At 66.5% G+C, this 54456-nt stretch carries 57 protein-coding genes (1 of these 57 only partly in view); 25 read left to right on the top strand and 32 right to left on the bottom strand.

The window, feature by feature from the left end; genetic code table 11:
- The coding region (locus VGV37_RS02555) for a hypothetical protein (protein ID WP_326878039.1) at positions 1-324 on the top strand (324 nt) is incomplete at its 5' end.
- 460 nt (positions 325-784) lie between these two features.
- Here the strand turns inward: VGV37_RS02555 and VGV37_RS02560 are convergent.
- Positions 785-1987 (bottom strand): hypothetical protein, encoded by a 1203-nt coding sequence (locus VGV37_RS02560; RefSeq protein ID WP_326878040.1) that lies wholly within the window; start codon positions 1985-1987, stop codon positions 785-787.
- 153 nt (positions 1988-2140) lie between these two features.
- Here VGV37_RS02560 and VGV37_RS02565 point away from each other — a divergent pair, with 153 nt between their 5' ends.
- Together VGV37_RS02565 and VGV37_RS02570 are read left to right on the top strand one after the other, a co-directional pair.
- A complete protein-coding gene (locus VGV37_RS02565; protein ID WP_326878041.1) occupies positions 2141-2485 on the top strand; it encodes a DUF1491 family protein in 345 nt (114 codons plus the stop codon).
- A gap of 121 nt (positions 2486-2606) precedes the next feature.
- Positions 2607-3182 (top strand): hypothetical protein, encoded by a 576-nt coding sequence (locus tag VGV37_RS02570; RefSeq protein WP_326878042.1) that lies wholly within the window; start codon positions 2607-2609, stop codon positions 3180-3182.
- A 2-nt stretch (positions 3183-3184) separates the two neighbouring features.
- On the opposite strand, the gene VGV37_RS02575 is transcribed toward VGV37_RS02570, so the two are convergent.
- On the bottom strand, positions 3185-3664 hold the full coding sequence (locus VGV37_RS02575) for a DUF1499 domain-containing protein (protein ID WP_326878043.1): 480 nt from the start codon (positions 3662-3664) through the stop codon (positions 3185-3187).
- A 258-nt stretch (positions 3665-3922) separates the two neighbouring features.
- Between VGV37_RS02575 and VGV37_RS02580 the strand changes: the two genes are divergently transcribed.
- Positions 3923-4432, top strand: coding sequence for a hypothetical protein (locus tag VGV37_RS02580; RefSeq protein ID WP_326878044.1), 510 nt, complete (start codon positions 3923-3925; stop codon positions 4430-4432).
- Positions 4433-4435: 3 nt separating this feature from the next.
- On the opposite strand, the gene fliJ is transcribed toward VGV37_RS02580, so the two are convergent.
- The gene (fliJ, locus tag VGV37_RS02585; protein WP_326878045.1) at positions 4436-4852 is read right to left on the bottom strand and encodes a flagellar export protein FliJ; all 417 of its coding nucleotides are present in this window, start codon (positions 4850-4852) and stop codon (positions 4436-4438) included.
- A complete protein-coding gene (gene fliI, locus VGV37_RS02590) occupies positions 4849-6174 on the bottom strand; it encodes a flagellar protein export ATPase FliI (RefSeq protein WP_326878046.1) in 1326 nt (441 codons plus the stop codon). Before fliI ends, fliJ begins: the two co-directional genes overlap by 4 nt.
- A 208-nt stretch (positions 6175-6382) precedes the next feature.
- On the opposite strand from fliI, the gene ctrA reads away from it, so the two are divergent.
- Positions 6383-7102 (top strand): response regulator transcription factor CtrA, encoded by a 720-nt coding sequence (gene ctrA / locus VGV37_RS02595; protein ID WP_326878047.1) that lies wholly within the window; start codon positions 6383-6385, stop codon positions 7100-7102.
- A 124-nt stretch (positions 7103-7226) separates the two neighbouring features.
- Here ctrA and VGV37_RS02600 read toward each other — a convergent pair whose 3' ends face one another.
- The 3 genes from VGV37_RS02600 to gcvA all read right to left on the bottom strand — a co-directional run bounded on the left by VGV37_RS02600 (position 7227) and on the right by gcvA (position 11609).
- Positions 7227-8315, bottom strand: a complete 1089-nt coding sequence (locus VGV37_RS02600; protein ID WP_326878048.1) for a hypothetical protein — start codon at positions 8313-8315, stop codon at positions 7227-7229.
- Between the two features lie 521 nt (positions 8316-8836).
- Positions 8837-10540: a methyl-accepting chemotaxis protein gene (locus VGV37_RS02605; protein ID WP_326878049.1), complete on the bottom strand. Its 1704-nt coding sequence runs from the start codon at positions 10538-10540 to the stop codon at positions 8837-8839.
- Positions 10541-10691: 151 nt separating this feature from the next.
- The gene (gcvA, locus tag VGV37_RS02610) at positions 10692-11609 is read right to left on the bottom strand and encodes a transcriptional regulator GcvA (protein WP_326878050.1); all 918 of its coding nucleotides are present in this window, start codon (positions 11607-11609) and stop codon (positions 10692-10694) included.
- Positions 11610-11685: 76 nt separating this feature from the next.
- On the opposite strand from gcvA, the gene VGV37_RS02615 reads away from it, so the two are divergent.
- Entirely contained in the window at positions 11686-12255 is a 570-nt protein-coding gene (locus VGV37_RS02615) for a chromate transporter (protein ID WP_326878051.1), read from the top strand.
- A complete protein-coding gene (locus tag VGV37_RS02620; protein ID WP_326878052.1) occupies positions 12252-12779 on the top strand; it encodes a chromate transporter in 528 nt (175 codons plus the stop codon). The genes VGV37_RS02615 and VGV37_RS02620 overlap by 4 nt, the downstream gene beginning before the upstream one ends.
- Positions 12780-12842: 63 nt before the next feature.
- Here the strand turns inward: VGV37_RS02620 and VGV37_RS02625 are convergent, their stop codons facing one another.
- The 6 genes from VGV37_RS02625 to VGV37_RS02650 all read right to left on the bottom strand — a co-directional run bounded on the left by VGV37_RS02625 (position 12843) and on the right by VGV37_RS02650 (position 19307).
- The gene (locus tag VGV37_RS02625) at positions 12843-13685 is read right to left on the bottom strand and encodes a protein-glutamate O-methyltransferase (protein WP_326878053.1); all 843 of its coding nucleotides are present in this window, start codon (positions 13683-13685) and stop codon (positions 12843-12845) included.
- A complete protein-coding gene (locus VGV37_RS02630; RefSeq protein ID WP_326878103.1) occupies positions 13682-14893 on the bottom strand; it encodes a chemotaxis response regulator protein-glutamate methylesterase in 1212 nt (403 codons plus the stop codon). The genes VGV37_RS02625 and VGV37_RS02630 overlap by 4 nt, the downstream gene beginning before the upstream one ends.
- Positions 14894-14970: 77 nt before the next feature.
- Positions 14971-15336: a response regulator gene (locus VGV37_RS02635; RefSeq protein WP_326878054.1), complete on the bottom strand. Its 366-nt coding sequence runs from the start codon at positions 15334-15336 to the stop codon at positions 14971-14973.
- Positions 15337-15380: 44 nt separating this feature from the next.
- Positions 15381-15878 carry a chemotaxis protein CheW gene (locus VGV37_RS02640; protein WP_326878055.1) on the bottom strand — a complete coding sequence of 166 codons (498 nt, stop codon included), beginning with the start codon at positions 15876-15878 and terminating at the stop codon, positions 15381-15383.
- Complete coding sequence (locus VGV37_RS02645) at positions 15875-18532, bottom strand: chemotaxis protein CheW (RefSeq protein WP_326878056.1); 2658 nt, start codon at positions 18530-18532, stop codon at positions 15875-15877. The genes VGV37_RS02640 and VGV37_RS02645 overlap by 4 nt, the downstream gene beginning before the upstream one ends.
- Positions 18533-18698: 166 nt before the next feature.
- The gene (locus VGV37_RS02650) at positions 18699-19307 is read right to left on the bottom strand and encodes a histidine phosphotransferase family protein (protein WP_326878057.1); all 609 of its coding nucleotides are present in this window, start codon (positions 19305-19307) and stop codon (positions 18699-18701) included.
- Between the two features lie 88 nt (positions 19308-19395).
- Here VGV37_RS02650 and VGV37_RS02655 point away from each other — a divergent pair, with 88 nt between their 5' ends.
- On the top strand, positions 19396-19578 hold the full coding sequence (locus VGV37_RS02655; protein WP_326878058.1) for a DUF3553 domain-containing protein: 183 nt from the start codon (positions 19396-19398) through the stop codon (positions 19576-19578).
- On the opposite strand, the gene mobA is transcribed toward VGV37_RS02655, so the two are convergent.
- A complete protein-coding gene (mobA, locus tag VGV37_RS02660) occupies positions 19575-20204 on the bottom strand; it encodes a molybdenum cofactor guanylyltransferase MobA (RefSeq protein ID WP_326878059.1) in 630 nt (209 codons plus the stop codon). The two genes, VGV37_RS02655 and mobA, sit on opposite strands and share 4 nt — an antisense overlap.
- Positions 20205-20276: 72 nt before the next feature.
- Here mobA and moaA point away from each other — a divergent pair, with 72 nt between their 5' ends.
- The 4 genes from moaA to VGV37_RS02680 all read left to right on the top strand — a co-directional run bounded on the left by moaA (position 20277) and on the right by VGV37_RS02680 (position 24327).
- Positions 20277-21269, top strand: coding sequence for a GTP 3',8-cyclase MoaA (gene moaA / locus VGV37_RS02665; protein WP_326878060.1), 993 nt, complete (start codon positions 20277-20279; stop codon positions 21267-21269).
- A gap of 49 nt (positions 21270-21318) precedes the next feature.
- Entirely contained in the window at positions 21319-22107 is a 789-nt protein-coding gene (locus VGV37_RS02670) for an NAD kinase (RefSeq protein WP_326878061.1), read from the top strand.
- Between the two features lie 61 nt (positions 22108-22168).
- Positions 22169-23329, top strand: coding sequence for an acetylornithine deacetylase (gene argE, locus VGV37_RS02675; protein WP_326878062.1), 1161 nt, complete (start codon positions 22169-22171; stop codon positions 23327-23329).
- A 17-nt stretch (positions 23330-23346) separates the two neighbouring features.
- On the top strand, positions 23347-24327 hold the full coding sequence (locus tag VGV37_RS02680) for a hypothetical protein (protein WP_326878063.1): 981 nt from the start codon (positions 23347-23349) through the stop codon (positions 24325-24327).
- Between the two features lie 18 nt (positions 24328-24345).
- Here VGV37_RS02680 and VGV37_RS02685 read toward each other — a convergent pair whose 3' ends face one another.
- Together VGV37_RS02685 and VGV37_RS02690 are read right to left on the bottom strand one after the other, a co-directional pair.
- A complete protein-coding gene (locus VGV37_RS02685) occupies positions 24346-24873 on the bottom strand; it encodes a hypothetical protein (RefSeq protein WP_326878064.1) in 528 nt (175 codons plus the stop codon).
- Positions 24874-25328: 455 nt separating this feature from the next.
- Entirely contained in the window at positions 25329-26333 is a 1005-nt protein-coding gene (locus tag VGV37_RS02690; protein ID WP_326878065.1) for an aspartate-semialdehyde dehydrogenase, read from the bottom strand.
- A gap of 275 nt (positions 26334-26608) precedes the next feature.
- On the opposite strand from VGV37_RS02690, the gene VGV37_RS02695 reads away from it, so the two are divergent.
- On the top strand, positions 26609-27481 hold the full coding sequence (locus tag VGV37_RS02695) for a succinylglutamate desuccinylase/aspartoacylase domain-containing protein (protein ID WP_326878066.1): 873 nt from the start codon (positions 26609-26611) through the stop codon (positions 27479-27481).
- A 7-nt stretch (positions 27482-27488) separates the two neighbouring features.
- On the opposite strand, the gene VGV37_RS02700 is transcribed toward VGV37_RS02695, so the two are convergent.
- Entirely contained in the window at positions 27489-28127 is a 639-nt protein-coding gene (locus VGV37_RS02700; protein ID WP_326878067.1) for a LysE family translocator, read from the bottom strand.
- Between the two features lie 149 nt (positions 28128-28276).
- On the opposite strand from VGV37_RS02700, the gene VGV37_RS02705 reads away from it, so the two are divergent.
- The 3 genes from VGV37_RS02705 (at position 28277) to VGV37_RS02715 (ending at position 30605) form a co-directional block, all read left to right on the top strand.
- Positions 28277-28834 carry a helix-turn-helix domain-containing protein gene (locus VGV37_RS02705; RefSeq protein ID WP_326878068.1) on the top strand — a complete coding sequence of 186 codons (558 nt, stop codon included), beginning with the start codon at positions 28277-28279 and terminating at the stop codon, positions 28832-28834.
- A 92-nt stretch (positions 28835-28926) separates the two neighbouring features.
- Complete coding sequence (locus VGV37_RS02710; RefSeq protein WP_326878069.1) at positions 28927-29568, top strand: glutathione S-transferase; 642 nt, start codon at positions 28927-28929, stop codon at positions 29566-29568.
- A 50-nt stretch (positions 29569-29618) separates the two neighbouring features.
- Positions 29619-30605: a pyridoxamine 5'-phosphate oxidase family protein gene (locus tag VGV37_RS02715; protein WP_326878070.1), complete on the top strand. Its 987-nt coding sequence runs from the start codon at positions 29619-29621 to the stop codon at positions 30603-30605.
- A 16-nt stretch (positions 30606-30621) separates the two neighbouring features.
- Here the strand turns inward: VGV37_RS02715 and VGV37_RS02720 are convergent, their stop codons facing one another.
- Positions 30622-31539 (bottom strand): LysR substrate-binding domain-containing protein, encoded by a 918-nt coding sequence (locus VGV37_RS02720; protein ID WP_326878071.1) that lies wholly within the window; start codon positions 31537-31539, stop codon positions 30622-30624.
- Positions 31540-31657: 118 nt separating this feature from the next.
- Between VGV37_RS02720 and VGV37_RS02725 the strand changes: the two genes are divergently transcribed.
- On the top strand, positions 31658-32059 hold the full coding sequence (locus tag VGV37_RS02725) for a tautomerase family protein (protein WP_326878072.1): 402 nt from the start codon (positions 31658-31660) through the stop codon (positions 32057-32059).
- A gap of 28 nt (positions 32060-32087) precedes the next feature.
- Positions 32088-32516, top strand: coding sequence for a hypothetical protein (locus tag VGV37_RS02730; RefSeq protein WP_326878073.1), 429 nt, complete (start codon positions 32088-32090; stop codon positions 32514-32516).
- A 12-nt stretch (positions 32517-32528) separates the two neighbouring features.
- Here VGV37_RS02730 and VGV37_RS02735 read toward each other — a convergent pair whose 3' ends face one another.
- From VGV37_RS02735 to VGV37_RS02750, 4 genes are all read right to left on the bottom strand, one after another.
- Positions 32529-33119, bottom strand: a complete 591-nt coding sequence (locus VGV37_RS02735; protein WP_326878074.1) for a DUF3501 family protein — start codon at positions 33117-33119, stop codon at positions 32529-32531.
- A 14-nt stretch (positions 33120-33133) separates the two neighbouring features.
- A complete protein-coding gene (locus tag VGV37_RS02740; protein WP_326878075.1) occupies positions 33134-34474 on the bottom strand; it encodes a heterodisulfide reductase-related iron-sulfur binding cluster in 1341 nt (446 codons plus the stop codon).
- Positions 34475-34558: 84 nt separating this feature from the next.
- The gene (locus VGV37_RS02745; RefSeq protein WP_326878076.1) at positions 34559-34981 is read right to left on the bottom strand and encodes a rubrerythrin family protein; all 423 of its coding nucleotides are present in this window, start codon (positions 34979-34981) and stop codon (positions 34559-34561) included.
- Between the two features lie 147 nt (positions 34982-35128).
- On the bottom strand, positions 35129-35488 hold the full coding sequence (locus VGV37_RS02750) for a hypothetical protein (protein ID WP_326878077.1): 360 nt from the start codon (positions 35486-35488) through the stop codon (positions 35129-35131).
- Between the two features lie 163 nt (positions 35489-35651).
- Here VGV37_RS02750 and VGV37_RS02755 point away from each other — a divergent pair, with 163 nt between their 5' ends.
- The 3 genes from VGV37_RS02755 to VGV37_RS02765 all read left to right on the top strand — a co-directional run bounded on the left by VGV37_RS02755 (position 35652) and on the right by VGV37_RS02765 (position 40001).
- Positions 35652-35975 carry an RNHCP domain-containing protein gene (locus VGV37_RS02755; RefSeq protein ID WP_326878078.1) on the top strand — a complete coding sequence of 108 codons (324 nt, stop codon included), beginning with the start codon at positions 35652-35654 and terminating at the stop codon, positions 35973-35975.
- 162 nt (positions 35976-36137) lie between these two features.
- Positions 36138-39596 carry an ATP-binding protein gene (locus VGV37_RS02760; protein ID WP_326878079.1) on the top strand — a complete coding sequence of 1153 codons (3459 nt, stop codon included), beginning with the start codon at positions 36138-36140 and terminating at the stop codon, positions 39594-39596.
- A gap of 9 nt (positions 39597-39605) precedes the next feature.
- Positions 39606-40001 carry a response regulator gene (locus tag VGV37_RS02765; protein ID WP_326878080.1) on the top strand — a complete coding sequence of 132 codons (396 nt, stop codon included), beginning with the start codon at positions 39606-39608 and terminating at the stop codon, positions 39999-40001.
- 4 nt (positions 40002-40005) lie between these two features.
- On the opposite strand, the gene VGV37_RS02770 is transcribed toward VGV37_RS02765, so the two are convergent.
- Entirely contained in the window at positions 40006-40365 is a 360-nt protein-coding gene (locus tag VGV37_RS02770; protein WP_326878081.1) for an Hpt domain-containing protein, read from the bottom strand.
- Between the two features lie 35 nt (positions 40366-40400).
- On the bottom strand, positions 40401-43136 hold the full coding sequence (locus VGV37_RS02775) for an ATP-binding protein (protein WP_326878082.1): 2736 nt from the start codon (positions 43134-43136) through the stop codon (positions 40401-40403).
- 153 nt (positions 43137-43289) lie between these two features.
- Between VGV37_RS02775 and VGV37_RS02780 the strand changes: the two genes are divergently transcribed.
- Positions 43290-44186 carry a LysR substrate-binding domain-containing protein gene (locus VGV37_RS02780; protein WP_326878083.1) on the top strand — a complete coding sequence of 299 codons (897 nt, stop codon included), beginning with the start codon at positions 43290-43292 and terminating at the stop codon, positions 44184-44186.
- Between the two features lie 17 nt (positions 44187-44203).
- On the opposite strand, the gene VGV37_RS02785 is transcribed toward VGV37_RS02780, so the two are convergent.
- The 5 genes from VGV37_RS02785 to VGV37_RS02805 all read right to left on the bottom strand — a co-directional run bounded on the left by VGV37_RS02785 (position 44204) and on the right by VGV37_RS02805 (position 48744).
- Positions 44204-44530, bottom strand: coding sequence for an antibiotic biosynthesis monooxygenase family protein (locus VGV37_RS02785; protein ID WP_326878084.1), 327 nt, complete (start codon positions 44528-44530; stop codon positions 44204-44206).
- 96 nt (positions 44531-44626) lie between these two features.
- Entirely contained in the window at positions 44627-45388 is a 762-nt protein-coding gene (locus VGV37_RS02790; protein WP_326878085.1) for an HpcH/HpaI aldolase/citrate lyase family protein, read from the bottom strand.
- 20 nt (positions 45389-45408) lie between these two features.
- A complete protein-coding gene (locus VGV37_RS02795) occupies positions 45409-46797 on the bottom strand; it encodes a methyl-accepting chemotaxis protein (RefSeq protein WP_326878086.1) in 1389 nt (462 codons plus the stop codon).
- A gap of 134 nt (positions 46798-46931) precedes the next feature.
- Positions 46932-47759, bottom strand: coding sequence for an aldo/keto reductase (locus tag VGV37_RS02800; RefSeq protein WP_326878087.1), 828 nt, complete (start codon positions 47757-47759; stop codon positions 46932-46934).
- A gap of 100 nt (positions 47760-47859) precedes the next feature.
- Positions 47860-48744 (bottom strand): GNAT family N-acetyltransferase, encoded by an 885-nt coding sequence (locus VGV37_RS02805; protein WP_326878088.1) that lies wholly within the window; start codon positions 48742-48744, stop codon positions 47860-47862.
- A 561-nt stretch (positions 48745-49305) separates the two neighbouring features.
- Between VGV37_RS02805 and fusA the strand changes: the two genes are divergently transcribed.
- The 3 genes from fusA (at position 49306) to VGV37_RS02820 (ending at position 52426) form a co-directional block, all read left to right on the top strand.
- Entirely contained in the window at positions 49306-51429 is a 2124-nt protein-coding gene (gene fusA, locus VGV37_RS02810) for an elongation factor G (RefSeq protein WP_326878089.1), read from the top strand.
- Positions 51430-51555: 126 nt separating this feature from the next.
- Complete coding sequence (locus tag VGV37_RS02815; RefSeq protein ID WP_326878090.1) at positions 51556-52056, top strand: GNAT family N-acetyltransferase; 501 nt, start codon at positions 51556-51558, stop codon at positions 52054-52056.
- Positions 52046-52426 carry a DUF4345 domain-containing protein gene (locus VGV37_RS02820; protein ID WP_326878091.1) on the top strand — a complete coding sequence of 127 codons (381 nt, stop codon included), beginning with the start codon at positions 52046-52048 and terminating at the stop codon, positions 52424-52426. The genes VGV37_RS02815 and VGV37_RS02820 overlap by 11 nt, the downstream gene beginning before the upstream one ends.
- Positions 52427-52500: 74 nt before the next feature.
- Here the strand turns inward: VGV37_RS02820 and VGV37_RS02825 are convergent, their stop codons facing one another.
- The 3 genes from VGV37_RS02825 to metZ form a co-directional block, all read right to left on the bottom strand.
- Positions 52501-52917: an OsmC family protein gene (locus tag VGV37_RS02825; protein WP_326878092.1), complete on the bottom strand. Its 417-nt coding sequence runs from the start codon at positions 52915-52917 to the stop codon at positions 52501-52503.
- A gap of 19 nt (positions 52918-52936) precedes the next feature.
- On the bottom strand, positions 52937-53359 hold the full coding sequence (locus VGV37_RS02830) for a rhodanese-like domain-containing protein (RefSeq protein WP_326878093.1): 423 nt from the start codon (positions 53357-53359) through the stop codon (positions 52937-52939).
- Positions 53360-53533: 174 nt separating this feature from the next.
- Positions 53534-54456, bottom strand: the 3' portion of a protein-coding gene (gene metZ, locus VGV37_RS02835; protein WP_326878094.1) for an O-succinylhomoserine sulfhydrylase. The gene runs 262 nt beyond the window's last position; only the last 923 of its 1185 coding nucleotides appear in the window; its start codon lies beyond the right edge, outside the window; the stop codon is at positions 53534-53536.

The following is a 54456-nucleotide window of genomic DNA, read 5'->3' on the forward strand; positions in this document are numbered from 1 at the left end:
GTCCTAAAGCCCGGTGGAAGCGCGCTAATTCACCTGCCGATGCATATCTTCCCCGATGTAAACCACCGGTTTTGCGCAATTGCTCGATCCGCCTATCAGGCCTTCACATGGATGTCGACTATCAAGGCGGCCATACGACGCTCTCTGCAGCACCTGGGCGGTAAGCCCTACATGCACGGCATATCCTACGAAATGCAAAAACTCGTCTCCGATCTCAGAGATGTCGGGTTTGGCCAAATACACCTGGCTTGCGTCACGGTCGGTGGCGCCCCCGCTCCTCATACCTGCGTGCTGATTCAGAAGCCCGATCCGTCGGGCATATAGAGCACGCGACAAGCCGTTCGTTCCAGACTCGCCGCCGCAATCGAAATCGACGCGTCGGATATTGCCCTCCGAAAATGCATCCTTTCTGGTGTTGAAGACCTTTATGGCAACGGCATTTTCCATGGAGGCAACAATGGCGACCTATTGAGTCGAGATTCTGGGACAGCACGGACGGGTCGTCATGCATGCGAACCTGTCGGCACGGGACGATGATGAGGCCCGGCAGCTCTCCGGGGTGAAATACGCGTCTCGGCTCTTGGAGCTTTTCGAAGGCGATCGCCTGGTCGGCCGTCTCGGCAACCCTCCATCCGGGGATATTTCGGTCCCTGGCGAAGGCACGTCCAAAGCCGCGACGTCGATGTATCGCTGACCGCGCCCGATGCCCAGCTTGGTATTGCAACAAACATCCTAGACCTGGGCGATCCGTCGCCTACTGAATCTCGTTCCCGCGCCCCTGCCGTCACATCTGATCGATGAGTTCCTCGCGCAGCGCGGTCTGCCGCTTCAGCACCGCCGCATCGAGCTGACCGATCCAGACGCCGGGAACGGTCTCGCGCAGGACGCGATGGAGCGCCGTCAAACCCTTCCACTCCTCGTCCAACTCGCCGCGCGTCAGGCGCTGACGCCCCTGGACGCTGCGCAGGATCCGGATCCAGATCGCTTCCTCGGTGTGAGGCAACCGGCCAGCCGCCAATTCCGCCGCCAGCCGCACCGGCAGCGCGTCGGGCTTAAGGTCGCCCGGCGCCCGGCCGGCGCCGATCTGGGCCAGCAATGCGAGTGCGGAATTGAGGTCGCTGAGGTCGCCCAGGAAATCCTTGAGCAGGCTCGGCGCATCGATCAGCCCGGCCACGAACTCGTCGAGCAGGGCGAAGCTGGTGGCCGACGGTCCGCCGCGCATCAAATCGAGCGACAGTTCGAGCTTGCCGAACAGGCTGCTGCCCTTCAGATGGACCGCCAGGCTACGAAGCGCCCAGAACCGGAAATCGTCCGGAGAAACCCGGCTCTTCAACTCGTCCAGCAGCGCGTCGTAGCCCTCGGCGCCGAGCTTCGGCATGCGCCGTGCCGACTGCGCCATCTTGACCCTGAGGCGCGCCCTGTCGACGACACCGCTCAGGAAATTGCTGCGCTGCCGGTCGGTATCGCCCTCCTGCGCACGCGCCACGCGGCTGATCGCGGTGTTGATCGCTCCATCCTGCTGGACGACGACCTGGGATGTCGCCTCCAGAGTCAGAAGCTCGATCGGCGTGGCGCCCAGCTTGTCGAGCAAAGGCCGCAACATGGTGCCGATGATCTTGCAGGCTGGCCGCGCGAACAGGTCGTCGGGACTGCGGCACAGCGGCATCGGGCCCGCGACGTCGAGGACGGCGACTTTCTTGTCGCCCGGCGCCGGCGGCGCCTCGCGAAACAGATGCTCGGCGCGGGTGACGAAACCGTCCGCCCGCTCCCGCTCGCGGATCACGCGCACCGCGGCCACGCCCGGACGTCCGAGGACCGCCGCGGCTGCGGCATCGACGGAGCGTTCCAGCTTTTCGAAATCGCTCCGGTCGAACGCACGCCGCAATTCGTCCCGATTGTCGTCGATCACCTGGATGATCTGCCAGCGCTGGTCGACGAGCGCCAGGATCTCGTAGCGCAATCGCCGTCCTTCGAAAAACTCAGCCATCGCTCGCTCGTCCGTCCGGAATTCAGAAGATGCAGGTGCGATCCGGAACCCGCAGAATGCGGAGTTTGAACCACCGCCCGAGGGCGCGCTATCCTGCCCGAGCGGGTGGTCGGCGGGCAAGCCGACGATCGCTCGCAAAGTTTGTGGAGAATGATGATCGAAGCGCGCCTCAAGACGGAAATCTGGGTTCAGGCCGCAGTGCGGCGCGCCAACATCGACGGCGGCATCGTGACCGTGGTCGCCAAGGGCGATCCGACCAGCGGCAGCGTGCTGGTCAAGATCAATCGCTTCGCCGACGGCTGCCAGGTCCTGGCCGAGACGCGGGACGCGAACGGCGCGCGGGCCTGGTATCGCGGCACCGGTGCCGCAGCGGTCGACGAGCCCACTGCGGATGCCTATATCGAGCGCGCGCGCCGGCGCGATCCCGACCTGTGGGTCGTCGAGGTCGAAGACCGCACCGGCCGGCTGCCGTTCGACGGCAAGATCCTGGACGCTTGAGCCACGCGCCGCCGGCCATGGTGCGGCATTGCGCCGGCCGAAGCGCGATGGCTTAATCGCCGCCGCAACGGAACGGCGCGGCGCCGACGCCCGCGGACGCTGGACCAGGGATCGATATCGGATGAAGCTTCAAGACCCGGCCCGCGCAACCGCATTGGCGTTCGTCCTGTGTGCACTGGCGCCCCTGCCCGCCGCCCACGCCCAGGACAACCGAAGCAAGAACCAGCAGCTGATCCAGAGCTTCTCGCCCTACGAGCGGGCGATGTACTACAAGCAGCAGGGCAACTACGCCAAGGCGATCGAGCTTCTGGAGCCGATGGCCGTCCAGGGCCATGGCTTCGAGCAGGCGCAATTGTCGCTCGGCCAATGCTACATCGCGACTGCCGCGACCGCGACATCGCCCGACGCTGCCCATGACGCCCGGGTCAAGGGCACGAAATGGGTCCTGGCGGCGAGCGACGCCGGGTTGCCGGCAGCCCAGGTGCAGTTGATCCACATGATGCTCGAGGGCGGCGCCTTCAAAATCGAACCGGTCGCGGCCGGCATGTGGTACCTGGTCTGGAAACGCAATCCGGCCCGGCTGCAGACCGGCGTCTCCGAACTGGATCCGCCGCTGCTGCACAAGCTGCAGTCGACCCTGACCCCGGCTGACTGGCAGAAGGCCGAGGCCCAGGCCGGCGCCTGGCGGCCGCAGTAGGGCTACCGCTTCGCCACGCTCTGCAGCAGGCCGACCCAGTTGCGCACACGGGCGGCGTTGGCGCCGAAATCGAGGCGGCCGTAGCGGGACCGGCTCTCGATCGCGAAGCTCGATTTTCCGTCCGGCAGATCGACGAATTCGATGGTGACGATCGCAGGCAGGCGCAGCAGAACGGAGTGCTGGACGTAGGTGATCTTGCGCCGGTCGCCGTCGCCGGCGACGAGCTTGACCCGGTGCTGGCGCGCGACCGTCTCGCTCCACAGGTCGCGCAACCGCTCCCATTCCATATCGAATACCGGCGATTCGGCGTCTGGTGTCCGGCTGCAATAGTCCTTGGGGCACATCAGGAAGCGGCTGTGCTTGGGCTTCGCCGACAGATGGCCGAATTCCGCCACCTCGCCTTCGGCCACCCGGTCCTCGGCGTCCCGTCCCATGACGATGCGGATGGCGACCAGGCCGACGAGGACCAGGCCTAGAACCACGAGCAATCCACCAAATGCTTTTCTTTTCACGCTGAGGACGTCCGCTGACCGCTGTTGCGCCGTCCGCCGCGATCGCCCCGGAATGACGAGGGATCACGCGATACCGACCCGGCCTTTTAGCGCAATTGGCCGTCGCCGTCAGGTTTCTCGGACCGCGCGCAGGATTACGGCTGCGGGATGCATCGTGTTTTACCGATCGTTAAGCCTAAGATCGCCATCCTGGGCTCACCCTCCTCCCCTCGCTTCCGGGAATTCTCCATGAACGCGGCGTCCGACCAGTTGACCAACCCGGCCGCTTTCGCCTTCTTGATCGAGCAGACCGCGCCGCTCGAAGCCGGCTCGGTGTCGATCGACCGTCACGGCACCATGACCCGACGCGATCGGCGGGAGCCGATCCGATTCGGATTCCAGTTCGCCGGACGGACCTTCGAAGCGACGGCCCGACCGGACGAGGGCAAGCTGCTGGTCGAATTCACCACCATGATCGGCACCCTGCCCTATTCGGTGGAGAACAGGATCTTGCGCGCCCGCCTGCTGCGGGTGCTGGCCGGCCTGCGCAGCACAGGCCTGGTCTGGGAGTTGGGGCCGCACCAGGAACTGCGCGTCGGCGGCCGGACCCACATGGAGACACCGGCAATCGCGACCCGCATCGTGGCTACGGTCGTCACGACCTTGTTGCCCGTGCGTGCCTATTTCGATCTTTTGGACGAAGTGCTGAACCCGCCGGCCGAGCCGGCGCCCGGCACCGCGCTGGCTGTCCCGAAGTAGCGGCTATTTGCCCTGGCGGCGGAAGATGCCGATCGCCACTTCGTCGAGCGCCGTCTGCTCGCGCGCATCGCGCTTCTTGCGTGCCCGTTCCTCTGCCGCTGCGGCGGCCAGTTCGAACTTCTTGAGTTCGGCGAAGGCGTCCTTCAACGCCTCGCGGGCCTGCTCGATCTGCCCCTCGACCTCGGCGATAGAGCGATTGAGCTTCTCGCGCCGCTCGATCACCCGTACCGCATAGGCGCCATAAGTCATGCCCGCTTCGAGCGACTGGGCCGCGGCCGCCTGTTCGCGTACCGCTTCGGCTGCGAGATCCTCCAGGTCCTGGCGCAGCCGGTCGGCCAGCCGCATCAACTCGCCCAGGCGGCGCTGCGCCTCGTCGACGGTCCATTTATGCAAGCGGATCTGGCTTTGAAACGGCTTCACGCGTTGGCTCCGATCAAAATCTCGGCAAGGGCGGCGTAGCCTTCCCCGAGCGTCGCGCGTTCGCGCTTGCCCTGGGACAGGAATTTCTCGATGGCCGGGTAATAGTCGATCGCCTGGTCGATCTTGGCATCGCTGCCCCGGCGATAGGCGCCGAGGCGGATCAGCTCCGCCATGTTCTCGTAGGTCGCGGCCAGCGTGCGGGCGCGCTGCACCAGCTGGTTCTCCTCGTCGGAGTTGCAGCCGGGCATGGTGCGCGAGATCGAGCGCAGGATGTCGATCGCCGGATAGCGGCCGCGCTCGGTGATGCGGCGATCAAGCACGATATGGCCGTCCAGGATGCCGCGGACCGCATCCGCGATCGGCTCGTTGTGATCGTCGCCCTCGACCAGCACGGTGAACAGCCCGGTGATGCTGCCGGCGCCGGTGCCGGGACCGGCACGCTCCAGCAGGCGGGGCAACTCGCCGAACACGGTCGGCGTATAGCCCTTGCTGGCCGGCGGCTCGCCGGCCGACAGGCCGATCTCGCGCTGGGCCATGGCGAAACGGGTCACGCTGTCCATCAGGCACAGCACATCCATGCCCTCGTCGCGGAAATATTCGGCGACCGACAGGGTCAGATAGGCGGCCTGCCGGCGCATCAGCGAGGATTCGTCCGAGGTCGCGACCACGACGACGCTGCGCGCCAGGCCTTCCTCGCCCAGATCGTCCTCGATGAATTCCTGCACCTCGCGGCCCCGCTCGCCGATCAACCCGATCACGCTCGCGTCGTTCGCGGTGTAGCGCGCCAGCATCGACAGCAGCACCGACTTGCCGACGCCGGAGCCGGCGAAGATGCCCATGCGCTGGCCACGGCAGCAGGTGAGAAACGTGTTGAGCGCACGCACGCCCAAATCGACCTTGCCCTGGACGCGCTTGCGCTGATGGGCCGGCGGCGGCTGGTTGCGCAGCGGATAGGCCGCGGGTCCCTGCGGCAACGGGCCCTTGCCGTCGATCGGCTCGCCCATGGCATTCACCACGCGGCCCAGCCAGCGGCGGTCGGGGAAGATGGCCGGCGGGGCGGTCGCGACCTCGACCCGGCAACCGAGCCCGACGCCGGTCAGCGGACCGAACGGCATCACCAGGGTGCGCCCCTCGCGAAAGCCGATGACCTCGCACGGCAGCGGCTTGTCGCCTTCGCCGATGATGAGGCACCGCCCGCCGATCGTCAGACGGCGCTCGATGCCGCCGATCTCGACCAGCATGCCGAGGATCGCAGTGACCCGCCCCCAATAGCGATGGGCCGCGAGGCTTCCGACGGCCTGCGAGATCCCTTCCAGCAACATCGCCTATCCATTCGGTGAGCCCGGCAAACACCGGCCGGCCGGCGGCCGGAATTCGCGCCACGATCCGGAAATCATGCAGGGTTGTTGCTTAAGCAAGATTTAACGGGGTCTGGGCCCCTTCGGCGTACCGCGGTAAATCTTTTCTTAACGCACGCCTTGCAATTTGTTAACGTTAACCATGGTTAGCCGAGGGACCTAGGAGACCGCCATGCGGGTACTGATCGTCGAAGATGATAGCGCCACGTCGGCCACGATCGAGCTTGTGCTTAAAGCCGAGGGCTTCATCTGTGATACGACCGATCTGGGCGAGGACGGCCTCGAGATCGGCAAGCTTTACGACTACGACATCATCATTCTCGATCTGATGCTGCCGGATATCGATGGCTACGAGGTGCTGCGGCGCCTGCGTGCCGCGCGCGTGCGCACGCCCATCCTGATCCTGTCGGGCCTGGGCGAACTGGATCACAAGATCAAGGGGCTGGGTTTCGGCGCCGATGATTTCCTGACCAAGCCGTTCGACAAGCGCGAGCTGGTCGCCCGGATCCACGCCATCATCCGCCGCGCCAAGGGCCATTCGGAATCGATCATCCGGACCGGCCGCTTCTCGGTCAACCTGGACACGCGCACGGTCGAGGTCGACGGCAAGCCGCTGCACCTGACCGGCAAGGAATACGGCATCCTCGAGCTGCTGTCGCTGCGCAAGGGCACGACCTTGACCAAGGAGATGTTCCTGAACCATCTCTACGGCGGCATGGACGAGCCGGAACTCAAGATCATCGACGTCTTCGTCTGCAAGCTGCGCAAGAAGATGTCGACCGCGACCTCCGGCGAGAATTACATCGAAACGGTCTGGGGCCGCGGCTACGTGCTGCGCGAACAGCCGACCGCGGAATCCGCGGCCAGCGGGGCACGCCAGCCAGCGGCTTGATCGGCTGGTTACGAAAACAAAACCCGGCCGAGGCGCAATGCCTCGGTCGGGTTTTTCGTTTTGGGCTCCAGGATGCGGAGTTGAGGGCAGGCGTCCCGTTCCCCCAATCCGCCCCGGTCGGACGTCAGTCCGCGCCGAACGTATCCGGCGTGACCGTGACGCGGCCGGCCTCGATATCCTTCACCGTGACCAGCGGAAAGCCGACGGTGATGTTCTCGCTCTGCCGCCAGGCATCGACGATCTCGTCGCGCAGTTCCGCGACGCCGGCCGCCAATTGCCGGGTCGCGACGGCGACTTCCGCCGGCTGAGGCGTCTGGTAATTGTCGTTATTGTTGGCCTTCGCCGCCTGATAGACTGCCGACACTTGGCTCAGCGTTTCAGCCAGATAGAGCGGCACGCGGGCTTCGATCGTGCTAACGCCGCGGTCGGTGTACGGTCGGACGTTCGCCCGGACCGCATTGAAATTGATGAAATTCTTGACGAACGCGCCTTCGAACTGGGCGTGGATCGGCGCGGTGGTGAAACCGTTCGGGTTGGGATAGGCACCCCAGCCGTTGAAATGCACCGACACGTGCAGCGGCTGGCTGCCGTCCGCCACGAAATGGCTCCAATAGCCGATGTCCCGGATGATCAGCCGTTCGCGCAGGGCCAGCTCATAGGCGAAATATTCCCGGTCGGACCGGGTCTTCGCCGTGCGCAGGCCGACGCCGAAGGCGCGCCACATGCCGAAGTCTTTCCGCACCTGCTGGAAATCATCCATGATTTCGTAGGGCAGGTAGCCCGAAGCGTACTGGTCCTGTTTGCCGGGGTTCGTGGCCGCGCGCTGTGCGGTATCGAACGCCTCTCGGGTCGTCGGCAGTGCCGTCAGCGGGATGAGGCCGCCGATCACGAAGGCATTGTCGTCGAGATCGATGAAATGGCCCGGATCCCGTTCGGCGTCATGGACGGTGAAAGTGGTCGAGATGCGCCCATTTGCGACGCCGGTGACGGTGCCTGTGGTCTTCGACTCGTCCGCCTCGGCGCCGAGTTGGCTGATTTCCTCGATCGCAAGCGGCGTGCGAAGAAAGGCCGGGACTTCCCGCGGCAGAGCCTCGGCGGCCAGCCCGCTGATTTCGATGTGCCCGGTATGCCCCCAGGCGAAAGCGTGCCCAGGTGTCGCGAGGCCGATCGTCGCGAGAGTTGCGGCGGAAATGACCGAGGCCGCGCGCGCCATGCCGGGCCTCCCAGTTCGCTGAAGCATCATGATTCTCCTGAAGATGATTGGCTGTGAAGCCTGCTGCTGCCGCACCGTCGAGCGGGCGGCCGGGCAAACGTCGAGGAGATGGGCCGATCCCCTTCGGAAGGACCCGCGCTATCATCGGTTTGAAAATTCAGGGTATCGGGACGGATCGGGCAAGCCTCGACCTGGCGCGTCCGAGGTGATCGGGCGCCGCGTGCTCGTCGAATGTAGGGGCCTCTCTCCTGATCCGTGTCGGGCGGGTCAGCGCAAGATACGGCGGTGCTTCTCGATCGATCCGGTGGTTCGCGCGATGGAGACGCGTCGAGCGCGTCACATCCCAACCCCCAGCGGCAGGAGTTTCGGCGATATTTTTGAATTCGCCTAATGACAGGTTTTATTCAAAAATAAGACGCTTTCTGCCGATCTTCGTCCGCAGGCAGCTGGCGCAATCGACCGGCCGCAAAAAACCTCGGGAGGGGCAAGCAGTCGCGCTGCGAGCCGGCGGTGTCCGGGGCTTATGCCGCCCTGACCGCCGCGACGAAGTTCGCGACGTCGCTCCGCATCCGCTCGGCCTGCTGCGACAGCTCGGTGGCAGCCCCCAGAACCTGATGCGCCGCAGCGCCGGTCTCGCCCGCCGCGGCCGAGACGCCGGCGATGTTCGATGCCACTTCCTGAGTGCCGACCGCGGCCTGCTGGACGTTCCGGGTGATCTCGCCGGTCGCGGCACCCTGTTCCTCGATGGCCGCGGCGATCGCCGTCGTCACCTGGCTGATTTCACCGATCACCAGAGCGATGCCGTCGATCTCGACGACGGTGCCGCTGGTCGCGTTCTGGATGCGAAGCACGTGGCTCTGGATTTCCTCCGTCGCCCGTCCGGTCTGACTGGCGAGGGCCTTCACCTCCGACGCAACGACCGCGAAGCCCTTGCCGGCTTCTCCGGCACGCGCCGCCTCGATCGTGGCATTGAGCGCCAGCAGGTTGGTCTGGCTGGCGATGCCCTCGATGAGCTTCACCACCTCGCCGATCCGCGCCGCGGCCTGGGTCAGGCCGTCGACGGAATGGCTGGCCTGGGTCGCCTGCCCGACGGCACGGCTGGCCACGGTGGACGATTGCGAGACCTGGCGGCTGATCTCGCCGATCGAAGCGGCCAGTTCCTCGGTCGCGGCGGCGACCGTCTGCACATTGGCGGAGGTCTGCTCCACCGCGGCCGCGACGGCGGCACTCTGGTGCGACGTCTCTTCGGCCGTTCCCGACATCGACTGGGCGGCAGCGCGTAGTTCGGTCGACGAGGATGCGACCGCATCGACCACGCCCTTGACGCTCTGCTCGAACTCGTCGGCGAGGCGGTTCATCGCCGCCTTCTGGTCGGCCGCGGCCCGTTCCTTTGCGGCGACCTGCTCCGCCTCGAGCTCCCGGGTACGAACGAGGTTCTCCTTGAAGACCTGGGCGGTCTTGGCGATATCGCCGATCTCGTCGCCCCGCTGGGCACCATCGATCGCCACCGTCAGATCGCCTTCAGCCAGACGGCGCAGCACCGCCACGATCATGGCGATCGGCTTTGAGATGCCGTATTGCGAGAGGAAAAAGCCAAAGGCGCCGCCGAACGCGATACCGATGATGCTGCCGATGATCAGCATCGAGCGAAGCGAACCGTACAGCGCCTGGCTGGCCCGGGTCGTTTCGTCATTGCTCACGGCCGCGGCATCGGCAAAGGCCTTGACGGTCGCGATCAGCTTCTCCTGTTCCGCCCGGCTGCCCATGGCGGAGTTGAATATCGCCTTGCCGGCGTCGCTGGCAACTACGTCCTTGGCATTGGCGTCGACCGCCAGCAGCAGGCCGTCGAGCCCTTTCTGAAAGGTGCGATAGTCGGTGGAAATGTCGGCGAGCCGCTTCGCCTGCTCGGCATTCGCGGTCGTGGCAAGCTGGCTCGAACGCTGTTCGAACTGCGCCCGGCGCTCGACGATGAGTTGCTTGACCGCCTCGGCGGTGGCGGGCGATGGGTCGGCGGTCACGCGGAACTCGGCACGGCCGATCGCCAGGATGTCCTGGTTCATGCGGGCGGCCAGCAGCGCTTCGCCACCGGTCTCGCTGATGTCATGAGCCGCCGTATTCAACTGCGACGCGGCGTCGATCGAAAGATAGCTGAGGAGGACGGTGATGCCGCTGATCAAGCCGACGAGAAGCAGCAGTTTGGTCCTGATCCGAAAGCTGCTCAGCATTTCCATTCTCCGGAATGTAAGGTGGGAAATGTCCGATCATGAAGACGGCGCCATTCTCCGACTTTCTTGCGCTCCTATCGTTAGACGGTTTCTGGTGAAGAAATCGTCACGGATGGAGCAGGTGCTGCGAATTCGATTCTCGCCTAGGCCCTCACGCATCCGGATCGCTCGGGTCGGGATCGCCCGCCGCCTGGCCCTCGGCATCGAGCCAGTCGCACAGTGCACGCACGGCGACGGTGCCGGCACGTGCGTGCGGCGTGACATGCCAATAGCCGCGCGCCTCGAGCTTCGGACCGTCGAGCGGGGCCACCAGCCGGCCGGATGCCAATTCATCTGCCAGAATCGGCAAGGGGCCGAGGGCCACGCCCAGCCCATCCGCCGCCGCCTGCAGGGTCAGATAGAAATGATCGAAGCGCTGTTGTCCCGCGACGGCCAGGTCACTCTGCCCGGCGGCGGTCAGCCAGCGCCGCCAGGCGCCGGGCCGCGTGTCGGCATGGAGCAGCGTATGACCGGCGAGATCGGCGGCCTGCCTGACCGGTTGGCGGGCCGCCAGCGCCGGGCTCATCACCGGCACCTCCCATTCGGCCAGGAACGGTGCCGCCGCGCAGTCCGGCCAGATGTCCGGGCCGCGCCGGATCGCGACGTCGAACGGCTCGCGCACCTCGTCCAGCGGACGGTCAGAAGTCACCAGGCGCAGCGCCACGTCGGGATGACGCTGCTGAAATCCCGCAAGCCGCGGCAATAGCCAGCGCATGCTGAAGGTCGGCAGGGCATTCACCGTCAGGCTCTTGACCGTGCCGGCCTCGGTCAGCCGCCGTGTCGCCTCGGCCATGCCGTCGAAGGCGCGGCTCATCGCCTCCAGATAATCGCGGCCGCCGGACGTCAGCCGGACCCGGCGTCCGATCCGGTCGAACAGCGGCAGTCCCAGCCATTCCTCGAGTGCGGCGACCTGCCGGCTGATCGCACCATGGGTCACCAGCAACTCTTCGGCGCCAGCAGTGAAACTGCCCCGGCGGGCGGCAGCTTCGAAAGCGCGAAGCGAACTCAGAGGCGGCAGGCGACGGCGCATCCATGTGACTTTCTCTCACGAAGAGCGCGATGATAACTCGTTTGTGCCGCCGGGGCACCCGGTTCAGGATGGCCACATGACGGGCGCGCCGATGACCGAAAACCAGACTGTTGCGGACGAGGTCACGGCGCGCGACCTGTTTCTCGGCTTTCTGAAGGTGGGTACCCAGGGCTTTGGCGGCGTGCTGCCCTGGGCCCGCCGGATGATCGTCGAGGAGCGGCACTGGCTCAGCGAGGTCGACTTCACCGACCTGCTGAGCCTGTGCCAGCTCCTGCCCGGTCCCAACATCGTCAACGTCTCCGTTGCGATCGGCAACCGCTTCGCCGGGCCGTTGGGCGCGCTCGCGGCCGTGACCGGCCTGATGGCCGCCCCCTTCGCCATCGTGCTGGCACTCGGCATGCTCTATGCCGCCTATGGCACCAGCGAGGCGTTGGGCAGCGTGTTCCGCGACCTGGGCGCCGCCGCCGCCGGCCTCGTGCTGGCGACCGCGTGGAAAGTCGCCAAGCCCTATGTGCGGCGGCCGGAAGCGATGATCGTAGCCGCGCTCGCCTTCGTGGCCGTCGTGATCTTCAGTTGGCCGCTGCTCTATGTCGTGCTCGTGCTGGCCCCGCTCAGCGTCGCCTGGGCCTGGAGGCTGGCGCGATGAAGCCGGACGTGCTGGGCGTTCTCATGCGCCATTTCGTGCTGCTGTCGCTCGTCGCGATCGGCGGCGCCAACGCCGTCGTGCCCGAGATGCATCGCCTGGCGGTCGAGGTCGAGCATTGGATGACCGATCGGCAATTCGCCGAACTGTTCGCACTCGCCAACGCGGCGCCGGGTCCGAACGTGCTGATGGTCTGCCTGATCGGCTTCCAGGCTGCCGGCATCGCCGGCGCCGTGGTCGCCACACTCGCGATGTGCGGCCCGTCGTGCCTGCTGACCTATTTCGCCGTACGGCGCTGGGAAAAAAGCAGGAACGAGCGGTTGAAGAAGATCGTCCAGCGCGGCCTGGCGCCGGTTACGATCGGACTGATCGCCGCCAGCGCGTTCCTGCTGGCGCGCGCCGCAGTCCATGATTGGCTGGGCGCGGCGCTTACCGCCGGCACCTTCGTGCTGATGACCGCGACCAGATACAACCCGCTCTGGCTGTTCGGCGTCGCGGCGGTTCTGGGTTTGCTGGGGATTTCGTAAGCGGTCGTTCCGACCGTCATTCGCAGAGGGGAATGACGGTCGAGAAAGCCGAAGGGCGGCGCCCTACAGGCCCGCGACCCGGGCCGCTGCAGCCGGGTTGGCGTGATGATAGATGCCGCGGTGGTTGGCCATCGGCTGGAACTTGTCGGTGATGCCGACGACGGTCTCCGCCCCGCCCAGATACAGGAACCCATCCGGCGCCAGTTGCTTGGCCATCCGCTCCAGCACCATCTGCTTCGTCGGTTGATCGAAATAGATCAGCACGTTGCGGCAGAAGATGATGTCGAACTGACCCAGCCCGGACAGTTCGTCGAGCAGGTTGAACGGCCGATAGCGCACCATCTCGCGCACGGCGCTGTCGATCTGCCAGCGGTCGCCCGCCTGCTTGAAATATTTCACCAGCAGCTGGATCGGCAGGCCGCGCTGCACTTCGAACTGGGAATAGAGCCCGGCCTGTGCCTTGGCCAGGATCTCGGTCGAGAGATCGGTCGCCAGGATATCGAGGTTCCAGCCGATCAGCCTCTGGCGCTCTTCCTTCATGATCATGCCGAGCGTGTAGGGCTCCTGCCCGCTCGAGCAGGCGGCCGACCAGATCTTGATGCTGCGGGCCGCCGTACGGTTCTGCAGCAGATAGGGCAGCACGACTTGCTTGAACTGGTCGAACGGCTTGATGTCGCGGAAGAAGAAGCTCTCGTTCGTGGTCATCGCTTCGACCACGTCGCGCACCAGACCGGCCTCCGATCGGGTCCGCAGCCGCATCACCAGCTCATCGAGGCTCTTCAGGTTCCATTTGCGCGCCACCGGCAGCAGGCGGCTTTCGAGCAGATAGGCCTTGTCCTTGGTCAGGGTCAGGCCGGACCGATCCTTGATGAGCTTCGACAGCAGATTGAAATCATCAATGTTCATGACGCTGCCCTCGTCGCCACCTTGCGGATGTACGGAGCGATCTCGGCAAGCGGCAGAACCGCGCTGCAGAGTCCTGCCGTCGCCACCGCACCGGGCATGCCCCAAACCACGCTCGTCGCCTCGTCTTGCGCGATGACCGAGCCACCTGCCGCCACGACCGCCTCGCCGCCTCGTAAACCATCCTGTCCCATGCCGGTCAGAATGACAGTGAAAATGCGCCGGGCATAGAGCTTGATCAGGCTGCGCAGCATTGGATCGACCGACGGGCGGCAATAATTTTCCGGCGGGGTCTTCAGCAGCTTCACGACCTTCTGGGCGCCCTGCGCCTCGATGGTCATATGGAACTCGCCCGGCGCCACATAGACGTGGCCGCCCTGCAGCACCATGCCCTCGGCTGCCTCATGGGTCGGAATGCCGCTCGCCCGCTCGATATGCTCGGCGAGGATCGTCGTGAAGGTCGCCGGCATGTGCTGTGTGATGACGATCGGCTGCGCCAGGCCCGGCTTCAGGGCCGACAGCACGGCGAACAAGGCCTGCGGGCCGCCGGTCGACGAACCGATCGCGATGATCTCTGGAATTTCCGTGGGCGCCGCCCGGAACGACAGGGGCGCCTTGACGCCGGGCGCCGACGCGGGACGGGCGGCACCGATCGGCGCCGGAGCGCCGACCGGACGGGCGATCGCAGGCGCCGCCGGCGCATGGCCGGGCATCGTCGGGGCGCCGAACGGACGGGGTGCCGGGCCCGGCGGCGTCGGCGTGGCCGAAGCCGCGGCGGACGAGAGATTGGAATGCGGAACGGCGATGCCGGCGGCCCGGCGACGGGCGGCGCCCAGTGCCTTTACCTTGGCCGCAAGCTCGGTCTTGAATTCGGCCGCGGCATTGAGCGCCATCGACGTGGTCGGCTTGGCCAGATAGTCGGCGGCGCCCGCGGCGAGCGCCTTCATGCTGATCTCGGCGTTCCGCCGGGTCAGGGTCGACGCCATGACGACCTGCAGGTCGGGCTGCGCGGCGATCATCTTGGGCAAGGCCGTCAGCCCGTCCATGACCGGCATCTCGATGTCGAGGATACAGACCTCGATCGGGTGGCGGCTGAGCGCATTCAGCGCCATCTGGCCGTTCGACACGGTCGTGACGACGTGGATCTCGGGATCGGTCTCGAGATTGCGCGAGATCAGCCCGCGGATCACGGCACTGTCGTCGCAGACCATGACCCGATAGGGCCCGCCGCCCTGGTCGGCGACCGGTCCCGCAGGGGGGCTTCCAGGCAAGGGCGACCTGCCGTCTGTCACAACAGCCCGACTTGCGCGAACTTGGCGTGGATGATGTCGCTGTCGAACGGCTTCATGATGTACTCGTTCGCCCCCGCGCCGATCGCCGCCTGAATATGCGCGATGTCGTTCTCGGTCGTGCAGAACACGACGATGGGGGTCTCGCCGCCCTGCGCCTGCCGCAATTCGATCAGGAACTCCAGGCCGTTCATCACCGGCATGTTCCAGTCGAGCAGGACCACGTCCGGCATGCGGCGCAGGCACGCCTCGAGGGCCAGCTTGCCGTCGGCGGCTTCCTCGATCTCGAAGTCGAGATCCTCCAGAATGCGCCGCGCGACTTTTCTAACAACCCGGGAATCGTCCACGATCAGGCAGAACTTCATGACCAAACTCCAAGCGCCGAAGCGTGTAAGACCGACCGGCGTTGCTAGGCTGCGTCGACGCTGGTCGCAAAGTCCAGCAGACGCGCAACATCCAGAATGATCAGGAGATTACCATCGAGCCGGTGGATACCGTTCGAAACATCGCGCCATGCCGAATCCAGGGTAGCGGGGTTCCGCTCGTAAGTCCCGCTCGTCAGGCTCAACACCTCGCCGACATTGTCGACCAGAAGACTATACTGCTCGCCGCCCTGATCGACCACTACGCTCATGCTCTCCTTGCCCTCGGCATTCTTGGGCAGCTTGAGCCGTGTGCGCACGTCGATCGCGGTCACGATGCGGCCGCGCAGGTTGAGCGAGCCGGCGACCTCGGGCGGCGCCAGGGGAATGCGGGTGATCCGTTGCGGGCCCAGCACGTCCTGCACCTGCAGCACGGGGATGCCGAACATCTGGCCTGCGATGAAGATCGAGACATAGTCGTGGGATTGTCCGTCGCCCAGCGCCTGGACCTGGCGCGACTGCGTACCGGCGGGAACGATGCTCATGCCGCGACCTCGCGCTGGAGAGAAAGGGTCGCCGTGAGCGACGTCAGGAGCGCGTCCCGGTCGAACTTGGCGATATAGTCGTTGAAGCCGACCTCACGGCCGCGATCCAGATCCTCCGGCGTGGCGTGCGACGACAGCGCCACCATCGGCACGTTGCTCCAGCGGCTGTCGCTGCGCACGTGGGAAGCAAACTCGAAGCCGTTCATACCGGGCATTTCGATGTCGCTGATGATGATGTCGAAATCTTCGCCCGCCTCGTGGAGGTCGAGCGCACGGTCGGCCGAGTCGACGGCGCTGACCTCGTACCCCGCGATGGTCAGGAGCGGCGTCAACAGGTTCCGGAAGAACGGCGAATCGTCGACCAGCAGCACGCGCAGGGTCTTCGCCACATGGTCGAGCGCGCCGTCGCTGCGCGAGCCGAACCAATCGTCGTAGGCCTGCATCAGGTAGAAGCCGGTATCGACCAGGTCGGTCGCCTTGCCCGCCAGCACGGCGCTGCCGATCAGGCCCGGCTGTTCCGAACCCAGCTGGACGTTCAGCACGTCTTCGACGATGTCGACGATCTCGTCGACCAGCAGACCCATCGAACGTTCCTTGTCCGAGAACACCAGGATCGGCTGCCGGCCCTCGTGGCCGATGCGCAACGCCGGGTCGATCGGCACCAGCGGCATCAGCTTGCCGCGATACTGCACGACCGGCTTGCCATTGGAATATTCGATCTCCTTGCGGTCGATCTCTTCGAGACGCGCCACCAGCGCCAGGGGCACCGCCTTCGGGCTGTCGTCGCCGGCCTTGAACAGCAGCAGCGAGGTCTTGTCGACCTGCCGGCCACGCGTGACCGCCTGCTCCGCCGTCGCGCGATCGGCACCGACGGTGATTTCGCCGGTCGCGGCCGCGATGCCATTGGGGTCGAGGATCATGATGACCGCGCCGTCACCCAGGATGGTGTTGCCGGAGAACATCGTGATGTCACGCAGCAGCGGCGCCACCGGCTTCACGACGATTTCCTCGGTGTCGAACACCCGGTCGACGATGATGCCGAACGAATAGGTGCCGACCTGGGCGACCACGATGAAGCATTCCGTCGAGGTGTCGTGGCTCTGGCGCAGCTTCAGGAGTTCGTCCAGTCCGACCAGCGGCAGCAGCCGATTGCGCAAGCGCAGGACCGGCGCGCCGTTCAGCCGCTCGATCTGCGTCTCCGTACCGGGCGCGGCGCGCACCAGCTCGACGACGCTGATCTGCGGGATCGCGAACCGCTCGCCGGCGCATTCGACGATCAGCGCCGACACGATCGCGAGCGTCAGCGGGATCTTGATGACGAAGGTCGAGCCCTTGCCAGGCGCGCTCTTCAGTTCGATCGTGCCGCCGATCTTCTCGATGTTGGTGCGCACCACGTCCATGCCGACGCCGCGGCCGGACACGCTGGTGACGGCGGCGGCGGTCGAGAATCCCGCTTTAAAGATGAACTGGTAGATCTGCTGGTCGGACATCTGCGCCAGCTCGGCCTCGGTCGCGAGGCCGTTCTGGATCGCCTTCTTCTTGATCAGCTCTGTCGCCAGGCCTTTGCCGTCATCGCCGATCTCGATGATGATGTGACCACCCTCATGGTACGCGCTCAGCGTGACCGTGCCGGTCTCGGGCTTGCCGGCCATCACGCGGTCGATCGGCGTCTCGATGCCGTGATCGGCCGAATTGCGCACCATGTGGGTGAGCGGATCCTTGATCAGCTCCATCACCTGGCGGTCGAGTTCGGTCTCCGCCCCCTTCATCTGGAGGTCGATCTTCTTCTTGAGTTCGATGCCCAGATCGCGGATCAGGCGCGGCAGCTTCGCCCAGGCGTTGCCGATCGGCTGCATGCGCGTCTTCATGACGCCTTCCTGCAACTCGCTCGTCACGTGGCTCAAACGCTGCAGCGCGATGCCGAACTCGGAATCCTTCTGGCCGCGCAGGATCTGCATCAGCTGATTGCGGGTGAGCACCAGCTCGCTCACCATCGTCATCAGGTTTTCCAGCAGATCGACGTTGACGCGGATGTTCGAGGCCGCAACCGCAGAGTCCTTGACGTCGCCGTCGGCCTGGGCGCGGGGAGCCGCGGCCGCGGGAGGCTCCGGCTGGGCGAGTGCCGTCTGCTTGGGCTTTGCGACGGCCGTGCTGGCGACCGGGGCCGCCTTCGCGACCGGGACGGGCGTCGGCTCCGGCTCCGGCTCCCATTCGGGTTCGGGCTCTGGTTCCGGCTCCGCAACGGTCGGCGCGGCGGCGGGCGACTCGTCGGTCAATTGCCCGTCGGCAAAGGCGTTGAGCTGGGCGATCAGGTCGGCGTCATTGCCGTCCGGCTCGGCCTCGGTCGCCTCCAGCGTCGCCAGCAGCATCTTGATCCGGTCGAGCGAACTCAGGATCAGGCTGATGGCGATCGGCGTCACGATGAGCTGGCCGTCGCGAATCTTGCCGAGCACGTTCTCGGCCGCGTGGGCGACCGCTTCGAGCCGCGGCAGCGAGAGAAAGCCGCAGGTGCCCTTGATCGTGTGCACGATCCGAAAAATATTGCCCAGAAGGCCCGGGTCGTTCGGATTCTGCTCGAGGCGAACGAGCTCCAGATCGAGCGTTCCCAACCCTTCGGCAGTTTCAGTCAGGAATTCGCTAAGTAGATCGTCCATGGCCTGATTTCCGCCGTGAAAGTACTGAACGGTCGATCGGAGCGTCATGCTTCGATCAGCTCACCGGACCTGTTCGACCTTCGGGTTTATTCCTTAATATCCGGTTACGGATGGCCGCGCCGGACCCGACTGGTTCGCCGGTGAAACGAAGTCGAGCATGCCCGTTTCAGCCGGCGGAGGCGAGCCTAAAGACGACACCGCCGGAAGCGGCCGTTTCGATCGACGGTAGAAGCCCGGCGCGACGGGCGAGCGCGCCGGTGAATGCCGCCTGAACGCTGCGGGCATCGATCGCTTCGCCGGTCAAAGCCCCCAGCAGCGCGTCGGGCAGGTGCCCCGGCAATCGAGCGCCCTCGCCCACGGCCAGCACCTCGAGCCCCGCGGGGCCGGTCGCGAGCGTCAGGCTGCCGCCGCGCGGCAGGGCTTCCGCCGCAACCAGAAGGATGTTGCAGGCGAGCTTGCCGCCGGCTGACGGCACCAGTGCCTCCGGCCAGACGCAAGTGATCTTGCCGTCGGCGAAAAGATCGAGCGTCGCCTTGCGCGCCAGCTGGGCCGCGATCTCGGTCGTCGAGCCATAGGCGATTCGGTAGAACTGCAGACGCCGGGTCGCCTGGATCGAGCTTTGGCCGATCAACGCCGCCGCATCGGTCGCGAATTCCGGATCATCCTCCAGCAACTCGACGCCATTGTTGATGGCACCGATCGGGCTCACCATCTCGTGGCAGAGCCGCGCGGCCAGCAGTTCGGTGATTCTGAGATCGGTCCCCGCGTCGTTCATGCCATCCTCGATCGGCCTTGCCGCCTGTCTGTCGCCATGGTCCGATGATCCCAGAGGATCCACCCACGACACAAGTTCGGACGATACAATGGAAACGAATTTCGTGCCCGGTACCTGGGTGAGTCTGCCGACGGAGCCCGATTGGGGCATCGGCCAGGTCCAATCGGCGATCGACGGGCGCATCACGATCAACTTCGAGCATGCCGGCAAGCGCGTCATCCTGGCCGACGCGGTCGAACTCGATGAAGTCGACCTCGACGCTCCCGGCTAACGGCAAGACCGCTCGATCGCCAGCAGCCGTTCGGCTTCGACGAGATCGTCCGGCCCGTTGAGATTGAAGAACGGGTCGACCGGACCGGCGGCGAAATCGACCTGGACGGCGCCCAGGCTCCGGGCCCATGGATCCACGCGCCGTTCTCCCTCGACGATCGACCGGCGCAGCGCGTCGCGCACTGCCGCCGGCCATAGCCCGACGACAGGGTGGCGCCGCCCCCCGGACACGGCGATGGTCGCCGGCGCACCTTGCCCTATCGCCGCTTCCAGCCGCAGCACCAGATCGGTCGGCAAAAAAGGCGTGTCGCCCGGCACGGTCAGCACGTGACGCCGACCTGTTGCCGCCGCCCAGTCGAGCGCCGCCAGGATGCCGACGAGCGGCCCGGGATGGTCGGGCAGCGAATCCGGCAGGATCGGCAATCCGAAGATCCGGTAGCGTGCCGGATCGCCGTTGGCATTGAGCGCCAGGCCCGAGACCTGGGGAGCCAGCCGGTCGAGGATATGGCGCAGCAGCGGCTGGCCGCCGAGCGCCACCAGCGGCTTGTCGCCGCCGCCCATGCGCCGCGCCAGGCCACCCGCGAGCACCACGGCGAGCGGCCCCCGGCCCCCGTCTTTCCCGTCCATCCCCACGCTCCTTCGCGAGCCCCGTCGCGTCGGCCCTTGTTCCGCGCGCATTCGACCGACATATTAACGCACATGATCGATCCCTTTGGGCGAACCGTCAGCTACTTGCGCGTCTCGGTCACCGACCGATGCGACTTCCGCTGCGTCTATTGCATGGCGGAGGACATGACGTTCCTGCCCAAGCGGGACGTGCTGTCGCTGGAAGAGCTCGACCGCCTGTGCAACGCGTTCATCCGCCAGGGTGTGCGCAAGCTGCGGCTGACCGGCGGCGAGCCGCTGGTTCGCCGCAACATCATGTGGCTGATCAGGAACCTGGGGCGCCAGGTCGAGCGCGGTGCGCTCGACGAACTGACGCTGACCACCAACGGCAGCCAACTCGCCAAATACGCCGACGACCTGGTGGCCGCGGGGGTGCGCCGGATCAACGTCTCGCTCGATACGCTGGACGAGCGGAAATTCGCCGCCATCACGCGCTGGGGCCGCCTCGGCCAGGTCATGGACGGCATCGCGGCGGCCAAGCGCGCCGGGCTGCAGATCAAGATCAATACGGTCGCCCTGAAGGGCGTCAACGACGGCGAGTTCGACGAGTTGGTCGCCTGGTGCGGCGCCGAAGGGCACGACCTCACCTTCATCGAGGTCATGCCGATGGGCGAGATCGGCGGCGACGCGCGGCTCGACCAGTACCTGCCGCTGAGCCAGGTGCGCGGACGGCTGGCCGAACGCTGGACCTTGACCGAGAGCGACCATCGCACCGGCGGCCCCGCCCGCTACGTCACGGTCGGCGAGACCGGCGGGCGGCTCGGCTTCATCACGCCGCTGACCCATAATTTCTGCGAAAGCTGCAACCGCGTGCGGCTCACCTGCACCGGGACGCTGTACATGTGCCTGGGCCAGGAAGACGCGGCGGATCTCCGGGCCTCGCTGCGCGCGTCCGAAAGCGACGAACCGCTCGACGCCGCGATCCAGGCGGCGATCGCGCGCAAGCCCAAGGGCCATGACTTCGTCATCGATCGCGGCCATCATGGGCCCGCCGTGCCGCGCCACATGAGCGTCACCGGCGGCTGACCGCCTTGTTCTTCCAGATCTGCGAAAGCGCCCCGATGATCGCTCGTTCATGTCGGTAACCCGGACCGGCGCGCCCGTGCCGAAGATCGCGATCGTCGCTTCGGAGGCGGAGGCCGCCCAGGCGGCGCTGGCCGACCTGGAGCGCCGCTACCCCACGGTCTCGCTCGACGAAGCCGACGTGATCGTGGCGCTGGGCGGCGACGGCTTCATGTTGGAGACCCTGCATCGCCACATCGAACGCCACCTGCCGATCTTCGGCATGCATCGCGGCTCGGTCGGCTTCCTGATGAATACCTATGCGCCGGAGAACCTGTTCGAGCGCCTGTCGAAGGCCGATACCGAGCGCCTGCATCCGCTCGCCATGCAGGCGACGACGGTGGATGGCGTCGTGCACCAGGCGCTCGCCATCAACGAGGTCGCTCTGTTGCGCCAGACCCGCCAGATGGCGAAGATCCGCATTTCGGTCGATGGCGTGCAGCGCATGGACGAACTGATGTGCGACGGCGTGATGGTCGCGACACCCGCCGGCAGCACCGCCTACAACCTGTCGGCCCATGGCCCGATCATCCCGTTCAGCAGCGGCGTGCTGGCCTTGACCCCGATCAGCGCGTTCCGCCCGCGGCGCTGGCGCGGCGCGGTGCTGCCGCACAAGGTCACGGTCACGTTCGACATGCTGGAGGCGCAGAAGCGGCCGGTCAGTGCCGGTGCCGATTTCATCGAAGTGCGCGACGTCATCCGCGTCGAGGTCCGCGAAACCCGCGAGACCAGCCTCAGCCTGCTGTTCGACCACGAGCATAATCTGGAAGAGCGCGTGCTGAAGGAACAGTTCGAGAGCTGACGCCAACCCGGTTTCGCGCGCATAATCCTGTCGCCCCCCGAAACAACGCCCGAGTTCCGCCATGGCCGCGCCCACCAGCATCGAGATGATCACGAAACTCGTGGGGTTCGACACGACGAGCCGGGACTCGAACCTGGCCCTGATCGATTGGGTCGAGGGCTATCTCGCCGACCTGGGGATCAAGTCCGACCGTTCGTGGGATGCCGACCGGCGCAAGGCCAATCTTTTCGCGACCATCGGGCCGGAGGACAAGCCGGGCATCGTGCTGTCCGGCCATACCGACGTGGTGCCGGTCGACGGCCAGGACTGGACCAGCGACCCGTTCGAGCTGGTCCAGAAGGACGGCAAGCTCTACGGCCGCGGCGCCTCGGACATGAAGGGCTTCCTGGGCGTCGTGCTGGCCAAGACGCCGGAGTTCGTGCGCCGTCAACCGAAGACGCCGCTGCATCTGGCCTTCACCTATGACGAGGAAGTGGGCTGCCTGGGCGTGCGCACCCTGCTGGCGGACCTGGCGCGTCGACCGGTCCGTCCGCGCGCCTGCGTCGTGGGCGAGCCGACCTTGATGAAGCCGGTCATCGGCCACAAGGGCAAGCAGTCGGTGCGCTGCCACGTCCATGGCCTGGAATGCCATTCGGCCCTGGCGCACCAGGGCGTCAATGCGGTCGAGGCGGCAGCCGAACTGGTCGCCTACCTGAAGGGCATGGCGCGGCGCTTCCGGGACCAGGGACCGTTCGACCCGGACTATTCGCCGCCCTATACCACGGTCCATACCGGCAAGATCCAGGGCGGCACCGCACTCAACATCGTGCCCAAGGACTGCAGCTTCGATTTCGAATTCCGCTATCTGCCGAGCGAGGATCCGGCGATGCTGTTCGGCGAGGTCCAGCGCTTCGCCGCCGAGAAGCTGCTGCCCGAGATGCGCGCGATCTCGGCCGCTGCCGGCTTCGATTTCCAGGAGCTGTCCGGGATGGCCGGCCTGGACATGAGCAGCGAGGACGAGGTGACGCGCCTGGTCATGCAACTGTCTGGCGCCAACGGCACCGGCAAGGTCAGCTTCGGTACCGAGGGCGGGCTCTATCAGGAATTCGGCATCCCGACCATCGTGTGCGGCCCGGGCTCGATCGAGCAGGCGCACAAGCCGGACGAATGGATCGAGATCGAGCAGCTCGTCGCCGCCGAGCGCTTCATGGACCGGTTGCTCGACCACGCCGCCCAGGGCTGACCGGCGTGGGATCCAACATGGTCACCATTCCGGTGATCGACGTGCCGGCGACGGAGGAGCCTGCCGTCGCCTCGGCCCGCGCCGAGCCGGAACGGCTGCAGTTGCTCATGACGGCCGCGCGCCGGACCTACACGCCGATGGGCATGCGCTTTGCCGATACCCGCTCACGCCTCTGGTCCGGCCGGTCGACCAGCCCCTATGCCGAGGCGGTCCGGTCGGTCGATCAGGCGATGGGCCGGCCCGGCGCGTTCCTGCTGAACTATTCCTACGAATGGGGCTGCACCACCGGCGCGGTCGATGATGCCGATCTCGGCGGCACGACCTTGCTCCGGACGCTCGACTGGCCGTTCGACGGGCTGGGCCGGTCGCTGATCGTGGTGCGTCGGCAGGCGGAAGCCGGCACCTATCTCAGCGCGACCTGGCCCGGCTTCGTCGGCGTGCTGACCGGCCTCGCGCCCGGCCGGTTCGCCGCTGCGATCAACCAGCCGCCCCTGCCCTTGCCGCGCATGGGCAAGGCGATGGGCTGGCTGGCGGCGCGGGTGCGGGTCAACCGCTCCGACGCGCTGCCGCCGACCCACCTGCTGCGGCTCGCCTTCGAGACCTGCCGCACGTTCGATGATGCGGTCGCCTTGCTACGGGATACCCCGATCTGCCTGCCGGCGATTTTCACCATCGCGGGAACGGAGCCGGGCGAAGCTCGCGTCATCGAACGAACGGCGGATGCCGCGTTCGAACCCGACGAACCGGCGGCGGCCAATCACTGGGCCTCGCCCGGGGGCCCGGCGGGGCGGCCGCGCAATGCATCGAGCAGGGAGCGCCGGATCGCCATGTGCGGCCTGTTGGCCACGGGGCATGGCTGGTCGTTCGATTGGCTACAGGACCCGATCCTGCTGCCGGACACCCGCCTCGCCGTGATGGCCAATCCCAGGACGGGCCGGATGCTGGTCCAGGGCTGGGAAAAAGCCGGCCCGGCAACCGCCGTGCTCGACCTAGTCTGAGAGCACGGCAATCGGCCGTCAGTGGCCGCCGCAACTCGCTCCGCCGCAGGAATGGCCGCCGCAGGAATGGCCGTCGGAGTCGCTGCCGAAACTTCCGCCGCATCCGGAATCGCCCCAATCGCCTCCGGCGGTTCGGTGGAGCGGCGACGCCATCGCCTGGAAACTTTCGACGCCCGACGCGATTGCGAGGCCCAGAATGGCGGCATTCGAGAGCGGCCGGTCTCGCGGAACATCCCGTGCCGCCCGCGCTCCGTTCAATCCCGCCCAGGCCGAAATTCCTTCGAGGCCCTTCAGGACTGCGTCGGTGCTGTGCCGTGGTTCCTGCAGCCAGGCCGCTGCGGCGTCATCGGCCGGGTAATGATGGAACGGACGGCCGAAGATGCGCCGCATGTCCCGGTCGTACGCTTCGGTATGAAGGATATGAGCGTGCCACGCCTCGTCGCACAACTCGCTGGTCGGCGCCACCATCCTGTCCGGGCTCGCCGCAGCAATCGCCAGGAACGCCAGATATTCGCAGACGGCGACTTCGGCGGTCGCCCAGTCCATTCCCACTTCGCGCCGTAGCCGGCGAAGCAGCGGTGCACGATAGATATCCGAGATCGCCTGCACCTGGTCTGCGCGGATCCGGAAATGTCCGATCGTATCGACCTGGATGACCCGTCGACGATGGCGTTCTCTGATCGTATCCGAAATTTTACCGAGCGCTTTAGCTCCAGACAAGGCAAACTGAAAAATAGAGGAAAGAGTCCTGACTGCCGTCATCTTTCACCACATTCTTATTCCCTACGGCCGAATTGCCGTTGGCATTACTTGATCTTCGCGGGGAATATGTGAGAAAGCGGACTTCAGAACAAACGGAAATAATACAGGGCTAACGCCGCGAGCCATGCGCAGACGGGCTAAGAGCAATCGATATTCTGGTCGCGAAGTTCCGGCACCGCCCGGTAGCACCGTCATCCCCGCTCGGGCGGGAATGACGGTGGAGTCGAGGCGGGCAGCCCTTAAAGCAGCTCGGCGATCTGCACCGCGTTGAGCGCCGCGCCCTTCAGCAGCTGGTCGCCGGCCACGAACAGGGCGATCGACCGGCCCGAGGGATCGGAGATGTCGGCGCGGATGCGGCCGGCCAGGATGTCGCCCTGGCCCGAGGCGTCCTTCGGCATCGGGAAATAGTTCGCTTCCGGATCGTCGACCACGCGCACCCCCGGTGCCGTGGCCAGGATCCGGCGGACCTCGTCGGGCGAGATCGGCCGTTCGAACTCGACATCGAGCGCGATCGCATGGGCGCGGAGCACCGGCACGCGGATGCAGGTCGAGCTGATGCGGATCGAGGCATCGCCGAAGATCTTGCGGGTCTCCTTGACCATCTTCAGCTCTTCCTCGTTATATCCGTTCGCCGGATCGATCCTGGTGTTATGGCTGAACAGGTTGAACGCGTAGGCGTGCGGGAAGATTTTGGGCTCGTGCGTCTGGCCCGCCAGGTAGGCGCGGGTCGAATCTTCGAGCTCGGCCATGCCGGCGGCACCGGCGCCGGACGCTGCCTGGTAGGTCGCCGCGATCAGGCGCTTGATCGGGTTCACCCGATGGATCGGCCAGAGCGGCGTTATCGCGATGATGGTCGAGCAGTTCGGGTTGGCGATGATGCCCTTGTGGTGCTTTACCGTCTCGGGATTGACCTCGGGGATCACCAGCGGGACGTCGGCATCCATGCGGAAGGCCGAGGAATTGTCGACCACCACGGCACCGTTGCGAACCGCGACCGGCGCATATTCGCGCGAGATGGCGCCCCCGGCCGAGAACAATGCGATGTCGACGCCGCGGAACGCCTCGGCGGTCAATTCCTCGATCTTGAGCTCAGTGCCCTTGAAGGTCATCGTTTTCCCGGCCGACCGCTTGGAGGCGAGCAGACGGAGCTCGGCCAGCGGAAAGTCACGCCCCTCGAGGAGCTGCAGGAATTCGACACCGACGGCCCCGGTGGCACCGACGATGGCGACGACAGGCTTCGACATGGCTCAAAAGATCCTTCGACCAGATTTCCCGGATGAAACTTACCGGCAGCGCGGCATTTTCAAGCAGTTCGTTACCTTGTCAATTTCGCGCTGCAACAGAAGATTTTCGCTTCTCGCTCGCACTTGGCCGCCAGTCTGCCTACACTCCGCCCGCAACCGCCTGTTATCGTTGGAAGGAGTAGGGTGTGGCCCGCGACAAGGACGCGAATTATCCGGTCGAGCTCCGCGCCCCGGACATTTCCCGGTGGCGCCAGGGGAATATCGGAATTCCCTTCATGACCACGCTCGACAGCGGCCGGCCCGGCCCGCATGCGATGGTCAACGCCATTACCCATGGCAACGAGCTGTGCGGCGCGCTCGCGATCGAGTTCCTCGACCAGACCGGATTCAAGCCGGTGCGCGGCCGGGTGACGCTCGGCTTCACCAACGTGGCGGCCTTCGACAATTTCGATCCGGCCCAGCCGAACGCCTCGCGCTTCATCGACGAGGATTTCAACCGGGTCTGGGACATCGAGGCGCTCGACGGCACGCGGCGCTCGGCGGAGCTGGCCCGGGCGCGGGAGATCCGGCCGCTGATCGACCGGGTCGATTACCTGCTCGACATCCATTCCATGCAGCACGCGACCCCACCGCTGATGCTGGCCGGCATGCAGGACAAAGGCGTGGCACTGGCCCTGCGGGTCGGCGAGCCGGAATTCATCGTGCGCGACCAGGGCCATGCCGCCGGGCGCCGCATGCGCGACTATGCGGCGTTCGACGACCCGGCGAGCCTCAAGGCAGCCCTGCTGGTCGAATGCGGCCAGCATTGGGCATCGAGCTCGTTCACCGTGGCCCGCGACGTGACCCTGCGCTTCCTCGCCTGCCTCGACCTGCTCGAACCCGGCTACGCCGCACAGCACATGCCGAAGGCGACGCTGCCGAAGCCACGGGTGATCGAGGTGACCGAGGCGGTGACGATCGAGACCAACAGCTTCAGCTTCGTCGAGCCGTTCGAGGGCCAGGAGATCATCGCCAAGGCCGGCACGGTGATCGGCCATGACGGTGGCCGCGAGATCCGTACGCCCTACGACGAGTGCGTGCTGATCATGCCGTCGCGCCGGCTCGCCAAGGGCCAGACCGCCGTCCGGCTCGGCCGCTTCGTCGCCTGAGGTCGAACTAGGCGCGCTTCGGCATCAGGCCCGGCATCGCGTGCAGCACGGCGTGGAGTGCAAAGCCGATGAACATCACGCCCGACGCCCGGGTGATCCACAGTTCGTAGCGGCGATAGACCCGCCGCACGGTGGCGGCGCCGATGATCGCGAGCAGGACGGCATAGGCCGCGAGGAATCCCAGGAAGGCGGCGCCGAGCAGCATCGGCATGCTGGCCCAGGTCAATTCCGACGCGTGGCCGCCCAACAGTGCCGTGAAGGTGGCGACCGCGACGGGATAGCTCTTGGGGTTGGTCACGCCGAAGGCGAGGCCACGGATCAGCGGCCGACCGACGCTGGTATCGAGCGTGCCTTCCGCGGTGCGCCGCGCCCGGACCGCGCGCCAGCCGAGCCAGAACAGGTAGCCGCCACAGAACAGGCCCAACACATCGAACAGGAAGGTGCCGATCGCCTGCGCGCCGATGATCGCGACCAGGGCCAGCCCCGACCACAGGAGATCGCCGAACATATGCCCGCCCAGGAAGCGCGCGCCCGCCCCACGGCCCTGGCTGGCGCCGATGCCGAGCAGGGCCAGAACCGCCGGCCCCGGCGTGATCACATAAGCGGCGCCGGCCACTCCGGCGGCGAACAACAAGCTCGAATCCATCGACATCTCCGGCGCGTGACAGCCGGACCAGCGGACCAGATGCAGCGACGGCGGGCAAGACCTTCCTCGCCGACCCCTTGCATAGCTGCTCGCGGTGACGCATATCGGCCGTAACGAATGATCGGTCCAGAAGAGAGTCGAAGACCCCAATGGCGCATCCGAACCTGCCGAAGGACGAGGTGGTCGAACGGTTGACCCGCGTGTTCCGCCGCGAGGGCTACGAGGGCGCCAGCCTGGCGCGCTTGTCCGAGGCGACAGGTCTCGGGCGGTCTAGCCTCTATCATCATTTCCCGCGCGGGAAGGAAGACATGGCCGAGGCCGTGCTGGCCGCGTCGCGCGACCGCATCGCCCGCCTGGTCCTGGTCCCGCTTGCCGCGGACGGGACTGTCCGCGAGCGGTTCGTGGCCATGGCCCGCGGCTTCGGCGAGTTCTACGGCAACGGCAACCAGGCATGCCTGACCGAACTGTTCGGCATCGGCACACCCGGCAAGCAGTTCATTCCCGTGCTGACCATCGGCATCGCGCGAATGAAGCAGGCGATCGGCGACGTGCTGGTCGAAGCAGGATTCGACGACGCCCTGGCCCAGCGCCGCGCCGAGGATGCGCTGATCGCCATCCACGGCGCGCTCGTACTGTCGCGCGCCGGCGGTTCCACTGCCCTGTTTCAGCGCGTCCTCGAAGAACTGCCCGACCGGTTGCTCAGCTAACCATCTCGTAAATTGGCGAGGGCGGCCCTTGACTCAGTCGGCATGATGAAATATGTACCGATCGTTCGGTACATATTTTCCAGGAGTTTCCGATGAGTGCAGTTGCCCAGCCTGCCCAGCCGATCGTGTTCTACGGTTTCCCCAAATCCGGCCACGCCCATCGGGTCGGACTGTTCCTGTCGCTGCTCGACCTGCCGCACGAGGAAATCGTGATCGATCTGGCCAACAAGCAGCAGAAGCAGCCCGAATTCCTGGAGTTGAACGGCTTCGGCCAGGTTCCCGTGATCGACGATGCGGGCACGATCGTGGCGGATTCGAATGCGATCCTGGTCTATCTCGCGATCCGCTACGCCGACGAGAGCTGGCTGCCGCGCGATCCGGCATCGGCGGCCCAGGTGCAGCGCTGGCTGTCGGTCGCGGCCGGGCAGATCGCGGCCGGCCCCGCCGCCGCCCGCATGGTGACGGTGTTTGGCGCGCCGTTCGACCATGACCGGACCAAGGCGATCGCCGACGCCCTGTTCGCGATCATGGAGCGGCACCTGACCGACCGCCTCTTCCTGGTCGGCAACGGCCCGACCATCGCCGACATCGCCGGCTACAGCTACATCGCCCATGCGCCGGAGGGCGGTGTTTCGCTGGCACCCTATCCCCATATCCGGGCATGGCTGGCCCGGATCGAGGCCTTGCCCCGGTTCGTCGCCATGCCCGCGACCAAGGCCGGTCTCGCCGCCTGACCCGCAGCGGCGGAGGGGGCTGGCCCCTCCGCCGCAGTTCGGAGCGCACCATGTCCGATACGTTCATCCCACTCGACGGCTGGGGCCACGACGAGGCGCCGTTTCACGAAGGCGAGCGCGCCATCCAGCGCCGCGTCGGCGTCGAGACGAAGATGGGGCCGCACGGCCGCCGCGCCATCCGGTCTTTCATGCCCGACCAGCATCGCGAGTTCTTCGCCCAGTTGCCGTTCCTGATCGCCGGCACGGTCGATCGTACGGGTCAGCCCTGGGCGTCGATCCTGACAGGCCGCCCCGGCTTCCTGGCGACACCGGACGATCGGACGCTGACGGTCGCGGCCCTGCCGCCGACGGGCGATCCGCTGAACGCAGGACTGGTGCCTGAATCGCCGATCGGCTTGCTCGGCATCGAACTGCCGACCCGGCGGCGCAACCGTGCCAACGGCATCGTCACGCGCCTCGGACCGAACGGCTTCATCGTGGCAATCCGCCAGAGCTTCGGCAATTGTCCGAAATACATCCAGGCGCGCACGCCGGAAACCGTCGGCATCCCTTCGACCGGCGATGCGCCTCGGATCAGCGACGGACTCGACGAGACGGACCGGGCCCTGATCGCCGGTACCGACACGTTCTTCATCGCGACCGCCCACACGGCGCCCGCGGCCGGCTTCGCCGGCGGCGTCGACGTCTCCCATCGCGGCGGCAAGCCGGGTTTCGTCCGGGTCGAGGGCAATCGCCTGACGGTGCCGGACTTCATCGGCAATTTCTTCTTCAACACCCTGGGCAATCTCGCGGTCGAGCCACGCGCCGGTCTGCTGTTCCCGGATTTCGCGACGGGCGACCTGCTCTATCTGGCCGCGACGGGCGAGATCGTTTGGGACGGGCCGGAGGTCGAGCAGTTCACCGGCGCCCAGCGGTTGATGCGGCTCGACGTCACCCGGGCGATCCGCCTGACCGGCGCCTTGCCGTTCCGCTGGTCCGCGCCGGAATATTCCTCGGTCCTGGACCGGACCGGCCAGTGGGGCGCCACGGAACAGTAACGCGGCATTTGTTCCGTCAGGCCGCGACGTCGACGGACGCGACGTCGAACGCGGCGGTCCGCTCGATGACGGTTTCCCGCAGGATCTGCGCCAGATGGCTGACCGCAGGCGGCGGATCGGCCTCGGCGGCATAGAGCACGAGCGGGATCGTCGGTAGTGCCGGCAGGCCCGTCGTCGCCGGATCCAGGATCGAGAGCGTCTTGGGCAGGCTGATCGCCGTCCTGATCGTGATGCCGAGCCCCGCCTCTGTCGCTGCCCAGAGGCCCGCGAGGCTGGGGCTGGTGAAGACCAGCCGCCACGGAATGCCCGCCTGGTCGAGGGCAGCGACGCCCGCCGCGCGGAACACGCACGGCAGTTCGAACGCGACGAGCGGCAGCGGTTCCGCACCAAGCGCCCCGACATTGCCCCAGCCCGGCCGACCGATCCAGGCGATCGAAAGATCGGCAAGGGTCGTGGCATGCGGGGTCTTCCCGCTGCCGCCCCAGCCCAGCGCCAGATCGAGCTCGCCGGTCAGCGTCCGCTCCAGCAGGTTCGCATTGCGCTCGGCCCGCACCTCGACGCGCACCTTCGGGTTGGCGCGCGCAAAGCGGCCCAGCACGGCCGGCAGCCAGCTTTCGGCGAAATCCTGCGGCAGGCCCAGTCGCACCCAGCCTTCGACGTCCGAACTGCGCAGGCTGTCCACTGCCTCGTCATTCAATTCCAGAATGCGCTTGGCGTAGCTGTGCAGGCTTTCCCCGGCCGTGGTCAGCGACAGGCCGCGACCGGCCTTCTGCACGAGCACCTGTCCCACCTGGTCTTCGAGCTTGCGCAGCTGGGTGCTGATCGCCGATTGGGAGCGGCCGAGCCGTTCCGCCGCCTTCGCGAAGCTGCCCAGTTCGAAACCGGTCACGAATGTCCGCAGCACGTCCATGTCGAGATTGGTACGGGTCAGCATTGTTCGATTTCTCCGATGCATGCCTTCTTAACTTCGCAATTTTCAGAAGCATCATTCGTCCATACCTTCCTCTTCGTCAAGCGCTCGATCCCGGGCGCTCCCCGAACCGGAGGGCATCATGCCATTCGTTCTCATCAAGATCGCCGGCCCGACATTGGCGGCGGAGCAGGTTCGCCGGCTGCAGGAAGCCACGACCGACCTGATGGCCGGCGTGCTGGGCAAGAAGCCCGAACTGACCGCCGTGCTGGTGGAGCAGGTCGCCATCGCCGGCTGGTCCGTCGGGCGTGCGCCGGCGTGCGCCGCCGCCCATCTCGACGCCAAGGTGACCGCCGGCACGAATTCGGCAGAAGAAAAAGCCCGCTTCATCGCCCAGGCGAACGCGCTGTTGCGCGGCGTGCTCGGCGCCGACCTGCCGGTCGCGAGCTACGTCGTGGTCGACGAGTTGCCCGCCGATGCGTGGGGTTACGACGGCCTGACCCAGGACCATCGCCGCCAGGCGGCAAGCCGCGCCGCGGCATGAAACCCACCCCGATTTCCGGAGATCGATCATGAATGCATTCCTGCGGCCGGCGTCCCGCTCGGCCCTCGTCCTGCTGGCCCTTGCCGGCCTCGGCGCTTCGATCGCGCAGTATGATCCCAACGTCGCATCCGCCGAGCTGGTGCTGACCCGCTGCTGGTCCTATGCCATCGCGATCGGCCTCGCCGTGGCGGCGCGCCTGGCGCCCTCGCCCCGGATCGGCGGCGGCTTTGCGCTGCTGAGCGGCGCGGCGTTGCTGTTCGCCACGGCCGCCGCCCTGGTACAGGTCGCCGTCTCGTCCGGAATGGACGAGAGCATCGGCTTCACCGGCTACAACGCGGCGTTTTCGCTGCTGCTCGCGGTGCTGGCCCTCGGCGACGGGTTGGCGAAGATCGTGCTGCCCCAGCGCAATGCAGCGCCGGCATCTGTCCGGTTCATGGCGCAGACGGCCCGGCCGTGACGGATGGCGGCGTCAGAGATCGGCCGCGAGCGCCGCGCGCACCGGCTCCGGCACCAGGGCGATGTGACCATAGTTCGGATGGTCGAAGCCCAGCAGTATCTGGGCGCCCGCGGTGCGAAACGCTTCGATCGCGGTCGGAGTCAGCGGAAAATGGAAGAACTGCACCGAGGACGCCTTGCCTTCCGGCGAGGTGTTCTCGCGGTGCGGATCGGGAATGCCGCGGATCTGGTCGTCGCCCGCCTGCAGAAAGGTCTTGTGCTCGATGCCGCCGATGCGGTTGAGCTGGGTCATGCGCCGGGTCGGCTCGTCGATTTCGAACATCACGGTCGCGACCAACTCGCCGCCGGTCGGCACGAGCGGCCCGTAGGCTTCGATTTCCTCGGCGATCTGCGGCTCGCCGCCATTCTCGATATAGACCATCTCGAGAATCTGGTGACGGATCGTCTCCCAATTTTCGAAATAGAAGGTCGCGAACGGCCCGACCTCGACCCGGCGATGCTGCTTCAGCACGGACATCCGGGTACGCTGGTCCTTGCGGATCGGCAGATAGTCAGCGCGGTCGAGGATGTCGGCGCGCTCGATGCTGCGTTTCGGGCTGGTCATGATGACGTCCTTCGTTATCCGCCGACGAGGCCATAGGCCTGGGCGAACAGCTGAACCGGATGGGCCTGGGCCGGCAGCGGCGCATCGCCGGCCAAGCGCTCGATCCCCTGCAGGATATGGGTCGCCGCGAGCGGACATTCCGACGCCACGAACGGATTTTCGTTATTGACCGCCGCGCGGGCGACCGGACGGCCAACCTTGAGAGCCACCTCGAAATTGCCCTCCATCACGCCCCACGACCCGCCATGGCCGGAGCAGCGCTCGACCACGTCGATCTTAGTGTCGGGAATGAGCCGCAACAGCTCGGCCGCCTTCTGGCCCATGTTCTGCGCGCGCGCATGGCAGGCGATATGGACGGTGACGCCGCCCGGCAGGGCTTCGAGGCCGGGCGCCAGCCCCTCCTTCCTGGCGATGGCGACGATATATTCGCTGATGTCGCTCGTATGTTCCGACAGACGCTTCACATCCGGATCGTCGGGCAGGATCAGCGGCCATTCGAACTTCAGCATCAGCGCGCAGGACGGCACGAGGGCGATGACCTCGTAGCCCTCGTCGATGTAGCGCTGCAGCGCCTTCGACACGGTGCGCGCCCGGTCGGCCACGTCGGCGATGTCGCCGGCCTCGAGCTGAGGCATGCCGCAGCAGGCCGGATAGGCCACCTCGGTCTCGACGCCGTTATGGGCCAGGATGGCCCGGGCCGCGAGGCCGATGGCCGGATCGTTGAATTCGACGAAGCAGGTCGCATAGAGCACGGCCTTGCGCCCGAAACCCGGGGCATCGCAATTGACTTTCGGCGCGTCGAGTGCCCGTTGCTGGAAAGTCTGGCCGGCATATTTCGGCAATTCCGCGTCGCGCGCGATGCCCGCCACCGCCTGCAGCACCGGCCGGGTCAGGCCATTGTGCCGGTCGGACGCCCAATTGGCGATCGGCGCCACCAGCGAGGCGAACTTGCCGTTGCGATCGGTATGGGTCAGCGCCTTGTTGACCTTGTCGAGCTTGCCCTCTGCCAGTTCCGCCGCCCGGTAGCGCAGCATCAAGTGCGGGAAATCCAGGTTGAACTCGTGCGGCGGCACATAGGGGCACTTCGTCATGAAGCACAGGTCGCACAGCGTGCAGGCATCGACGACGGGCTTGTAGTCCTTGGGATCGACCGCATCCAACTCGCCGGTCGCGGAATTGTCGGCCAGATCGAACAGGCGGGGAAACGAGTCGCACAGATTGAAGCAGCGCCGGCAGCCGTGGCAGATGTCGAAGACGCGATGCATCTCCTTCTCGATCACCGCCATGTCGTAGAATTCGGGATTCTGCCATTCGATCGGATGGCGAATGGGCGCTTGCAGACTGCCTTCGGCCATGGGCCCGCTCCCTCTCGTGCCGAGGTTCTCGTCGTGTCGGTGGAGCGAAAGGCCGGCGGGATAGCCCGCCGGCCTCCCGGTCGGTCAGGCGTTCAGGGAATCGAGCGCCTTCTGGAAGCGGCCGGCGTGCGAGCGCTCGGCCTTTGCCAGGGTCTCGAACCAATCGGCGATCTCGTCGAAGCCTTCCTCGCGCGCGGTCCGCGCCATGCCCGGATACATGTCGGTATATTCGTGCGTCTCGCCGGCGATGGCCGCCGCCAGGTTCTTGTCGGTCGGACCGATCGGCTTGCCGGTCGCCGGGTCGCCGACGACTTCCAGGAACTCCAGATGGCCGTGGGCATGGCCCGTCTCGCCCTCGGCGGTCGAGCGGAACACGGCGGCCACGTCGTTGAAGCCCTCGACGTCGGCCTTCTGGGCGAAATAGAGGTAACGGCGATTGGCTTGGCTTTCGCCCGAAAACGCTTCCTTCAGATTGCCTTCGGTCTTGCTTCCCGCGAGCTTGCTCATCGCGTGCCTCCCCAGGGGGTTGATCATCGGGCGCGGGCGGGTCCGCCCAAGCGCTCCCGGGGATGATGTATCAGCCGCGGACGGCGCGTCAACCGCTTTGGAACGATTCTAAAATACCGGGAGGAACCGGTGAATGCCGTCCGGGACTCAAGCCTTGGCGGCGGCCCTGGCGCGCGGACCGGCGAGACGGCCGGCGTCGGATTTGTTGCGGCGCTTATGGATGACCAGCGTAACCTGATCCTCGACGACGGTGATCTTCTTTTCCGCTTCGGCCGGCAGCGGGATCTTGGCACCGATCGCCTGCATGATGACCGCCGCCGCCAGGTCGGCTTCGGAGATTTCGTGCTCGACGATCTCGCCGTCGATGGTCTCGACGGCGAGCGTGACGGAAATCCGCGCGCCTTCGTGGATGACGTAGCGGGAAATCTGCCCGACGGTCAGGGGGCGACCCAATTTCCGGTAGAAGCTCGCCAACGCCGCAACGACCTCCTGATCATTGTACATCATGACGCGCATCTCTATTGGCATTGCCGTTTCCCCGCGGTTACCCCGTGCCGATTCTAGGCCGAGCAGTGCATGGCCGACAAGCGTGCTGAGGATTGGCTTTGCCCCGTCCGCGGCACTCCGTCATGCTGGGCGGCCCATCGAGCCCTTCTTGCCGGACCCGACCATGGAGAAGCGTTTCCAGCGCCGCATCGAGGATTTCCAGTGCCTGCACTGCGGCCGGACGGTCACGGGCAACGGCTTCACCAACCATTGCCCCGCCTGTCTCTGGAGCCGGCACGTCGACGTCAATCCGGGCGACCGGGGCGCCGAATGCGGCGGCGCCATGCGGCCGGTGGGGCATGAAACGGTCCGCGGACGGATCATGATCCTGCACCGCTGCGAGACCTGCGGATTCGAGCGGCGGAACCAATTGGGCAAGGACGACGACATGGCGGCGCTCATCCGGCTGGCGGGCGAGAATGCCGGACGCGCGGTGCGCGGGCGCTGATGTACACGATCCCGCCTCATCTCCAATGAAAGCTTAAGTCTCCAGCTGCTATCACGCTACAATCCCAGATCGTGAGCGACGGCGCGCCCGAGGACTATGCAGAGACCACTCAAGCTACGTACGTCCATCGTCCTGACGTTTGGGGGGCTCGCTTTCCTGACGATGACCCTCGTCGCCCTCATCGTGGGCAGCAGCTCGCGCACTCTCGCCGAGCGTGATGCGCGCCTGCGCCTGAATGCCGCCGCGGTCCAGGTCCGCAACCGGCTCGACCAGGACATGTTCGAGCGCTTTCGCGACATAAGGAATGCCGCGGCGCTGTCACCCCTGTTCACGGAAGGCAATGCGCCGCTGCGGCGCGCCTGGTTCGATCGCATCCTGTCGACATATCCGGACTATGCCTGGCTGGGTTTCGCCAGCCTGGACGGCACCGTCGTGACCTCGGCGAACGGCGTGCTGGAAGGCCAGTCGGTCGCGGCCCGCCCCTGGTTCCGGGAAGGCAGCAAGGCCCCGTTCGTCGGCGACGTGCATTCCGCGCTGCTGCTCGAAAAGGTGCTGCCCAACCCGTCGGGTGAACCGATGCGGTTCGTCGATGTGGCGACGCCCGTGATGGATCCGGAGGGCCGCACGATCGGCGTGCTGGGCGCCCATCTCAGCTGGCAATGGGCGCGGCGCATCCGCCAGACCGTGACCGCCTCGCTCGACGAGGGCGATCAGGGCATCGAGATCTTCATCCTCGATCACGCCGGCACGGTGCTGCTGGGCCCCGATACCTTCGTCGACCATCCCTTGAAGCTTGCCGGGCTCGCTGCGCCTACGGTCGCGGCCCAGAGCCGGCTCGTCGTCTGGCCGGACCAGCAGCCCTACCTGACCACCACCGTAGCCACCGAAGGCTACCTGAGCTTTCCCGGTCTCGGCTGGTCGGTGACGATCCGCCAACCGCGCGCGATCGCCTTTGCCCAGGCCCAGGCGATCCAGCGTCACGTGCTGTGGATCGGCCTCGGTGCCGCCCTGCTGGTCGCGGCGATCGCCTGGCTGCTGGCGGGGCGCCTGACCCGGCCGCTGACCACGCTCAGCGAGGCCGCCCATCGCATCAGAAAGGGCGAAGCAGGCGTCACCCTGCCACGCCTGCGCGGCTTTTTCGAGGTGGCCTCGCTCGCTCACTCGCTGAATGCCATGACCACGACCCTGGAGCGCCAGCGCAGCGACCTGACCGATCTCAACGCGACGCTCGAGATGCGGATCGCGCGGCGGACGGCCGCTCTCAACCTGATGCAGGAAGTCGCTACCGCCGCCAACGAGGCGGACGACCTGGATACCGCCGTCCGATTCGGGCTCGACCGGCTCTGCGCGCATCTGGGCTGGCCGGTCGGCCATGCCCGCCGCATCGCCGCGGGCCCCGCCGGACGTGCCGCTCCAGCCACGATCGATCTCTGGCATCTCGACGACCCGGACCGGTTCGCACCGTTCGTGGTCGCGACCCAAGGTTTCGCCTTCGCGGAAAACGCCGGCCTGGCCGGCGCCGTCATCGCGCAACGGGCCCCCGTCTGGCAGGCCGACGTAGGGCGCGTAACCGGCTTCAGGCGCCAAGCGGTGGCAGAGGCCTGCGGCCTGGTGACCGCACTCGCTTTTCCGGTGGTCGCGGGCGGGCGAACCGAACTGGTCGTGCAGTGTTTTGCCGACCGACCGATCGCCGAGGATGCCGAAAGCCTGTCGATCGCGGGCTTCGTCGGCCTGCAATTGAGCCGGGCGGCTGAACGGCTCGCGGCCGCCGACCGGCTGGCCGAGCGCGAGGGGCGCCTGACGGCGATCTACGACAGCGTGCTCGACGGCATCATCACGATCAACCCATCCGGCTCGATCGAAACCATGAATCGCGCAGCCGAGCGCGTGTTCGGCCATCCGCCGGGCAGCCTGCTTCGCCGGAACCTTCGCCTGCTGATGGCGGAACCCTTCGCCTCCGCCTACGAGAGCGAGCTGATGCGCCACCTGGCCGACGGCGGCGGCGACTTTCTCGGAACCGTTCGGGAATTGGAGGGGCTGCACGCCGATGGAACACGGTTTCCGATGGAGGTCGCCTTCACGGCCGCCACCATCGGCGAGCGGCGCCTGCTGGTCGCCGCCGTGCGCGACATCACCGAGCGGCGCGCGATCGAACGGCTCAAGAACGAGTTCGTGTCGACCGTCAGCCACGAGTTGCGCACGCCGCTCACGTCGATCTCGGGCGCGCTTGCCCTCATGGCCAAGGGAACCGCCGGCACGCTGCCCGACAAGGCCCTGGGCCTCGTCGCCATCGCACGCTCCAACTGCGACCGGCTGGTGCGCCTGATCAACGACATCCTCGACCTCGAGCGCATCGAGGCGGGCAATCTCGTCTTCGAGTTCGAGGTAGTCGACATCGCCGATCTGCTCGATCGCCTCGTTCGCGAGACCGCCGAATTCGCCCAAAAATACAATGTCGAACTGGAGATTGCGCCGGCAGTGCCGGAGGTCATGGTCTGGGGCGACCGGCATCGCCTGATGCAGGTGCTGGCCAACCTGGTTTCGAACGCCGTCAAATTCTCGCCCGACGCCGGGACAGTGACCGTCGGCGCCACGCTCGAAGACGGCAAGATCCATGTGACGGTGACCGACCGGGGACGCGGCATTCCCGACGAATTCAAATCGCGCATCTTTCAGAAATTCGCCCAGGCGGATGCGTCCGACAGCCGGCAGAAGGGTGGTACGGGACTGGGCCTGTCGATCGTGAAATCGATCGTCGAGCGCCATGGCGGGACGGTCGGCTTCTCATCGCAATCCCAAGTCGGATCGACGTTCTGGTTCGATCTGCCTGAAAAACATGCGCCCTTGACCGCCCCCGGCCTCCCCGCGGAGGAGTCGCGGCGCAAAGTCCTGATCTGCGAGGACGACAAGGATGTCGGGCACATTCTGACGCTGCATCTGGAGCAGGCCGGATACCAGTCCCTGTGGGCGCACACTGCCGCCGAAGCTCGCGAGTTGCTGCGGCAGCACGACTTCGTCGCGATGACGCTCGACCTGGGCCTGCCAGACCAGGACGGGCTCCAACTTCTGAACATGATCAAGGCCGACCCGGCGACCGCCACGATGCCCGTCGTCATCGTCTCGGGCCGGGCCGACGCCGGCGGCGACCGGCTGGGCATCGCCGACTGGATCACCAAACCGGTCATGCCCGAACGGCTGATTGCCGCGCTGGACCAGATCCGGTCCAGCCGGGATCGGCCGACGGTATTGCATGTCGAAGACGATCCGGACATCGTGGATCTGGTCTCGGCTGCACTGCAATCGAAGGCCGACCTCGTCGCAGCCGGGTCCTTGGCCGCTGCCCGCCTTGCGCTGGAACAGGCGCGCTTCGACGTCATCGTGCTCGACGTCGGCCTGCCGGACGGGTCCGGACTGGACCTGCTCGATACGATCGATGCGATGGAAGGCGGCCCGAAGCCGGCGGTCGTTCTGTTTTCGGCACAGGAGCCGCATCCCAGTCGACGGGACGAAATGGCGGCAGTGCTTGTAAAATCCCAGGCGAGCCTCGATCATCTTGCGGACATGATCGGGCAGGCACTGACCCAGCGGCGGGCATCCAGCCCTCGCCAACCGACCGGATGACGACACGCCATGAATGAACCGCTGAAGCGTATCCTGCTGGTCGAGGACGACCCGGACGTTCAGACCATCGCATCGATGGCGCTCATCGATATCGGCGAGTTCGATCTGACGGTCTGTTCGTCGGGCCGCGAGGCGCTCGAGCGGGTTGCGGGGATCAAGCCCCAGATGATCCTGCTCGACGTGATGATGCCCGACATGGACGGCCCATCGACGCTGGAGGAGATCCGGCGCCTGCCGCTCAGCCCGCAGCCGCCGGTCATCTTCATGACCGCGAAGGTGCAGCCCCAGGAACAGCAGCGCTATCTGAGCCTGGGCGCCATCGAAGTCATCGCCAAACCGTTCGATCCCGTGACCCTGGCGGATCAGCTGCATGCCGCCTGGGCGCGCCTGGACGACGGCGCATAGGCGGCTAGGCGGGCGCGGCCTCCGGATAGATCTCCACGAGCCTGGCAAAGGATGCGCGCATCTGCGCCATCAGGCGGCCCACCGCCTCGCCCAGCGCGCCCGGCGGCAGGTCGGGCGCCTCCATTTCGAGCGCGCCCGCCATCTCACCCAGTTTGGTCAGCCCGATCGAGCCGCTGCTGCCCGCCATCTGGTGGGCGATCGCCTTGATGCGCGCCGGGTCGGGCGCCTGCTGCAACGCCGTCAGCGCCTGCAGCAGCTCCGCGCCGTGGGAAAGCTGCGCCGCCACGACCTTGACGACCCGCTCGCGACCCAGTCGCTGCTCCAGAATAGTGAGGATCGTCTGATCTAAAACCGCATCGCTCATGGCAATCGCCCCTTCGTTGTCCCTCGAATTCCCGCTCAAGCGCCGCCGGGCAACCGGAACGGCAGGACGTTGCCCCCCTGGTCGCTTTCCAGCGCCCACTCGACCGCCTGGGCCAGATCGGCCCGGCGGAACGGCTTGCGGAGGGTGACGAGTGCCCCGTCCGGGTCGTCGGCCAGTGCCGGGTCTGCATAGCCGGTGATCAGCAGCACGGCGATATCCGGCAGCCGCTTGCGGATCTGCCGGACCAGCTCGCGGCCGTTCATCCCGGGCATGGCGACATCGGCCGCGACGATGTCGATCTCGATGCCCTGTTCCAGCAGCAGCAGCGCTTCGCTGCCGCTGCCCGCCTCGGTCACGATGCAGCCGATTTCCCGGAGCATCATGCCGGTCACCTCGCGCACCGCCGGATCGTCGTCGACCAGCAGCAGGCGGATGCCGGCGAACTCGTTTTCGTCCGGCATGATCGGATCGGGCACCGCCGCTTCCGGCAAGGCCTCGGCACGCGGCAGATAGACCCGGATGGTGGTGCCCATGCCCACCACGCTGTCGATCTCGACTCCGCCGCCGGACTGACGGACCACGCCATAGACCATCGACAGGCCGAGGCCGCTGCCCTTGCCGACCTCCTTGGTGGTGAAGAACGGCTCGAACGCGCGAGCGCGAACGTCGTCGGTCATGCCCGACCCGGTGTCCGCGACGCTCAGCACGACATAGTCGCCCGGCTTCAGATCGGCATCGCCGCCGCCCCGATGCAGCAGGTTCCGGGTCTCGATTGTCAGGGTGCCGCCGGCCGACATGGCATCGCGCGCATTGATCGCGAGGTTCAGCAGCACGAGTTCGATCTGGCTCGGATCGACCAGGGCGGCCCACGGGTCGGCCGCCAGCCGCGGATCGATCGTGATGGTCGGGCCGATGGTTCGCGCCAGCAGATCGCTCAAGCCATCGACCAGCCGGTTGATGTCGACCGGCTTGGGTTCGAGACGCTGCTTGCGGGCGAAGGCCAGCAATTGGCTGACCAGCGTGGCACCGCGTTCGGCGGCACGGGCCGCGGTTTCCAGCGAGCGCGCCGCCGGATGGTTGCCGAGCCGCATCTGGGCCAGTTCGAGATTGCCGAGGATCGCGGTCAGCAGGTTGTTGAAGTCATGGGCGACGCCGCTGGTCAGCTGGCCGATCGCCTCGATGCGCTGGACCTGTTCGAGCTTGGCCTCGGCCTCGCGCCGTTCGACGATCTCGGACGACAGCAGCCGGTTCGCTTCCGCCAGTTCCGTCGTGCGTTCGATGACGCGGACCTCCAGCGTCTCGGTCAGGCGCTTCAGCGCCTCCTCGGCCTTGCGTCGCTCGGTCACGTCCGTGGCGGCGCCGATCCATTCGCGGATATGGCCATCCGGTGCCCGAACCGGCACGGCACGGGCCGCGAAGTCGCGCCAGGACGCGCTGGGCGCATGCCACAGGCGCCCGACCGTCTCGAACACGGCGCCGCGGGCGACCGACCCGCGAAAGTCCGCGACCAGGGTCGCGCGATCTTCCGGATGGACCATTTCGGCCCATCGCAGGCCCTCGTGCGCCGGCCAGGCCTGGGCGGTGAACGCCTGCCAGGATGGCTGAGGCTCGGTGAAGCGACCCTGGGCATCGGTCGTCCAGACGATCGCCGTGGTGGCTGAGATGAGCGAGCGATAGCGTTCCTCGCTGCGGCGCACCGCCACCTCGGCGTCGTATTGTTCCCGCTCGCGCCGGTCGATCGCCTCGACCAGATCGTTGAACGCCATGCCGAGCCGGCCGAAATCCGAGGTGCGATCGGACAGGTCGACCCGCACCCGGTATTCGCCGCGACTCCAGCGCTGCGCCGCGGCCAGCAGCGAGCCGATCGGCCGCCCGATGATGATGCGGCCGATCAGCCAGGCCGCGAGCAGGGCCAGCCCGATATCGAGCGCCACCAGCAGGCCGGCGCGTTCGCCGGCCCGGTCGAGCGAGGCGAAAGCGGCGGATTTCGGCAGGCCGACGCTGAGCCACAGCCCGTTCGGTGCCGATTTCAACGGAGCGATGCCCAGAATGCGGTCGACGTGATCGTCGTGGTTGACCCATTCAGACGTCGTCTCGTGCTCGGCCTGCAGGATGGCGAGCAACGGCGCCGCCGCCCGGCTGCCGATGCTGGCGCGACGCGGCAGGCGGGCGAGGTAGATGCCGTTGCGGTCGATCATGCAGATCGCCGTCTCCGGATCGAGACCCTTGGCCGCGAAATAATCATTGAGCCAGTCGAGGCTGAGCGTCGCGACCAGCACGCCGCCGCGCCGGCCCGGCGCCCCGTCATAGGCCAGCGCCAGCGGCAGGACGGGCCGCGGTCCATAGGTCGTATCATAGCCGCCGACGGCGAAGGTCCCGCTGCGCAGAGCCGTTTGAAAATACGGCTTGTCGGCGATCGACAGCGTGTCGGGCAGCGACCGGTCGGCACAGACGGGGTGGCCGGACGGATCGAAGATCGCGAGCGTCGAGAGTTCGGGATATTGCGTGACCAGGCGGCCGAGCGAGACCTTGCAGGCGGCCGCATCGCCACCGACGATCGAATTGTCGTTGGCGAGCGCCACCAGCAGGTTGCGCACGCCATCGATGATGCGGTCGGATTCGGCGGCGGCGAAGCGCGTCAGGGTCAAGGCATGCCGATGGATCTCGGTACGTTCCGAGGCCCTGAGGTCGTATTCATTATAGGCCTGGATGCCGATTGCCGGCAGCACGGCCAGAACCACCAGCAGAAACAGACGCGTCAGCAGGCTCAACAACGACCTCTCGGGTGCGGCACACGCATCTGCCATTCGATCGGAGATGACGGCAGCGGGCTTGGACCCAATATGCTATCGGCCCGAGGGCCAGCGCTCACCATAGCAGATTTCCGTTAAATACTTCTTTCCAGTGCAACCGGACATCCCCCGATGAACCTGCGTGATCTCGCCTATGCCGTGAGCCTGGCCGCCGACGGCCATTTCCGGCGCGCCGCCGAGCGCTGCAACGTCAGCCAACCGACTTTGAGCGCCCAGATCGCCAAGCTGGAGGACGAACTGGGCGTGCAATTGTTCGAGCGCAGCCCGCGCGGCGCCACGCCGACCCTGAACGGCCGCGCGCTGCTGCACCAGGCGGGGATCGTGCTGGACGAGGTCGAACGGCTGCGCGAACTGGCCCGCGCCGCCCATGATCCGCTGGTCGGGCCGTTCCAGCTGGGCGTCATTCCGACCGCGGGTCCCTACCTGATGCCCCGCCTGCTGCCGCTGCTGCAGGCGAATTGGCCGGCGCTCAAGCTGCATCTGCGCGAAGATCGCACCGATGCGCTGGTCGAGCGCCTGCGCGCCGGCGCGCTCGACGCCGCGATCCTGTCCACGCCGATCGAGGCCGAAGACCTGCGGACCGAGCCGCTGCTGGAAGAACGCATGCTGCTCGCCCTGCCCGCTGGTCACGCGCTCGCCCGCACGCCGCGGATCCGGCACGAGTCGCTGGCCGGCGCACCGGTCATGCTGCTGGAAGACGGCCACTGCCTGCGCGACCAGACCATGGCCTTCTGCCGCTCGACCGGCCTCGGCGCACGCAGCGACGTCCAGGCCGCGAGCCTGGAGACCTTGCGGCAGATGGTGATGGCGGGCATCGGCCTCGCCCTCATCCCGGCACTCGCGGCCGAGGCGCCGTTCGGCCTCGGCCCGATGGCGGTCTATCGCCGGTTCGAGGATCCGGAACCCAGCCGGACGTTGGTGCTGGCCTGGCGCCGCAGCTTTCCGCGCGGCGACGCGCTGCGCGGCCTCGCCAAGGCGCTGGCCGGCGCCCTGGCGGATGGCACGTAGTCCCCGGCTCAGGGCGCCTAGGTGCCGGCAGCTTCCTCCTCGGCCCGGGCTACCCACAGCAAGTGTGTTTCATACGTCCGCGTAGCCTGGTCGCCGGTGAGGAAGCCGGCGGAAACTATCCGTCCGACCGTTTCGGCGTAGCTGGGTGACGTGGCCAGCGCGTCGATGTCCGACTGCGATTGCCAAAGCGTCAGCACGTGGCAGCTTCCGCCATCGCGGAACATCAGCACGCCCTCGCAGCCCGGCTGTTTGCGGAACATCGGCAGTGAAATCTTTTCTGCGAAAGCCTCGTAGTCGTCCAGCTGCGCCGGCGACACCTTCGTGCTCCAGATCCGCGCGATCATTTTTCGTTCTCCGAGCCGGACGCAGGTGCCGGCTTGGCGTCGTTTTTCGGGACACCACCAGGGCGCCGGCCGGCGCCCTGGTGGTGGCAAGCCCGTCTAGCGGAAGCGGCCGCGCAGTTCGTCGACCGCCTTGACCAGGACGCCATTGTCGGTGCCGACCGCGACGAAGCGGAAGCCGGCATCCAGCCATTTCTGCGCCTCGGCCTCGTTGCCGGTCAGGTAGCCGGTCGGCTTGCCCGCCTTCCGGCACGCAGCCAAGACCCGGCCGATGGTTTCCTGGACGGCCGGATCCAGCTGGTTGCCCAGGTGGCCCAGCGATGCCGAAAGATCGGCCGGGCCGACGAAGACGCCGTCCACGCCGGGCACCGCGGCAATCGCCTCGATGTTCTCGACACCCTTCAGCGTCTCGATCTGCACCAGCACGCAGATTTCGTCGCCGGCAGCCTTGGGATAATCCTTGATGCGGCCATAGCCCGCCGCCCGGCTGCCGGTCGAGACGCCGCGGATGCCGTGGGGCGGATAGCGGGTCGCGGCAACGGCCGCGCGCGCGGCCTCGGCGGTTTCGACGAACGGGATCAGCAGGCTCTGCACGCCGATATCGAGGATGCGCTTGATCAGCACCGGATCGTTCCAGGCCGGCCGCACCACGGCCGAGGCGGTGCCGGTCTGCATCGCCTGCAGTTGCGCCACGATCGCCGGCAGCTCGTTGGGCGAATGCTCCGTATCGATCAGCACCCAGTCGAACCCGGCATGGCCAACCAGTTCGGCGACCATGGCGCTGCCAAGCGTACTCCACAGTCCGATCTGCCGCTGGTCTTGCGCCAACGCCCGCTTGAAACGATTTTCCGGAACCCGCATCGAGTCGATCCTTCCCTTGCTCAAACCTTGTAGCCAATCCGGATGCCGCCCCAATGCCGCCCCTGGACGACGATCGGCGCGGAGACATCCTTCATCGGCGCGAACTGCCCGCCCCCCATGTCGCGCCGATAGGTCTGCAACAGGAACGGCTTGGTATTGCGACCGGCGGCCAGGCCGACTCGGTCGTTGAACATGCGGCGATTCCGGCAATTCGCCGCATTCCAGACCGGATCGCTGCCCTGCGGCTGGGAAAACTTGCGGTTGTGGGTCGGCAGATAACCGTTGCGGTCGATCCCGGCGCAGAACACCACGCGCGGATCCAGGTTCAGCACCGGTTCCTGCACCGCCGGCAGGACCCGGTCGGTCAGGCTCACGAACCGGGTCATGACCTGGGCCGGGTTCGAACCGGCGACGGGCTCGTAGCGTTCGTCGAACAGATCGGCAAGCGTCATCCGGCCCTCCTTGATCGCGGTTTCGAACAAGGCGGTCGCCTGGGCCGCGGCCTTCTGGGCGGCCTGGATGAACGGCGTGTCGATGGTCTCGATACCGCTCGCCGCCGTCAGGCCGACCAGGTTCTCGGAAATGCCGACCAGCCTGTTCAGCCGCTCGCGCGCCTGCCGCAGATTGCCGCTCGTCGCCTTGACCCCGCCGGCCAACCCGTCGAGCACGTCGACGAACCGGCCGACCCGCCGATCGATCTGGCTTGCGGCATCGGCGATGCGGCCGGTCTCGGCATCGACCTCGTGAAAGGCGCGGTCGATGGTCTGGATCACGTCGCCGATCGTACCGGTCTCGCCCCGGACCCCTTCCGCCCGGGCGATGCTGCGGGCGGCATTCTCCAGCAGCTGGTTGGCCTTGCCGGTCAGGTCGGCCAGGGTCTGGGCGATAACGTTGGTCGCTTCGCTGGTGCGTTTGGCGAGCGCCTTCACCTCGGTCGCCACCACGGCGAAGCCCTTGCCGGCATCGCCCGCGCGCGCCGCCTCGATCGTCGCATTGAGCGCCAGCAGGTTGGTCTGCCGGGCAATCGCCTCGATGTCGGCCGCGACGCGGCCGACCGACGCCAGCGACTGCCCGAGCGCGCTCGCATCGGCCTTGATCGCACCGATCGCTTCGAGCAGCAAGCCGATGGCGGCCTGCGCATTTTCCATGGCGCGGCGCGAGGCGGCCATCTCGCCGGCCGAGCTTTTCGCGACCTGCTCGGCCGTCGCGACCGCAGCGCCGATCGTCCGGGTGGCGGAAATCATCTCGCCGTTCGCTTCGCTCAGCGTCGCGAAGGCGCGCGATTGCGCTTCGACCGTTTCGCTGACGCTGTCGATGACACCGGCGATGTCGGCCACTTCGAGCCCGACCGCCCCGGCCGCATCCGCCACGTCGCGAATGAATTTTTCCGAGTCTCGATCTCCGTCCATCAGCACTCCGCCCTGATCTCTGCGCCGTTTCTCGCGGCTTAGCCGGTTTCGCGTTCCGGGAGAACGAGCTTACCTGATCAGGCCGGAAAGGCCACAGGCGACGGCGCGTCCCGGTACCGACCGGGCCCGGACCGCTACAGCATGGCGAGCGGTTCGGGTCCCGTCGGTACCGGAAAGATCCGGTCGAGCACCGCCAGGACGTCCGGTTCGATTTCGAGATCGAGGGCTGCCCGGTTCTGCCGGACATGGTCCGGATGCACGGCCTTCGGAATCGCCGCCACATTCCCGCCGCGCAGCGTCCAGGCGAGCGCGAGCGTCGCCGCCGAAACACCCAGGTCGGCCGCGAGGCGGCCCAATTCCGGATGGCTCGCGAGATCGCCCTGCTCGACCGGCGAATAGGCCATGACGGAGACGCCCTGGTCACGGCACCAGGGCAGCAGGTCCCATTCGACACCCCGGCGCCCCAGATTATACAGCACCTGGTCGGTCGCCGCCCGACCGCCGGCCGCCACCCACCCGGCCATGTCGTCCGCGTCGAAATTGCTGACGCCGTAGTGCCGGATCTTGCCGGCCGCGACCAGCGCTTCCATCGCCTCGACCGTCTCGCCGAGCGGCACGCCGCCGCGCCAATGGAGCAGGTAGAGATCGAGCCGGTCGGTACCGAGCCGGCGCAGGCTGCGCTCGCAGGCGGCGACGGTGCCACGGCGCGTCGCATTATGGGGATAGACCTTGCTAACCAGCACGACCCGGTCGCGCCGGCCGGCGAGGGCGGTGCCGACGACCAGTTCGGCACCGCCCTCGCCATACATTTCCGCCGTGTCGATCAGGTCGAGCCCCAGGTCGACGCCGAGCTGGAGCGCCGCGATCTCGTCGGCCCGGCGATCGGCCTGCTCGCCCATGTGCCAGGTGCCTTGCCCGATCGCGGTCACGGGCAGTCCCGGCGCCAATTCGATGCGTTTCATCCCGCCCTCTCCATCGTCCGATGCCTCAGGCACGAACGATACGCGCGCGGCTTCCGATCCGGAAAGTCGCGCGCGCAATGGGGTCGCCCGGCCCGCAGGGTCAGGCAGTACGGATGAAGTGGTTGAAGTATTTGCTGACCATCAGGTCGGTGACCACGATGATGCAGACGTCGGTCGTCTGGAATTCCGGATCGATCACGGCGCCCTCGCCGATCATGCCGCCCAGCCGCAGGTAACCCTTGATCAGCGGCGGCAGGGCCGCGATGGTCGCGCGCGCATCGAGTTCCGCCACCGCGGCCTCGGCATCGACCTCGCCCGACGGCAGGATGTCGGTACTCACGAACAGGTGCGGCAGCGCGCGGGCCCGGATCGCTTCCGGCGCCAGGTGGTTGTGATGCAGATAGGACAGCGGCCGGGCGAGCGCTGCCGGATCGGTGCCCGGCAGGCTGGCGCAGCCAAACATGATCTTGACGTCGTGGAATTGCACGTAGCTGGCGATGCCGCGCCACAGCAGTTGCATGGTCGGACGGTTGCGGAACCGCTCGTCGACGCAGGCGCGGCCCAGTTCCATGATTTCGCCCGGCACCGCGACCAGCGGCCCGATATCGAACTCGGTCGCCGTGTAGAAGCCGCCGTGGCGATCGGCGAGGCTGCGGCGCAGCAGGCGATAGGTCCCGATGACCTCGCCCTCGGGCAGGCCGGCCGAGTGGTCGAGCACCAGCAGATGTTCGCAATAGGCATCGAACCGGTCGAAATCCCGGCCCACCGCGGCCATCTCGGCCGTCGGCTTGGCATTCATCTCGCCATAGAAAATCTTGTAGCGCAGCCGCTGGGCGGCCTCGATCTCTGTTGCGGTCCGGGCGATCCGGACCTCGATGTTCTGTTGACGAATGCCATCGTAGATCGACGGCGCGGCGCTTTCGACCGTCGCTTGCCCGATCGTGCGGGCAGTCGGCTGGCCGTGTCGAGCGACAGCTTCAACCATTGCGATCCCTGTCATCAATTTCCATAGGGTCAGCGTCAGGGACAGTCCACCTGTTCAAGACCGGATCGACTCCAGCCTTCCGCCTCATAGGGTAAGACCTCGGCTCTGACAATGCTGAACCCTGCGGCTCCCCCGAGACGAAGGTTAAACCCCCTCGCCACTCCAACAGCGGAAATATTTAGCCTGCTTTTATGACAGTTCGACTGGCAAGGCAAGGCACTTTACCCGTGCGCCAGCCATGTCGAAAAATTGCCTCGATATGACAAACACTTGCGGAGGAAGATTAAAAGGCCGTCTCGATTCAATCGAGGTCCGGCGATACCCCAGCGCGCCTCATGGCAGCTTTGAACCGGCGACGCGCCCCGTTCCTTGACAGGCAAGCACGGCTATGTCGTATTGCGCGCTCGTCGGTGCCGGGTGGCGGCAGCGTCTTTTCGTCGTTTCAAGCGATCGGACGGTGCCATAAAATCCGTTCGGGCTGCAGCGTATCGCGCCTGACACCGTCTTCAACGTTTCCTTTCGACCCCAATTTTCGGTCGCGCTATCGACCAGGAGCCTGACGTGGCACGCAAGACGCCCCTCGAGAACATGCGCAATATCGGCATCATCGCGCATGTGGATGCCGGTAAGACGACGACCACCGAGCGCATTCTCTACTATACGGGGCGCAGCCATAAGATCGGCGAAGTCCATGACGGTGCGGCAACGACCGACTACATGGAGCAGGAACAGAAGCGCGGCATCACGATCCAGTCGGCTGCCGTGACCGTGTTCTGGAAGAACCATCAGATCAACGTCATCGACACCCCGGGCCACGTCGACTTCACCATCGAAGTCAACCGCTCCCTGCGCGTGCTTGACGGCGCTGTCGTCGTGTTCGACGGCGTCGCCGGCGTCGAGCCGCAGTCCGAGACGAACTGGCGCCTGGCCGACAATTATCACGTGCCGCGCATGTGCTACGTCAACAAGATGGACCGTTCCGGCGCCAACTTCCGCCGCTGCGTCGACATGATCAAGCAGCGCCTGGGCGCCAAGCCCCTGGTCGCGCAGATTCCGATCGGCTCGGAAGACAATTTCCGCGGCATGATCGACCTGGTCGAGTTCAAGGCGCTGATCTGGCACTCCGACGAGCGGGACGCGGAGTGGGAGGTCGCCGAAGTCGATCCGGAAGCGATCTGCAAGCGCCTGAACATCATCGTCAAGGAAGACATCGACACGCTGAACGATGCCTTCAAGTATCGCACCGAGCTCTTGGACATGGCGCTCGAGTATGACGATGCGGCGATGGAAGCCTATCTGGAAAGCGAAACGATCCCGTCGCCCGACGTGCTGCGCGCCTGCATTCGCAAGGGCACCGTCAGCGGTGCCTTCACGCCGGTGCTGTGCGGCTCGTCCTTCAAGAACAAGGGCGTGCAGCAGATGCTGGACGCGGTCATCGACTATCTGCCGGCCCCGACCGACGTGAAGGCCATCGCGACCGTCGACGAGGAAGGCAATGTCACCGGCGAGCGCAACTGCTCGGATGACGAGCCGTTCTCGGCGCTGGCGTTCAAGGTGATCAACAACCAGTTCGGCGCCCTCACCTTCGCCCGCGTCTATTCCGGTGTCGCCCAGAAGGGCATGACGCTGCTGAATTCGACCCGTGGCAAGAAAGAGCGGATCGGCCGCATGGTCGAGGTCTACGCCAAGGACACGAGCCCGATCGAAGAGACCCGCGCCGGCGACATCATCGCCTTCGTCTCGCTGGCCGAGACCGAGACCGGCGATACGCTGTGCGACGCAGCCCATCCGGTCATCCTGGAGCGCATGAAGTTCCCGGATCCCGTCATCTCCGTCTCGGTCGAGGCGAAGAGCAAGGGCGACCAGGAGAAGCTGGGCCAGGCGCTGGGCAAGATGGTCCGCGCAGATCCCTCGCTGCGCCTCGAACTGGACAAGGAATCGGGCCAGACCATCCTGCGCGGCATGGGCGAACTGCATCTCGAGATCACCATCGACCGCATCCGCACCGAGTATGGCGTCGAAGCCAACGTCGGCCGGCCGCAGGTGGCCTATCGCGAGACGATCACCAGCAAGGTCGAGACCGTCTACACCCACAAGAAGCAGACCGGCGGTTCCGGCCAGTACGCCGAAATCAAGGTCCAGTTCGAGCCGCGTGCGCGCGGCGAGGGCTTCTCGTTCGTCGACAAGATCACCGGTGGCTCGATCCCGCGCGAATTCATCCCCGCGGTCGAGTACGGCTTCGAAACCCAGAAGGAAGAGGGCGTGCTCGCCGGCTTCCCGAGCGTCGACTTCGCCGTGACCCTGGTCGACGGCAAGTACCATGACGTCGACTCGTCGGCCATCGCGTTCGAAATCGCAGCCCGTGCCTGTTTCCGCGAAGGCATGCGCAAGGCGAACCCGATCCTGCTCGAGCCGGTGATGAAGGTCGAAGTCGTGACACCGGAAGCGCATCTGGGCGATTGCATCGGCGACTTGAACCGTCGCCGCGGCATGATCCTGGGCCAGATCGACCGGGGCACGAACCTCGCCGTCGAAGCCCATGTGCCCCTGTCAGAGATGTTCGGCTACATCGGCGACCTGCGCTCGATGACCTCGGGTCGCGCGACCTTCACCATGGAGTTCAGCCACTACGACCCGGTGCCGCGCAACGTCGCGGACGAGATCGTGTCGTCGAAGGCGGCCTGATCCTCAGAGGATTAGGTATCGGATCAGGGCGGCGGAGGCGACTCCGCCGCCCTTTTTCTTTTCCATGACGCAAATCGGACGAGACCGCCCTATTCTCCGCTTCCCGAAACTCAGCCGGAGCCTTCCTTGACTGCGGATCTCGTTTTGCGCCCTGCCCTCGCCAGCGACATCGAAACGATCATCAGCATCGAGTCGCGGGGTTCGATCAGCCAATTCATCCGCCCCTGGCGGCACGAACGCCACGCGGCTGCGCTGGAAAACCGGAACTATGCCTATCTCGTCGCCGAGGTCGGGGACGAGACGGTCGGCTTCGCGATCTTCCAGGAGGTGCTGTCGACCGACCGGGCGATCAACCTGATGCGCATCGCGGTCGATGAACCGGGCCAGGGTTACGGCAAGACGCTGATGCGCCTCGCGCTGCGCCACGCCTTCATCGACCTGGGCGCCCATCGGCTGTGGCTGGACGTGTTCGCCGAGAACGACCGGGCGCGCAACCTGTATCTGGGCCTGGGCTTCGTCGAGGAGGGTCGGCTGCGCGATGCGGCGCAGAAGCCGGACGGGTTCCACGACCTGATCGTCATGGCGATGCTCGAGGACGAGTATCGCGCGTTGCCGGATGCCTCCTAGGCGCTGGCTCCAGACCGCGGTCGCGGTCGGCGGCTTGGTGCCGGTCGGCGCCGGCCTGGCCGGCATCCTGCTCGGCCCCGCAATGGTCGCAGCGACGGCGAGCGTGCCGCTCGACAGCCACTACCGCTACCTGTCCGGCCTGCTGCTGGCGATCGGCCTCGGATTCTGGTCGTGCATTCCGGGCATCGAGCGCCGGTCCGGTCGCTTCCGCCTGCTGACCGGCCTCGTCTTCATCGGCGGCCTCGGCCGCGCCGTCTCGCTGGAGACGGTCGGCCTACCCGACCTGTCGATGCTGTTCGGCCTGGTCATGGAACTGGCCATCACGCCAGCACTGTGCCTGTGGCAGACGCTGGATTCTAGAAAAGGATAGTCTGCCGGAACGCCGTTCCGGCCGCGAGGCGGGCAAAGCTGAGGTTGGTATCCTCCAGCTTCAGCTGCTCCCCATTAACCCTCGCTGAGTTGGATCTCGTGGCTCATGGTCGCGGTCTTGCCGAACATGATCGAGGCCGAGCAGTATTTCTCGGCCGAGAGCGCCACCGCCCGCTCGACCTTGTCCAGTTTCAGGCTGCGGCCGACGATCTTGTAGACGAGATGGACCCGCGTGAAGACCTTCGGGTCGGTCTCCGCGCGCTCGGCCTCGACTTCGACGACGCAGTTCGTCACCTGCTCGCGGCTGCGTTCCAGGATCAGGATCACGTCGAACGCGGTGCAGCCGGCGAGGCCGATCAGCAGCATCTCCATCGGCCGGATGCCGGCATTGCGGCCGCCCGCTTCGGGCGCGCCATCCATCACGACGGAATGGCCGCTGCCGGACTCGCCGACGAACATCCGGTTCTCGACCCAGGTGACCCGTGATTTCATGCTTTTGCGATCCTTCCCGTCAGCCCTGGACCCACGGCAGGCCCTCGACCTTCCACCCGGCGACCCGGCCACGATGCTTGTCGGCATCACCCGGCCCCTCGAAACCGTCGCGGATGTTGTAGCACGCGGCGAAGCCGTGCTGGGTCAGCAGCTTGGCCGCGGCGGCACTGCGCACGCCCGAGCGGCACAGCAGCAGGATCGGTTGCGCCGGACCGATGCCGGCCGCCCTGATGCCGTCCAGGAAGCCGGCATTGACCTGCATCTCCGGGAAGACCTGCCAGGCCAGCTTGTGGATCGGCTTGCCGAGCGAACCCAGGTCGGGCAAGCCGACATATGACCATTCGGGCTGTGTGCGCACGTCGACCAGGACGGCATGGGGGTCGGTCGCCAGCTTCTGCCAGGCTTCGGTCGGCGAGACGTCGCCGGCATATCCAAGTTCCATCGTGGTTCTCCTAGGGAATCGTTTGAAAATTTCCTTCTTCCGTCATGGCCGGGCTTGACCCGGCCATCCACGCGGATAGGGCGTGAACTCATCCGTCAAGTATCACTCAGGCGGCGAGGCGTGGATCCCCGGGTCGAGCCCGGGGATGACGGGTAGAGACCATAGCGAACGAAATCACGACGCCGCCCGTGCCGCATCGAGGGCGCGGTCGAGATCGCGGCCGAGGGCGGCTTCGCTTTCCAGCCCGATCGAGACGCGAACCAGGCCTTCGCCGATGCCGATGGCGCGCCGGTCGGCCTCGGGCAAGGCGCGGTGGGTCGTGGTCGCCGGATGGGTCGCCAGCGACTTCGCATCGCCGAGATTGTTCGAGATGTCGATGATCTCGAGCGCGTTCAGGAAGGCGAAGGCCGCGGCCTTGGAGCCGAGATCGAGCGAAACGAGCGTGCCGCCGGTCGTCATCTGGCGCCGCGCCAGCGCATGCTGCGGATGGCTTTCGAGGAACGGATAGAGCGTGCGCTTGGCGCCGCCATGGGCTTCGATCCGATGGGCGAGCTTCAGCGCGGTCTCGCTCTGGCGCTCGACACGCAGGGCCAGGGTCTCCAGACCCTTGACCAGGACCCAGGCGTTGAACGGGCTCAAGGACGGGCCGGTATGGCGCAGGAACGGCTGGAATTCGGTCTCCAGGAACGCCTTGTCGGCCAGGATGGCGCCGCCCATGCAGCGGCCCTGGCCATCGATGTGCTTGGTCGCCGAATAGACCACGATGTCCGCACCCAGACTGAACGGCCTCTGCACGATCGGGCTGGCCAACGCATTGTCGACCAGCAGCCGGGCGCCGCCGGCATGGGCGACGTCGGCAATCGCCTGCAGGTCGAGAAGCGCCAGGGTGGGGTTGGCCGGGGTTTCCAGGAACACGACCTTGGTGTTCGGGCGCATCGCGCTCGCCCAATCGGCCGGATCGGCGCTGTCGACGAAGCTGGTCTCGACGCCATAGCGCGGCAGCAGGTTGGCGATGATATAGAAGCAGGATCCAAACAGCACGCGGCTCGCCAGCACATGGTCGCCGGCCTTGACGCAGGCCAGCAGGCCGTTGAACA

Source organism: Aliidongia sp. (assembly GCF_035943795.1).
Lineage (GTDB): Bacteria > Pseudomonadota > Alphaproteobacteria > ATCC43930 > CGMCC-115725 > Aliidongia.

What these genes read in the sequence shown, in the direction of transcription:
- VGV37_RS02560 (WP_326878040.1), bottom strand. Translation starts at nt 1,987, where the DNA reads ATGGCTGAGTTTTTCGAAGGACGGCGATTGCGCTACGAGATCCTGGCG.
- VGV37_RS02565 (WP_326878041.1), top strand. Translation starts at nt 2,141, where the DNA reads ATGATCGAAGCGCGCCTCAAGACGGAAATCTGGGTTCAGGCCGCAGTG.
- VGV37_RS02570 (WP_326878042.1), top strand. Translation starts at nt 2,607, where the DNA reads ATGAAGCTTCAAGACCCGGCCCGCGCAACCGCATTGGCGTTCGTCCTG.
- VGV37_RS02580 (WP_326878044.1), top strand. Translation starts at nt 3,923, where the DNA reads ATGAACGCGGCGTCCGACCAGTTGACCAACCCGGCCGCTTTCGCCTTC.
- fliI (WP_326878046.1), bottom strand. Translation starts at nt 6,174, where the DNA reads ATGTTGCTGGAAGGGATCTCGCAGGCCGTCGGAAGCCTCGCGGCCCAT.
- ctrA (WP_326878047.1), top strand. Translation starts at nt 6,383, where the DNA reads ATGCGGGTACTGATCGTCGAAGATGATAGCGCCACGTCGGCCACGATC.
- VGV37_RS02600 (WP_326878048.1), bottom strand. Translation starts at nt 8,315, where the DNA reads ATGGCGCGCGCGGCCTCGGTCATTTCCGCCGCAACTCTCGCGACGATC.
- VGV37_RS02605 (WP_326878049.1), bottom strand. Translation starts at nt 10,540, where the DNA reads ATGCTGAGCAGCTTTCGGATCAGGACCAAACTGCTGCTTCTCGTCGGC.
- gcvA (WP_326878050.1), bottom strand. Translation starts at nt 11,609, where the DNA reads ATGCGCCGTCGCCTGCCGCCTCTGAGTTCGCTTCGCGCTTTCGAAGCT.
- VGV37_RS02615 (WP_326878051.1), top strand. Translation starts at nt 11,686, where the DNA reads ATGACGGGCGCGCCGATGACCGAAAACCAGACTGTTGCGGACGAGGTC.
- VGV37_RS02620 (WP_326878052.1), top strand. Translation starts at nt 12,252, where the DNA reads ATGAAGCCGGACGTGCTGGGCGTTCTCATGCGCCATTTCGTGCTGCTG.
- VGV37_RS02625 (WP_326878053.1), bottom strand. Translation starts at nt 13,685, where the DNA reads ATGAACATTGATGATTTCAATCTGCTGTCGAAGCTCATCAAGGATCGG.
- VGV37_RS02630 (WP_326878103.1), bottom strand. Translation starts at nt 14,893, where the DNA reads ATGGTCTGCGACGACAGTGCCGTGATCCGCGGGCTGATCTCGCGCAAT.
- VGV37_RS02635 (WP_326878054.1), bottom strand. Translation starts at nt 15,336, where the DNA reads ATGAAGTTCTGCCTGATCGTGGACGATTCCCGGGTTGTTAGAAAAGTC.
- VGV37_RS02640 (WP_326878055.1), bottom strand. Translation starts at nt 15,878, where the DNA reads ATGAGCATCGTTCCCGCCGGTACGCAGTCGCGCCAGGTCCAGGCGCTG.
- VGV37_RS02645 (WP_326878056.1), bottom strand. Translation starts at nt 18,532, where the DNA reads ATGGACGATCTACTTAGCGAATTCCTGACTGAAACTGCCGAAGGGTTG.
- VGV37_RS02650 (WP_326878057.1), bottom strand. Translation starts at nt 19,307, where the DNA reads ATGAACGACGCGGGGACCGATCTCAGAATCACCGAACTGCTGGCCGCG.
- VGV37_RS02655 (WP_326878058.1), top strand. Translation starts at nt 19,396, where the DNA reads ATGGAAACGAATTTCGTGCCCGGTACCTGGGTGAGTCTGCCGACGGAG.
- mobA (WP_326878059.1), bottom strand. Translation starts at nt 20,204, where the DNA reads ATGGACGGGAAAGACGGGGGCCGGGGGCCGCTCGCCGTGGTGCTCGCG.
- moaA (WP_326878060.1), top strand. Translation starts at nt 20,277, where the DNA reads ATGATCGATCCCTTTGGGCGAACCGTCAGCTACTTGCGCGTCTCGGTC.
- VGV37_RS02670 (WP_326878061.1), top strand. Translation starts at nt 21,319, where the DNA reads ATGTCGGTAACCCGGACCGGCGCGCCCGTGCCGAAGATCGCGATCGTC.
- argE (WP_326878062.1), top strand. Translation starts at nt 22,169, where the DNA reads ATGGCCGCGCCCACCAGCATCGAGATGATCACGAAACTCGTGGGGTTC.
- VGV37_RS02680 (WP_326878063.1), top strand. Translation starts at nt 23,347, where the DNA reads ATGGTCACCATTCCGGTGATCGACGTGCCGGCGACGGAGGAGCCTGCC.
- VGV37_RS02685 (WP_326878064.1), bottom strand. Translation starts at nt 24,873, where the DNA reads ATGGACTGGGCGACCGCCGAAGTCGCCGTCTGCGAATATCTGGCGTTC.
- VGV37_RS02690 (WP_326878065.1), bottom strand. Translation starts at nt 26,333, where the DNA reads ATGTCGAAGCCTGTCGTCGCCATCGTCGGTGCCACCGGGGCCGTCGGT.
- VGV37_RS02695 (WP_326878066.1), top strand. Translation starts at nt 26,609, where the DNA reads ATGACCACGCTCGACAGCGGCCGGCCCGGCCCGCATGCGATGGTCAAC.
- VGV37_RS02700 (WP_326878067.1), bottom strand. Translation starts at nt 28,127, where the DNA reads ATGGATTCGAGCTTGTTGTTCGCCGCCGGAGTGGCCGGCGCCGCTTAT.
- VGV37_RS02705 (WP_326878068.1), top strand. Translation starts at nt 28,277, where the DNA reads ATGGCGCATCCGAACCTGCCGAAGGACGAGGTGGTCGAACGGTTGACC.
- VGV37_RS02710 (WP_326878069.1), top strand. Translation starts at nt 28,927, where the DNA reads ATGAGTGCAGTTGCCCAGCCTGCCCAGCCGATCGTGTTCTACGGTTTC.
- VGV37_RS02715 (WP_326878070.1), top strand. Translation starts at nt 29,619, where the DNA reads ATGTCCGATACGTTCATCCCACTCGACGGCTGGGGCCACGACGAGGCG.
- VGV37_RS02720 (WP_326878071.1), bottom strand. Translation starts at nt 31,539, where the DNA reads ATGCTGACCCGTACCAATCTCGACATGGACGTGCTGCGGACATTCGTG.
- VGV37_RS02725 (WP_326878072.1), top strand. Translation starts at nt 31,658, where the DNA reads ATGCCATTCGTTCTCATCAAGATCGCCGGCCCGACATTGGCGGCGGAG.
- VGV37_RS02730 (WP_326878073.1), top strand. Translation starts at nt 32,088, where the DNA reads ATGAATGCATTCCTGCGGCCGGCGTCCCGCTCGGCCCTCGTCCTGCTG.
- VGV37_RS02735 (WP_326878074.1), bottom strand. Translation starts at nt 33,119, where the DNA reads ATGACCAGCCCGAAACGCAGCATCGAGCGCGCCGACATCCTCGACCGC.
- VGV37_RS02740 (WP_326878075.1), bottom strand. Translation starts at nt 34,474, where the DNA reads ATGGCCGAAGGCAGTCTGCAAGCGCCCATTCGCCATCCGATCGAATGG.
- VGV37_RS02745 (WP_326878076.1), bottom strand. Translation starts at nt 34,981, where the DNA reads ATGAGCAAGCTCGCGGGAAGCAAGACCGAAGGCAATCTGAAGGAAGCG.
- VGV37_RS02750 (WP_326878077.1), bottom strand. Translation starts at nt 35,488, where the DNA reads ATGATGTACAATGATCAGGAGGTCGTTGCGGCGTTGGCGAGCTTCTAC.
- VGV37_RS02755 (WP_326878078.1), top strand. Translation starts at nt 35,652, where the DNA reads ATGGAGAAGCGTTTCCAGCGCCGCATCGAGGATTTCCAGTGCCTGCAC.
- VGV37_RS02760 (WP_326878079.1), top strand. Translation starts at nt 36,138, where the DNA reads ATGACCCTCGTCGCCCTCATCGTGGGCAGCAGCTCGCGCACTCTCGCC.
- VGV37_RS02765 (WP_326878080.1), top strand. Translation starts at nt 39,606, where the DNA reads ATGAATGAACCGCTGAAGCGTATCCTGCTGGTCGAGGACGACCCGGAC.
- VGV37_RS02770 (WP_326878081.1), bottom strand. Translation starts at nt 40,365, where the DNA reads ATGAGCGATGCGGTTTTAGATCAGACGATCCTCACTATTCTGGAGCAG.
- VGV37_RS02780 (WP_326878083.1), top strand. Translation starts at nt 43,290, where the DNA reads ATGAACCTGCGTGATCTCGCCTATGCCGTGAGCCTGGCCGCCGACGGC.
- VGV37_RS02785 (WP_326878084.1), bottom strand. Translation starts at nt 44,530, where the DNA reads ATGATCGCGCGGATCTGGAGCACGAAGGTGTCGCCGGCGCAGCTGGAC.
- VGV37_RS02790 (WP_326878085.1), bottom strand. Translation starts at nt 45,388, where the DNA reads ATGCGGGTTCCGGAAAATCGTTTCAAGCGGGCGTTGGCGCAAGACCAG.
- VGV37_RS02795 (WP_326878086.1), bottom strand. Translation starts at nt 46,797, where the DNA reads ATGGACGGAGATCGAGACTCGGAAAAATTCATTCGCGACGTGGCGGAT.
- VGV37_RS02800 (WP_326878087.1), bottom strand. Translation starts at nt 47,759, where the DNA reads ATGAAACGCATCGAATTGGCGCCGGGACTGCCCGTGACCGCGATCGGG.
- VGV37_RS02805 (WP_326878088.1), bottom strand. Translation starts at nt 48,744, where the DNA reads ATGGTTGAAGCTGTCGCTCGACACGGCCAGCCGACTGCCCGCACGATC.
- VGV37_RS02820 (WP_326878091.1), top strand. Translation starts at nt 52,046, where the DNA reads ATGCCTCCTAGGCGCTGGCTCCAGACCGCGGTCGCGGTCGGCGGCTTG.
- VGV37_RS02825 (WP_326878092.1), bottom strand. Translation starts at nt 52,917, where the DNA reads ATGAAATCACGGGTCACCTGGGTCGAGAACCGGATGTTCGTCGGCGAG.
- VGV37_RS02830 (WP_326878093.1), bottom strand. Translation starts at nt 53,359, where the DNA reads ATGGAACTTGGATATGCCGGCGACGTCTCGCCGACCGAAGCCTGGCAG.